This window comes from Corallococcus sp. AB045 (genome assembly GCF_003668895.1).
GTDB classification, from domain to species: domain Bacteria; phylum Myxococcota; class Myxococcia; order Myxococcales; family Myxococcaceae; genus Corallococcus; species Corallococcus coralloides.
This window is the reverse complement of record NZ_RAWN01000036.1, coordinates 1-57,671: the sequence shown is the minus strand read 5'-3', so window position 1 is coordinate 57,671 and position 57,671 is coordinate 1. Positions and strand designations below refer to the sequence as shown.

General features: G+C 69.7%; 38 protein-coding genes and 1 riboswitch (1 of these 39 running past the window's edge). Of the genes, 17 read left to right on the top strand and 21 right to left on the bottom strand.

Annotated elements, in window-relative coordinates; genetic code table 11:
- Positions 1-134: the 5' portion of a HEAT repeat domain-containing protein gene (locus D7Y21_RS11565; protein WP_121713168.1), read on the bottom strand. Its footprint begins 691 nt before the window's first position; 134 of the gene's 825 nt are visible here — the first part of the coding sequence; the start codon lies at positions 132-134; its stop codon lies off the left edge, out of view.
- A gap of 35 nt (positions 135-169) precedes the next feature.
- Positions 170-1,429, bottom strand: coding sequence for a GAF domain-containing sensor histidine kinase (locus D7Y21_RS11560; RefSeq protein ID WP_121713166.1), 1,260 nt, complete (start codon positions 1,427-1,429; stop codon positions 170-172).
- A gap of 179 nt (positions 1,430-1,608) precedes the next feature.
- On the opposite strand from D7Y21_RS11560, the gene D7Y21_RS11555 reads away from it, so the two are divergent.
- Positions 1,609-3,417: a fibronectin type III domain-containing protein gene (locus tag D7Y21_RS11555; RefSeq protein ID WP_121713164.1), complete on the top strand. Its 1,809-nt coding sequence runs from the start codon at positions 1,609-1,611 to the stop codon at positions 3,415-3,417.
- Between the two features lie 323 nt (positions 3,418-3,740).
- Positions 3,741-8,690, top strand: coding sequence for a hypothetical protein (locus D7Y21_RS11550; RefSeq protein WP_147469259.1), 4,950 nt, complete (start codon positions 3,741-3,743; stop codon positions 8,688-8,690).
- A 22-nt stretch (positions 8,691-8,712) separates the two neighbouring features.
- Here D7Y21_RS11550 and tal read toward each other — a convergent pair whose 3' ends face one another.
- On the bottom strand, positions 8,713-9,834 hold the full coding sequence (gene tal, locus D7Y21_RS11545; protein ID WP_121713160.1) for a transaldolase: 1,122 nt from the start codon (positions 9,832-9,834) through the stop codon (positions 8,713-8,715).
- A 205-nt stretch (positions 9,835-10,039) separates the two neighbouring features.
- Between tal and D7Y21_RS11540 the strand changes: the two genes are divergently transcribed.
- Positions 10,040-11,947 (top strand): transketolase, encoded by a 1,908-nt coding sequence (locus tag D7Y21_RS11540; protein WP_120561563.1) that lies wholly within the window; start codon positions 10,040-10,042, stop codon positions 11,945-11,947.
- 13 nt (positions 11,948-11,960) lie between these two features.
- Here D7Y21_RS11540 and D7Y21_RS11535 read toward each other — a convergent pair whose 3' ends face one another.
- The 3 genes from D7Y21_RS11535 to D7Y21_RS11525 form a co-directional block, all read right to left on the bottom strand.
- On the bottom strand, positions 11,961-12,491 hold the full coding sequence (locus tag D7Y21_RS11535; protein ID WP_121713158.1) for an ankyrin repeat domain-containing protein: 531 nt from the start codon (positions 12,489-12,491) through the stop codon (positions 11,961-11,963).
- 96 nt (positions 12,492-12,587) lie between these two features.
- Positions 12,588-13,757, bottom strand: a complete 1,170-nt coding sequence (locus D7Y21_RS11530) for a right-handed parallel beta-helix repeat-containing protein (protein WP_121713156.1) — start codon at positions 13,755-13,757, stop codon at positions 12,588-12,590.
- A 203-nt stretch (positions 13,758-13,960) separates the two neighbouring features.
- The gene (locus D7Y21_RS11525; RefSeq protein WP_121713154.1) at positions 13,961-17,254 is read right to left on the bottom strand and encodes a kelch motif-containing protein; all 3,294 of its coding nucleotides are present in this window, start codon (positions 17,252-17,254) and stop codon (positions 13,961-13,963) included.
- A gap of 288 nt (positions 17,255-17,542) precedes the next feature.
- Between D7Y21_RS11525 and D7Y21_RS11520 the strand changes: the two genes are divergently transcribed.
- Positions 17,543-18,892 carry a cytochrome-c peroxidase gene (locus D7Y21_RS11520; RefSeq protein WP_233591377.1) on the top strand — a complete coding sequence of 450 codons (1,350 nt, stop codon included), beginning with the start codon at positions 17,543-17,545 and terminating at the stop codon, positions 18,890-18,892.
- Between the two features lie 100 nt (positions 18,893-18,992).
- Here D7Y21_RS11520 and rraA read toward each other — a convergent pair whose 3' ends face one another.
- Positions 18,993-19,490, bottom strand: a complete 498-nt coding sequence (gene rraA / locus D7Y21_RS11515) for a ribonuclease E activity regulator RraA (protein WP_120561567.1) — start codon at positions 19,488-19,490, stop codon at positions 18,993-18,995.
- 117 nt (positions 19,491-19,607) lie between these two features.
- Between rraA and D7Y21_RS11510 the strand changes: the two genes are divergently transcribed.
- Together D7Y21_RS11510 and can are read left to right on the top strand one after the other, a co-directional pair.
- A complete protein-coding gene (locus D7Y21_RS11510; protein ID WP_147443107.1) occupies positions 19,608-20,537 on the top strand; it encodes a hypothetical protein in 930 nt (309 codons plus the stop codon).
- 75 nt (positions 20,538-20,612) lie between these two features.
- The gene (gene can, locus D7Y21_RS11505) at positions 20,613-21,287 is read left to right on the top strand and encodes a carbonate dehydratase (protein WP_120561569.1); all 675 of its coding nucleotides are present in this window, start codon (positions 20,613-20,615) and stop codon (positions 21,285-21,287) included.
- 24 nt (positions 21,288-21,311) lie between these two features.
- Here the strand turns inward: can and D7Y21_RS11500 are convergent, their stop codons facing one another.
- Positions 21,312-22,367, bottom strand: coding sequence for a zinc-binding dehydrogenase (locus D7Y21_RS11500; RefSeq protein ID WP_120561570.1), 1,056 nt, complete (start codon positions 22,365-22,367; stop codon positions 21,312-21,314).
- A 19-nt stretch (positions 22,368-22,386) separates the two neighbouring features.
- Positions 22,387-23,682: a universal stress protein gene (locus tag D7Y21_RS11495; protein WP_120561571.1), complete on the bottom strand. Its 1,296-nt coding sequence runs from the start codon at positions 23,680-23,682 to the stop codon at positions 22,387-22,389.
- 213 nt (positions 23,683-23,895) lie between these two features.
- Here D7Y21_RS11495 and D7Y21_RS11490 point away from each other — a divergent pair, with 213 nt between their 5' ends.
- Together D7Y21_RS11490 and D7Y21_RS11485 are read left to right on the top strand one after the other, a co-directional pair.
- Entirely contained in the window at positions 23,896-26,379 is a 2,484-nt protein-coding gene (locus D7Y21_RS11490; protein ID WP_199735406.1) for a cation-transporting P-type ATPase, read from the top strand.
- A complete protein-coding gene (locus tag D7Y21_RS11485) occupies positions 26,376-29,231 on the top strand; it encodes a PAS domain S-box protein (RefSeq protein WP_147469258.1) in 2,856 nt (951 codons plus the stop codon). The genes D7Y21_RS11490 and D7Y21_RS11485 overlap by 4 nt, the downstream gene beginning before the upstream one ends.
- A gap of 7 nt (positions 29,232-29,238) precedes the next feature.
- Here the strand turns inward: D7Y21_RS11485 and ppsA are convergent, their stop codons facing one another.
- Positions 29,239-31,587, bottom strand: a complete 2,349-nt coding sequence (ppsA, locus tag D7Y21_RS11480) for a phosphoenolpyruvate synthase (protein ID WP_121713147.1) — start codon at positions 31,585-31,587, stop codon at positions 29,239-29,241.
- A gap of 116 nt (positions 31,588-31,703) precedes the next feature.
- Here ppsA and D7Y21_RS11475 point away from each other — a divergent pair, with 116 nt between their 5' ends.
- The 3 genes from D7Y21_RS11475 (at position 31,704) to D7Y21_RS11465 (ending at position 36,531) form a co-directional block, all read left to right on the top strand.
- Positions 31,704-33,596: a bifunctional acetyl-CoA hydrolase/transferase family protein/GNAT family N-acetyltransferase gene (locus D7Y21_RS11475; protein WP_233612066.1), complete on the top strand. Its 1,893-nt coding sequence runs from the start codon at positions 31,704-31,706 to the stop codon at positions 33,594-33,596.
- Positions 33,597-33,719: 123 nt separating this feature from the next.
- Positions 33,720-35,072 carry a universal stress protein gene (locus D7Y21_RS11470; protein ID WP_121713144.1) on the top strand — a complete coding sequence of 451 codons (1,353 nt, stop codon included), beginning with the start codon at positions 33,720-33,722 and terminating at the stop codon, positions 35,070-35,072.
- Positions 35,073-35,082: 10 nt separating this feature from the next.
- Positions 35,083-36,531, top strand: coding sequence for a glycosyltransferase (locus tag D7Y21_RS11465; protein ID WP_121713142.1), 1,449 nt, complete (start codon positions 35,083-35,085; stop codon positions 36,529-36,531).
- Between the two features lie 12 nt (positions 36,532-36,543).
- Here the strand turns inward: D7Y21_RS11465 and D7Y21_RS11460 are convergent, their stop codons facing one another.
- From D7Y21_RS11460 to D7Y21_RS11450, 3 genes are all read right to left on the bottom strand, one after another.
- On the bottom strand, positions 36,544-39,324 hold the full coding sequence (locus D7Y21_RS11460; RefSeq protein ID WP_121713140.1) for an HAD-IC family P-type ATPase: 2,781 nt from the start codon (positions 39,322-39,324) through the stop codon (positions 36,544-36,546).
- Between the two features lie 110 nt (positions 39,325-39,434).
- The gene (locus D7Y21_RS11455) at positions 39,435-40,007 is read right to left on the bottom strand and encodes an imm11 family protein (RefSeq protein ID WP_199735405.1); all 573 of its coding nucleotides are present in this window, start codon (positions 40,005-40,007) and stop codon (positions 39,435-39,437) included.
- A 1-nt stretch (position 40,008) separates the two neighbouring features.
- Positions 40,009-40,965, bottom strand: coding sequence for an AHH domain-containing protein (locus tag D7Y21_RS11450; protein ID WP_121713138.1), 957 nt, complete (start codon positions 40,963-40,965; stop codon positions 40,009-40,011).
- A gap of 253 nt (positions 40,966-41,218) precedes the next feature.
- A riboswitch (S-adenosyl-L-homocysteine riboswitch) is annotated at positions 41,219-41,291 on the top strand.
- A gap of 91 nt (positions 41,292-41,382) precedes the next feature.
- Here D7Y21_RS11450 and ahcY point away from each other — a divergent pair.
- On the top strand, positions 41,383-42,813 hold the full coding sequence (gene ahcY, locus D7Y21_RS11445; RefSeq protein ID WP_120561580.1) for an adenosylhomocysteinase: 1,431 nt from the start codon (positions 41,383-41,385) through the stop codon (positions 42,811-42,813).
- A gap of 70 nt (positions 42,814-42,883) precedes the next feature.
- On the opposite strand, the gene sthA is transcribed toward ahcY, so the two are convergent.
- The 4 genes from sthA to D7Y21_RS11425 form a co-directional block, all read right to left on the bottom strand.
- The gene (sthA, locus tag D7Y21_RS11440; protein WP_120561581.1) at positions 42,884-44,281 is read right to left on the bottom strand and encodes a Si-specific NAD(P)(+) transhydrogenase; all 1,398 of its coding nucleotides are present in this window, start codon (positions 44,279-44,281) and stop codon (positions 42,884-42,886) included.
- Between the two features lie 91 nt (positions 44,282-44,372).
- Entirely contained in the window at positions 44,373-45,584 is a 1,212-nt protein-coding gene (locus tag D7Y21_RS11435; RefSeq protein WP_158627278.1) for a PPC domain-containing protein, read from the bottom strand.
- A gap of 159 nt (positions 45,585-45,743) precedes the next feature.
- A complete protein-coding gene (locus D7Y21_RS11430; RefSeq protein ID WP_121713134.1) occupies positions 45,744-46,415 on the bottom strand; it encodes a hypothetical protein in 672 nt (223 codons plus the stop codon).
- A 74-nt stretch (positions 46,416-46,489) separates the two neighbouring features.
- Positions 46,490-46,945 (bottom strand): cupin domain-containing protein, encoded by a 456-nt coding sequence (locus tag D7Y21_RS11425; RefSeq protein ID WP_121713173.1) that lies wholly within the window; start codon positions 46,943-46,945, stop codon positions 46,490-46,492.
- A gap of 83 nt (positions 46,946-47,028) precedes the next feature.
- Between D7Y21_RS11425 and D7Y21_RS11420 the strand changes: the two genes are divergently transcribed.
- Complete coding sequence (locus D7Y21_RS11420; RefSeq protein WP_120561584.1) at positions 47,029-48,468, top strand: PLP-dependent aminotransferase family protein; 1,440 nt, start codon at positions 47,029-47,031, stop codon at positions 48,466-48,468.
- A 10-nt stretch (positions 48,469-48,478) separates the two neighbouring features.
- Here D7Y21_RS11420 and D7Y21_RS11415 read toward each other — a convergent pair whose 3' ends face one another.
- The 4 genes from D7Y21_RS11415 to D7Y21_RS11405 are packed head-to-tail and all read right to left on the bottom strand — an operon-like array spanning position 48,479 to position 50,567.
- Entirely contained in the window at positions 48,479-48,919 is a 441-nt protein-coding gene (locus D7Y21_RS11415) for a nuclear transport factor 2 family protein (RefSeq protein ID WP_120561585.1), read from the bottom strand.
- Between the two features lie 43 nt (positions 48,920-48,962).
- Positions 48,963-49,568: an NADP-dependent oxidoreductase gene (locus tag D7Y21_RS42625; RefSeq protein ID WP_233612065.1), complete on the bottom strand. Its 606-nt coding sequence runs from the start codon at positions 49,566-49,568 to the stop codon at positions 48,963-48,965.
- Positions 49,537-49,977, bottom strand: a complete 441-nt coding sequence (locus D7Y21_RS42620; RefSeq protein ID WP_233612064.1) for a hypothetical protein — start codon at positions 49,975-49,977, stop codon at positions 49,537-49,539. The genes D7Y21_RS42625 and D7Y21_RS42620 overlap by 32 nt, the downstream gene beginning before the upstream one ends.
- On the bottom strand, positions 49,974-50,567 hold the full coding sequence (locus D7Y21_RS11405; RefSeq protein ID WP_121713132.1) for a DUF2239 family protein: 594 nt from the start codon (positions 50,565-50,567) through the stop codon (positions 49,974-49,976). The genes D7Y21_RS42620 and D7Y21_RS11405 overlap by 4 nt, the downstream gene beginning before the upstream one ends.
- A 107-nt stretch (positions 50,568-50,674) precedes the next feature.
- On the opposite strand from D7Y21_RS11405, the gene D7Y21_RS11400 reads away from it, so the two are divergent.
- From D7Y21_RS11400 to D7Y21_RS11385, 4 genes are all read left to right on the top strand, one after another.
- Positions 50,675-52,177, top strand: a complete 1,503-nt coding sequence (locus tag D7Y21_RS11400) for an acetyl-CoA acetyltransferase (protein WP_121713130.1) — start codon at positions 50,675-50,677, stop codon at positions 52,175-52,177.
- 140 nt (positions 52,178-52,317) lie between these two features.
- The gene (locus D7Y21_RS11395; RefSeq protein ID WP_121713128.1) at positions 52,318-54,360 is read left to right on the top strand and encodes an endo-1,3-alpha-glucanase family glycosylhydrolase; all 2,043 of its coding nucleotides are present in this window, start codon (positions 52,318-52,320) and stop codon (positions 54,358-54,360) included.
- A 565-nt stretch (positions 54,361-54,925) separates the two neighbouring features.
- Positions 54,926-56,116: an Ig-like domain-containing protein gene (locus tag D7Y21_RS11390; protein ID WP_147443109.1), complete on the top strand. Its 1,191-nt coding sequence runs from the start codon at positions 54,926-54,928 to the stop codon at positions 56,114-56,116.
- Between the two features lie 92 nt (positions 56,117-56,208).
- Positions 56,209-57,671, top strand: a 1,463-nt coding sequence (locus tag D7Y21_RS11385; protein WP_233612063.1) for a PKD domain-containing protein, incomplete at its 3' end; no start/stop codon positions are given.

Here is a 57,671-nt window from a genome sequence, read left to right as displayed (position 1 = left end):
ACGGCGGCCTCGAAGACCTCCTCTCGGTCCCGCTTTCGCAGCGCCTCGTACGCGGCCCAGGTCCTGTCCTCCTTCAGCTGGAGGAGGGCCAGCTCCAGCGTGGAGATGGCGTCGTAAGGATCGGGAGTGGCCATGGGGAAAGGATAGCGCGAGGCGCGCTCCCCAACCCCTACGCGGAGAGCCTCTGCCTCGTGCTCGCGTCGAGCGGAAGGGTGATGGTGAAGCAGGTCCCCTCCTCGGCGCTGCTCGTCACGGTGGCCTTGCCGCCGTGCGCTTCGGCCAGGCCCCGCACCAGCGGCAGCCCCAGTCCCCAGCCCTTCTCCGCGCTCTCCGTCGCGGACTGGGTGCGATGGAACGGCTCGAAGATGGTCTGCTGATCCTCCGCGGCGATGGGCGTGCCCTGGTTGCGCACCTGGAGCCTCACCTGGCTTTCATGCCGCTCCAGCCGGACTTCAATCGGGGTGTCCGGAGCGCCGTACTTCGCCGCGTTGGAGGCCAGGTTCTCCACGATGCGGCGCAGCCCGAGCGGATCCGCCCGCATCGTGAACAGGCCTTCCGCCTTCAGCACGAAGCGCTCCGGGTAGACCGCCGAGAGCTCGTCCAGCGTCTGGGCCGCGACCGCGTGGAGGTCGCAATCCTTCACCTCCAGCGCCACCAGCTTGCCGGCCTTGATGCGGCTGGCGTCCAGCAGGTTCTGGATCATCCGCTCCGCGCGGTCCAGGCTCGCCGACACCCGGGCCACGGAGGACTGGACGCTCGGCAGGTCCGCGTGGCGCCTGCCCATCAGCTGCACGCTCAGCTTCGACGCCGTCAGGGGCGTGCGCAGGTCGTGCGTGAGCGCCGCGACGAACGTGTCCCGCATCCGCTGCTCGGCCTTCAACTTCCGGAGCTGATCGCGGAGGTTGATCTCCGTCATGATGGAGGCCGTCATCTCCTTCATGATGAGGTGATCCTGCGCGGTCCACTCGCGCACCGTGGGCTGGATGCAGCAGAAGGTCCCCAGCACGTGCCCGTCCGGATTGATCAACGGCAGCACGATGAGGGCGACGATGCCCCAGGGTCCGGTGGACGGATGGAACTTCAGGAACGGATCCGCGGGCGCGTTCGAGGAGATGATGGGCTCCCCCTCGAGCGTGTAGCGGCACAGCGACGCGTCGATGGGCAGCGTCCGCGTCTCCCGGAAGGGCGAGGGCAGGCCGAAGTCCGCCTTGAAGAACTGCCGGTTCGAGTCCACCAGCGACATGATGGTCAGCGGGACGTTGAGCAGCTGCGCCGCCAGCCGGGCGAGGCGGTCAAAGGCCTCCTCCTGGGGCGTGTCCATCAACCCGGTGTCCCGGATGGCCTGCAGACGGTTCGGATCCGCGAGGCGACGGTTGCACCGCTGGGTCCGCGCGAGAGAGGCCTCGTCCAACTCACCTAGGAACTTCATGGGACGGACTTTAGAACCTTGGGACAATGGCTGGACAGCTTGAGCCCAGGGGCCAGTTCCTCCGTTCGCTGACCAACCTTCCAGGCCCGCTCAGGAAAATCTTTCAGGGGTTTTGACCCGCTTCCCCCGGGTCCGCCCTCCCTGTGTCCCGGACCCATTTCCGGGAGGCTTTTCCCCCAATGCATCCCCCTCGTTCGTCGTCCCGCGCGGCCCTCGCCGTGCTTCTGCTGATTCTTCCCACCCTGGCCCTGGCCGCGGACCGGGGCGCCTGGGCCCCAGGCGTCGCGTACGCCGTGGGCGACATCGCGTCCTATGGTGGCAAGGGCTACGACTGCCGGCAGTCGCACACGTCCCTGGTGGGCTGGGAGCCGCCCAACGTGCTCGCCCTGTGGCTGGAGCGCACCGGCAATCCTCCCGCTGACACGCAGGCCCCCACCGCGCCCTCTGGCGTCGGTTCGCCCTCCAAGACGTATGACAGCGTGTCGCTGACCTGGAGCGCGTCCACCGACAACGTGGGCGTCACCGGCTACGAGGTCTTCGTCAACAACGGCGCCTCCGCGTCCGTCACCTCCACCACGACGAGCGCCACCGTCACCGGGCTCGCCGCCAACACCTCCTATACGTTCACCGTGAAGGCGCGTGACGCGGCGGGCAACCGTTCAGCCGCGAGCGCCGCGTTCAGCACCACCACGCCCAACCGCCCCGCGCAGGACACGCAGGCCCCCACCGCGCCCGGCTCGCTGCGCTCCACCGGCGTGACGTCCTCCAGCGTGTCCCTGGCGTTCAACGCGTCCACCGACAACGTGGGCGTCACCGGCTACGAAATCTTCGTCAACGGCGGCACCAGCGCGGCGGCCACCAGCACCACCACGAGCGCCACCGTGACGGGGCTCGCCGCCAACACCACCTACACGTTCACCGCGAAGGCGCGCGACGCGGCCGGCAACCGCTCCGCCGCGAGCAACAGCGTCGCCGTGACGACGGGCAACACCGCGCCCGCGGGCAACAAGGTGCTGGTCGGCTACTGGCACAACTTCGACAACGGCTCCACCAACATCCGGCTGCGCGACGTGTCGTCCCGGTTCAACGTCATCCAGGTGGCCTTCGCGGAGCCGGTGACGGGTGCTCCGTCGGGCACCATGGGCTTCACCCCGTACAACGCCACCGTGGCCGAGTTCAAAGCGGACATCGCCACGCTCAAGGCGCAGGGCCGCAAGGTGCTCATCTCGCTGGGCGGCGCCAACGGCACCATCCACCTGGACAACGCGGCGGCGCGGCAGGCCTTCGTCACCAGCATGCAGGGGCTCATCAACACGTATGGCTTTGACGGCCTGGACCTGGACCTGGAGGGCGCGTCGCTGTCGCTCAACGGCGGGGACACCGACTTCCGCAACCCCACCACGCCCCGCATCCAGCACCTCATCGCCGGCACGCGCCAGTTGCTCAACGACAACGGCGCGGGCTTCCTGCTCACCATGGCGCCGGAGACCGCCTACGTGCAGGGCGGCTACGCGGCGTATGGCGGCCCGTGGGGCGCCTACCTCCCCGTCATCTACGCGCTGCGCGACCGGCTGACGTACCTGCACGTGCAGCACTACAACACCGGCACCGTGATGGGGCTGGACGGCCGCGCGTATGCGCAGTCCACGCCGGACTTCCACGTGGCCATGGCGGAGATGCTGCTCCAGGGCTTCCCCGTGGGCGGCAACGCGAGCGCCGTCTTCCCCGCGCTCCGGCCGGAGCAGGTCATCATCGGTCTGCCGTCCTCGCCGCAGGCCGCGGGCGGTGGCTACACCACGCCCGCCAACGTGCAGAAGGCGCTGGACTACCTGATGAAGGGCCAGTCCTTCGGCGGCACCTACGTGCTGCGCCAGGCCGGCGGGTACCCGGGCTTCAAGGGGCTGATGACCTGGTCCATCAACTGGGACAAGTTCACCAACTACGAGTTCTCCAGCAGCCACCGCGCCTACCTGGACACCTACCGGTAGACCCGTGAGGCTTTGCCTCCACCCGTGAAACGCGGCGGGACGGGTGGAGTGCAAGGCATTGCCTTCCAATGGGCACGGCAAGGAGGTGGGAGTGTTCCCGGGGCCTCCGGGCTGCCCGCCCCAGGGGGAGCCGCCAGGGGATGATGCCCGGAGAACGCGATGCGCCGAGTCCTCACGCATGCGATCCCGCCGACATCGACTCACTCGTCTGGCTTGCCGAGCGCTACAGTCGGGAGCCCATGGAACGGACGGAGCGCAGCGATGCCGGTGGTAGCGCCATGGCTGGAGGTCAGCGCTTCCAGGCCCGGGTGGCTGCCTGGTGGATGACGCGGATCCTCCTGGGCACGCGCCTGGGCGCCCGGTTCGGGCTGGTGGGGGCTTGTGTCGCGGAGCGGCTTGCCGGGGAGAGTGGAGACGCAATCGACGACATCCGGGTCGAGCTGTCTGGCGGCGCACGTCTCTATGGGCAGTGCAAGCGGTCGCTCAAGGTGGGGGTGTCCGAAGACAGTGAGTGGGGCTCCGTCCTGCTGCAGTTCGCACGGCAGTCCCAGGCGGACGCAGGGGAGACGGGGGAGCGCCGCTATGTCCTCTTCTACGAGGAGCACAATGGAACGCTCACTCGCCTCGTCCAGCTCCTAGACCGCTACCGCTCCCTGGCGGACGGAGAGGCCCTGGTGGCGGCCGCGACCAACGCCCGGGAGCACGAGCTGGCCGAAAACATCACCTCGATCCTGGATCGGCTTGCCGGGAAGTACTCACTCGCGGCGCTGGGCACTCTACGACAGCACCTGCTTCGACAGGTGTGTGTGGCACAGCTCCGGCTGGCGGAAGGAGAAGCAGACTTCCTGAGCGCTCAAGATGCCCTCCAGTACGGGCTCCTCTCAGAGTCATGGCAAGCGCCCACGGCCATGGCGCTCCTTCACCGCTGCGCGGATGATCTCCTGGCGGAACGGCGTTTCCATGACCGCAGCTCACTCCGCAAGGTATTGGCCGAGAAGGTCTCACTTCGGGAGGGGAGTGATTACTGGCGGGACTTTGATCGCCTGGACAAGTTCTCACAGGATGAGCTCGCCGCGCATGAGCAGGAGGGACGCTCCCGCCTCCAACTGGGGAGGACCTTCTCGCTCGAGCGGCCCGCGCTCCGCGCCTTGCTGGACGCACCGGAAGCCTCGTTCGTGGTGGTCGGGGACGCGGGTACGGGCAAGACCGGCTGTCTCCTCCAATTGGCTCGTCAGCTGCGCAAGCGCGAGCAGCGTGTCTGGTACTGGGCCGCGGACTCCCTGATGGGGCCCACTCCCATGCGCATGGGCGCCACGCTCATGCTTCAGCACTCCTGGAGTGGTCTCTTCAGCGAGGCGCGGGCCACCGGGGGCATCACCCTCATCGTCGATGGGCTGGATGGCGTCCGTGATGCCAGTGCCCAGAACGCCTACCAGAAGCTGCTGAAACAGGCCCGCGGCGCGGGAGTGCGCGTGGTCGTCTCCATCCGCCGGGTGGATGCCCAGTACGCGAGCTGGCTCAAGCAGTGCTTCGCCCGGGAGCCAGAGTGGCTGGACTCCGAGGAGGGCGTTCCCGACGCATCGGCCGTGCTGGGGCCTCGGGTGAACGCGCTCCTCATCGATGTGCTCAGCGAGCAAGAGTTACAGCAGGTCCTGACGGCCTTCCCGATGCTGGGACGCGTGTTGACTCATGCTCCCGCGCTGAGGTCCGTCATCCGGAACCTCTTCAGCCTGGATCTGCTCTGCCAGATGCTCGATGAGGGGCAGGAGCCCACGGCGCTCTCTGGGATTTCGACACAGGCGGAGCTGTTCGAGCGTTACTGGGAGCGGCGCATCCTGGATCACCCCCAGCACGCCGAACTCGAAGCCGGGCTCACGGCGTTGGTGGATCAGATGGTCCATGAGCGCACACTGCAGATACCTCCGCGAGCGCTACCGACACCCGTGCTCGATGTCCTCTTGAGTACCGGGCTCATCCGCCACCCGCCGCTCATTCCCGGACGGCTCCCCGAGGTGGAGCGTGTCGAGTTCTCGCACCACCTCTTCTTCGACTATGCCGCCGAGCGGCTTTTCGTGCGCCGCCGTCGCAAGCGGCTGACCGCCGAGCTGGTCTCGGATGAGGCCTGGCCGCTCATGCTGCGCCCCAGCCTGGTGTTGTTCCTGCGGTACACCTGGGTGAGGGGGCGGCTCGACTTCTGGGATCTGCTGCTCGAGCTCGAGCGCGCCAGGGTCTCGGGACTGCACCGGCTTTCGGCCTACGTGGTCATCGCGGAGGAGGCGAAGACCGAGGCAGAACTCGACCCGCTCATGCGGGGCGCCTTGGGCCCGGGCCGTGACGAGGAGGATTGGGCGCGTGCGCTCAAGGGAGTGGCCATCGGGGCTGCCTTCGTCATGTTGCCTCGCCGCTTCCCGCAGGGAGAAGGCGCATGGTGGCTCCGCCTGGCACAGCAGTTGGTGCGCGCGTCGGGACCGGAGCTCTTGGAGGCCTGCCAGTTGCTCCTGGCCACCGCGGACGCGCACCTCGAGAGCCTGGGAGACGAGGCACGTGGGCTCATGAACGCTGCCGCGATCCTCCTGGCGGACGAGCGGAGCCGTCAGGACCCCTGGGGCGAAGCTCCGCGTCCAATGCTCGGATGGATCTGCCGGACGTTCTCCTCAGCCCCGGAGCGTTCCCGTGACTTCATCCGTGAGCTCCTCGTTGAAGAGGGACTGGAGACCCGGCCTGCCATTGCGTTGAGCGAGCTCGCGAACCACCTCGGTGACATCGCGCGCGGAGACGCACGCCTGGCGCGCTGGCTCTATGAGGTGGCGTTCGGGTGCTGGGAGGCGCGGACGCTCTCCGGGGCGGAGGCGCTTACGAAACAGGTCGCGCCATGGGGCGCCAGTGGAGAGGGCGCCAGGTTCCAGCTCAACCGAGACTTTCCTTCTTTCTTCAGAGTCTCTCCCGAAGAGGCGACCCGGGCCGTGCTTCACGTGGCACGTCGATTCTCGAAGAGGCACGACCGCGGTTCGCACAGTCAGCCTTTCGAGACGCTCAAGCTGGCGGGCCAGGAGCGGCGGATGGTGGAAGATGGCTACTGGCGCTGGTGCTGGACCTCCATCAATCTCAACACGGAGAACCCGAACGAACTCCTTGAGAGCTGGCGGGATCAGCTCGTAGCGCTGGCGAAAGGTGCAAACGGACAAGAGGTATTCACCCGGGTCTGGTCGGTCCTCCTCCATGAGAACGACCAGGCGAGTCTCTGGTGTCAGGTTCTCGCTGCCATGAGAGAGGCTCCTGAGTTCCTGGGGAGGAGGTGCCTGGAGTTGCTCCTGGCTCCCGCAGTCCTCGTGGGGCGAGGCACTCATCGGTTCGCCCGGAGGGCCCTGGAGACTGTCAGCTACGAGCTGGCGCCGGAAGACCTCCATCGCATTGAGGCCGTGATTCTTGGAATCCGAGGCGAAGTGGGCAGGGGCGCACGGACCCGGCTCCGTCAAATCAAACGAGCCAGGGCGACTCTCCTTCGGAGAATTCCCCAGGAGCATCTGGGAGAGCAGGCGCTGCGCCTGAGCAAAGGCTTGGGTTCGAGGAACGCGGACGTCGATGAGGACGTTCCTGTTCCCACCATCCTTCCGATTCCCGAGAACATGAAGGACCTGCTCGCGAACAGGCACGTCGACATAGACCGTCCCGGGCACGGACCCCTCATCGAGGTGGGTGACGCGCTTCGTGAGCTCCTCGCCTTCGAGAACCCTGGCGCGGAGGTGGCAGAAGTCTTTCGTGTCGTCCGAGAGGCGGAAGCCCGTATGGCGGCGGCTCCGTCTTCCGTGGAGCCCGTGCTGGTTGACGTCGTCCGACGATATGTCCTTCATGCCCTGTCGGACCTGGCGCATGCCAGGGTCGTCCTGGATGACCTGCAGATGGCGGAGATGACTGCCCGCTTCGAGGAGGCACTGGATTCGCCCTCTGATCCCAACGCCAAGGGGCTTTACGCGTTTGGCGCGGAGCCCGGAGATGCTCAGTCCAGCGCGGCCCGGGGCCTCATTGGCCTGGCGCTACGCGCGGGGAGCCTGTCCCCTCATGCAGAAGCATTGCGTCGCGTGGCTCGGAGCCCTCGCGGGAAGGTACGCCAGATGCTGGGGTCGTATCTCTGGCGCCTGTTGGAGCCCTTTCCATCCCTCGTCTTCGAGTCGCTCGAGGAGTGGGTGGAGGAGGTAGGCCTTCGGAGGGATGGCACGGAGCTGCTCTATCGACTCCTCATAGACACCTGGCAACTGCACCTCCGCGGTCGGGATGCGACCCGTGCGGACGCGCTGTTGAAGGCACTTCTCTACAAAGCACGTCTACGTCGTGAGGAAGAGCGGGATACTCACTTCGATCTTCGGAAGACAGCGGGAGCAGCACTCGGCATGCTTCACTGTGTTCTTGCGCCGGCCTGGGTGGAAGAGGAGCTCTCCCGCCTTCTGGAGGGGCCTCGGGATGGAGCCGTGGAGCTCCAGTACGTGTTGTGGCAGACCACTCGGGTGGTCCTCCCGGAAGGACTCCCGCGAAAGCGCCCGGAGTTGGTTCGAAGACCTGAAATCGTGGAGCGCGCCCAGGCCCTCCTCCTTGGTGTCCTCAAGAGCTGCCTGGGTGAGTTGAGGGCTGATTCCCCTGAATGGCAGCCGCCCCGCGTCCTCACGACCTCCTGGGGGGCCGACTTGTGGCGTGAACGCCTTGAGGAGTGCTTCCAGGGAGTCGCGGGCAAGTTCTGCCGGGCTTCCATGCGATGGTTGCGCACCCAGGATCCAGACCTCGCAGCGAGGTTGCGCCTCGTGCCTCTGGACGAAGATGAGGAGAAGGGCGACCCGCTCTACGAGGATCTCTCGGTTGGAGGGGCGGAGGCTCCGATGGCGGGCTTCGCGTCCCAGGCGGAGGCCATGCGTGCCTGGTGGAGGCGCGTCGAGCCGATTTTGGAATTGCTCCTGGAGCGGCTCTCGCCGTTCACGGCTCGCGCACTCGTCAAGGGGCTCTCGTTCTGCGCTCACCTGGACGCACCTCGCACGCTCCACTGGTTGAGGCGTTACGTCGAGGGGGCCATGAGCCGAGGCCAGCTGAGTGACCGGGAAGCGGCGGACCTCGCGGTCGAGTTGCTCGCCCGTGTCTTCGCGGATGACGACGGCGCCCTCGCGGTGCGTCCGGACTTCCGAGCCGACTACCTCCGGGCGTTGGATGCGTACCTCAGCATGGGATGGCCGAAGGCTGTCGAGATCGCGCTCCAGGTCGAGACCCTGTTCCGCCCGGCGTCAGCCTGACCGCCGGGCAGAAGGCCGATTCCTACGTCTTCTTCAGCTTGTCGCCCACCGCGCCGAGCAGCTGGTCGAAGGACTCGGAGAACAGCCGGATGCCGTCAGTGGACAGCTCATCCGTCACCGTCTTCATGGAGATGCCGGCCGCCTCCAACTGGCGCATCGTCGCCTCCGCCCCGGGCAGGTCCTCCTCCAGGCTGGGGCGCACCTTGCCGTGGTCCCGGAACGCGTCGATGGTGGCGGGCGGCATGGTGTTCACCGTGTCGCGGCCGATGAGCTCCTCCACGTAGAGCACGTCGCGCAGCTTCGGGCTCTTGGTGCTGGTGCTCGCCCAGAGCACGCGCTGCACCTTCGCGCCCTTCGCCGCGAGCGCCTTCCAGCGGGAGCTCCCGAAGACCTCCTTGAAGGTGCGGTAGGCGAGCTTCGCGTTGGCGATGGCCACCTTGCCGCTCAATCCCTCCATCGCCTTCTGCTGCTCCGGCGTGGCGCCCGCCTTGAGCTTCTTCTCAATCTCCTTGTCCACGATGGCGTCGATGCGGCTGATGAAGAACGACGCCACGCTCGCAACGCGGCTCACGTCCCCGCCGGACGCGGCGAGCTTCTCCAGGCCGGAGACGTAGGCCTCGGCGATCTCCTTGTAGCGCTCCTGGCTGAAGAGCAGCGTCACGTTGACGTTGATGCCCTCGGCGGTGAGCTGCTCGAAGGCCGGCAGGCCCGGCACGGTGCCCGGGACCTTGATCATCACGTTGGGCCGGGACAGCGTCTTCCACAGCCGCCGCGCCTCCTCCAGCGTGCCGTGCGTGTCCAGCGCCAGGCGCGGGGACACCTCCAGCGACGCGAAGCCGTCCTGGCCCTTCGTCGCGTCGTACACGGACTTGAGGAGGTCCGCGGCGCCCTGCACGTCGCGCACGGCGAGCTGCTCATAGAGGTCGTTGCCGGAGAGGCCCTGGCCCTTCGCCGCGTCGAAGAGGTCCTGGTAGTCGTCGCTGCCCGACACGGCCTTCTGGAAGATGGTCGGGTTGGAGGTGAGCCCTTTGAGCCCGTCCTCCTCGATGAACTTCTTCAGCGTGCCCTTGGTGATGTAGCTGCGCTGGAGGTTGTCCACCCAGACGGATTGGCCGAACTCGGCGAGCTGTCGCAGCGGATTCATGGATTCTCCCGGCGGGGGCGCGAGGCTCCCGGATGGCGTTCTTTCAATTTGCGCATGCCCCGTCGCCCACGTCCGGCCGGGCGGGCAGGCACTCGCGGATTCTGCCTGTGAACAGGGCCGGCGGGGGGCAACGCTTCTCGCAAGCCGGGGCAGTCAACACAGTAGCGGGGGCACACCCCTGGCCCCCCAACCCGGGAGCGAAACGATGGCGGACACCTTGGCGGACCTCGCGGCGCAGCTGCGCATCGACAGCATCCGCTGCACCACGGCGGCGGGCTCGGGCCATCCCAGTTCGTCCATGTCCGCGGCGGACATCATGGCCGTGCTGTTCCAGAAGTACCTGCGCTTCGACTTCCAACAGCCGAAGGCCCCCAACAACGACCGCTTCGTGCTCTCCAAGGGCCACGCCTGCCCGGTCCTCTACTCCGCCTTCAAGGCGGCGGGCGCCATCGACGACCGGGAATTGCTCTCGCTGCGCAAGTTCGGCAGCCGGCTGGAGGGGCACCCGAACCCGCACGTGCTGCCGCTCGTGGACGTGGCCACCGGCTCGCTCGGGCAGGGCCTGGCCGTGGGCGTGGGCATGGCGCTTGGCGCGAGGATGGACGGACTGCCCTTCCGCACCTACGTGCTCATGGGTGACAGCGAGACGGCGGAGGGCTCCGTGTGGGAGGCGTTCGACAAGGCCGGCCACTACGGGCTGGACAACCTGTGCGCCATCATCGACGTGAACCGCCTGGGACAGAGCCGCGAGACGGAGCTGGGCTGGAACCTGGAGGCCTACGCGGCCCGCGTCCGCGCCTTCGGGTGGAACGCCGTCACGCTGGACGGCCATGACCTGGACGCCATCGACCGGGCCTTCGCCGAAGCGCAGGCGAAGAAGGGCCAGCCCACCTGCCTCATCTGCAAGACGGAGAAGGGGCGCGGCTCCTCGCTCATCGCCAACCACGATGGCTGGCACGGCAAGCCGCTGCCGGAGGACAAGGCGAAGGACGCCATCCGCGAGCTGGGCGGGGAGCGCGACGTCCGCGTCCAGGTGAAGAAGCCGGAGGCGCTGAAGGCCACCGTCCAGGACAAGGCCTCGCCGTTGCAATTGCCCACGTACGAGGTCGGCCAGAAGGAGGCCACGCGCAAGGCGTATGGCGACGCGCTCCTGGCGCTGGGCAACGCCCGGCCGGACGTGGTGGCGCTGGACGCGGAGGTGTCCAACTCCACGTACTCGAACGAGTTCCAGAAGGCGCACCCGAAGCGCTACTTCGAGATGTTCATCGCGGAGCAGAACATGGTGTCCAGCGCGGTGGGCATGGCGGTGCTGGGCAAGAAGGCCTTCGTCAGCACCTTCGCGGCCTTCCTGTCGCGCGCCTATGATCAGGTGCGCATGGCGGCCATCTCCAACGCCACGGTGCACCTGTGCGGCAGCCACGCGGGCGTGTCCATTGGCGAGGACGGCCCGTCGCAGATGGCCCTGGAGGACCTGGCGATGATGCGCGCGGTGGGCGGCAGCACGGTGCTCTACCCGAGCGACGCGAACCAGACCGCGAAGCTGCTGGCGCAGGTGCTGGAGCGCCAGGGCATCACCTACCTGCGCAGCACCCGCGAGAAGACGCCGGTGCTCTACCCCGCGACGGAGGACTTCCCCATTGGCGGCAGCAAGGTGGTGCGCCAGTCCGATGAGGACGTGGCGACGGTGGTGGCCGCCGGCATCACGCTGCACGAAGCGCTCAAGGCCTACGAAGCGCTGAAGAAGGACGGCATCGCGGTGCGCGTCATCGACCTGTACTCAGTGAAGCCGGTGGACGCGAAGACGCTGCGCAAGGCCGCGCGCGAGACGCTGGGGCGGCTCATCGTGGTGGAGGACCACTGGGCGGAAGGGGGCCTGGCGGACGCGGTGCTGGAGGCCTTCACCGGTGAGCGCGAGCAGCTGCCCATCGTGGTGCGGCTCGCGGTGACGAAGATGCCCGGCTCCGGCAAGCCCGCGGAGCTGCTGAACGCCGCGGGCATCGACGCCGGGCACATCGTGGAGGCCGTCACCTCGCTGAGGGAGGAGACGACGGCCCGGGGCGGGGACGGCCGGGGAAGGCCGTCCGAGAACGCCTGGGGCCACACGAACGCTTGAGCCCCGGGGAGGCTCAGGGCTTCGGGTCCAGCCGCTCGGCCGCGCGCGCCGCGCCCATGGAGCGCGCGTAGTCCAGCGCGGTGCGTTTGTCCGCGTCCCGGGCTCTGTGGTCCGCGCCGCGCTGGATGAGCAGCTCCATCATCTCCAGCTTGTCGAACATGGCCGCGAACATCAGCGGCGTGCGGCCGTCCGGGCCCGCGCCGTCCACGTCCGCGCCCGCGTCCAGGAGCACCGTGGCGATGGCCTCGTTGCCCTTGAAGGCCGCGCCGGCCAGGGGCGTCTGTCCGGCGCCGTTGGGCTGCTCCGGGTTCGCGCCGCGCTCCAGCAGCAGGCGCGTGGCCTCCACGTGGCCGTGGTAGCTGGCCAGCATCAGGAGCGAGTCCCCCCGCTCGTTGCGCACCCCCACGGGGAGCCCGGCGTCGAGCAGTTCGCGCAGCTTGCTGGCGTCCCCCGCGCGCACGACCGTGAATGCGTCCCTCACTGCGGCGTCGTCTTCGGTGCCCGGGGTTGAACCCGGGTTCTTCGGGTCGTTCGTGGGGCTCATGGTCGGTGTTCCTTCCTAGTAGGACCTCCGTGCCATGTCGATATCCCGGGGCGCATCCGACGAATCGGAAACTCCAAATCGAAACAGTTCCTGGCGTCAGTAGGGGGCGCAGTGGATGCCCACGCAGTTGCCCGCGCCATTGTCCCGCGCGACGTTCCCTCCTCCGTCGAAGGCGGCCGGCGCGTAGATGCCAAAGCCCGTGTTGTGCAAGGCGACGTTGCGGATCAGCGTGGGGGTGTTGGGCTCCGGAACCCGGAGGCCGTCGCCGTCGTTGCTCAGGAATTGATTGCCGCGGACGATGCCAATGAGCGGGTAGGGGACGTACGCCGGGCGGTCGGACAGGGTCAGGCCGCCGGCGTTGTCAAAGAAGGTATTGCCGTCGATGTAGACCGTTTCGATCGCGGCCTGGAGACCCGTGCCGTTGCTGACGACCCACGAGTTGATCATCGAGAGCTTGAGCGGCTGCCACTCCAGAGTGGTCGCGAGCGCGGCGTTGTTCGCGATGAGCGTGTTCTCGAACCGCAACTCGCTGCAGAAGAGGGGGCCCACGAGGTCCGCCTGGCTCCCGCCCACCGCGGTGTTCCAGGCGAGCGTGCTCGACCTGAAGCGGACATTGCCATCCACGCAATTGAAGACATCTCCATTGGACGTGAAGATGGAGTCGAGCACGTCGAGGGAGTGGTAATACAAGAATGCAGCATGCTCATTGTGGGTGAAGACCGAAGCCCTCACGTCGAACGAGCCGCTGGACATCTCGACCTCGCCGGTCAGCCCGGTGCCGTTCCCGCTCACGAAGCACTCCGTGATGAGGAAGCGCGTGGAGCTCCGGTTCACGACGGCGAACCCGTTGCCGAGGAGGGCGAGCTTGTGCAGCCGCAGCTGGCCGGTCCCCGGCTGGCTCACGATCCCGATGAAGAAGCCGCGAACGGTGCCGTTGCGCACCATGCTGTTGGCCTCGACCAGGATCCCCCTCGAACTCAATGGCTCCGGACCGGTGCGGCGGACGGTGTGTCCGCCCAGATCGAGGACGATGCCATCGCCGGCGACCCGGAGCGCGAAGGGGGCCGTGGCCGGGCAGTCGAGATCGTGCGTGAGCTTCGTGTGTTGGGTGAGGGTGTCACCGCAATGGACGTCGCCGCCTCCGGGGTTGAACGCAACCTGGGCATCCACGGCGGACCGCACCGGGTCACTGGCCAGGGCGGTGGGCACTCCCGTCAGCAATGTGACGAGGGTCACGGCGACCACGACTCCGCGAGTCTGCTGCATGCTGCCTCCCTGGACCGGAGGCTTCCGGCCACTGGCGGAGATGCTAGCCACAGTGCTTCGGGTGGCTCCTCCCCCCGGCGGGGGCAGTGCGTCCGCCGGGGCGTGACAGTCCGACCGCGCGGGAGGGATGGGCGGCAGGCGCCTCTCCAGTACGGACGTCCGCGCTCACGTGTCCAGGAGAGGCCCGCGGCGGAGCGGAGCGTTCAGGTGGGGCCGTACAGCTCCGCCGTCGCGAGGTCGGTGTGGGTCTGATCGTCGATGCCCCCCGTGACGAGCACCCTGCCGTCGGGAAGCAGCGCCGCCGTGTGGTTGAAGCGGGCTTGCGCCATGGAGCCGGCCGCACTCCAGGTGCCCGAGGCCGGGTCGTACAGCTCGGACGTCCGGTCGGGAACGCCCTCGGTGTAGGTGCCCCCGGCGACGAGGACCTTGCCGCCGGGCAGCAGCGTCGCGGTGTGGCCGGCACGGGCCCTGGCCAGGGTGCCCGTCACGCTCCAGGTGCCCGTGGCCGGGTCGTACAGCTCCGCCACCAGGCCGCCCACGGTGAGGACCTTGCCGTTGGGCAGCAGCGTCGCGGTGTGACGGGGGATCGCGGTGCTCATGGACCCCGTCGCGCTCCAGGTGCCCGTGGCCGGGTCGTACAGCTCCGCCGTCGCGATATTGACGGTGCCGTCGTGCCCCCCCGCGACGAGGACCTTGCCGTCGGGCAGCAGCGTCGCCGTGTGCTCGGAGCGACGCGTGGCCATGGGGGCGGTCGGGCTCCAGGTGCCCGTGGCCGGGTCGTACAGCTCCGCGCTCGCCAGGGTGCCGTTGTCACCGCCTCCTCCCGTCACGAGCACCTTCCCGTCGGGCAGCAGGGTCGCGGTGTGCAGCCAACGGCCTCTTCTCAGGGAACCGGTCCCACTCCAGGAGCCCGAGGCCGGGTCATACACCTCCGCCGTCGCGAGGATGTCGCTCGCGAGTCCCCCCGCGACCAGCAGCCTGCCATCGTTCAGCAGCGTCGCCGTGTGCTGGGAGCGAGGCTCGGCCAGCGTGCCCGTGGGGGCCCAGGTGCCCGAGGCCGGGTCGTACAGCTCCGCCGTCGCGAGATATCCGAAGATGGAGCTGCTGTAGCCACCCGCGACCATCACCTTGCCGTTGGGCAGCAGCGTCGCCGGGGCCGCGTAGCGTGACGAACTCATGGAGTCCGTCCGGTGCCAGGGGCCCGTCGGGCCGTACAGCTCCGCCGCGCCGTGAACACGGCTGTCATTGAGGCCGCCCGCCACGAGCACCCTGCCGTCCAGCAGCAGCGTCGCGACGTGGAGGTCGCGGGCGGTGAACATGGATTCGGTGGGAGTCCAGGTGCCCGGGCCCGGGTCGTACACCTCCGCTGATGCGAGATAGATGGGAACGCCGTTGATGAACTGGAGTCCTCCGGCGATGAGCACCTTGCCCTCGGGCAGCAGCGTCGCCGTGTGCGAGATGCGAGGCGTGGCGAGGGCGCCGGTCTGGCTCCAGGTGTCCGTGGCCGGGTCGTACAGCTCCGCCGTGGGTTCTCCCACGACGAGCACCCTGCCATCGGGCAGCAGCGTCGCGGTGTGACCGATGAACGCGGCGACCATGGTGCTCGGAGCGCTCCAGGTGCCCGTGGCCGGGTCGTACAGCTGCGACGTCGTACGGGGGACTTCATTGTCGTCCCCGCCCGCGACGAGCACCTTGCCGTCAGGCAGCAGCGTCGCCGTGTGGAAGGCACGACGCGTGGCCATGGGCGCGGTCAGGCTCCAGGTGCCCGTGGCCGGGTCATACACCTCCGCTGTCGCGAGAAAGCCCTGACTGAATCCCCCTGTGACGAGCACCCTGCCATCGGGAAGGCGCGTCGCCGTGTGGCCATAACGCGCTTCCGCCAGGGCGCCCGTTCCGCTCCACACGCCCGTGGCCGGGTCGTACACCTCCGCCGCCGCGAGGACGTCGCCACGGTATCCCCCGGCCACGAGCACCCTGCCGTCGGTCAGGAGCGTGGACGTGTGCTGGTTGCGCCGCTCCGCCATGGAGCCTGTCTGGCACCAGGTGCCCGTGGCCGGGTCATACAGCTCCGCGGTCGCGACGAACTCGAAGAGGTCATCGTTGTAGCCACCCGCGGCGAGCACCTTGCCGCTGGGAAGCAGGGTGGCCGTGAACGCGTAGCGTGACGACGTCATGGAGCCCGTCGTGGCCCAACCCCGCACCGGACAGACCGGAAGGCCCGTCACCGCGAAGCTCCGGATGGCCGTGAGGCCGAAGGCATTCGTCACGGTGACGGTGATGGACGGGGGCGTGCCACCGCTGGCGCAAGGGGGCGCCGTCCAGGTGACGCGGCTGTGCGTGGAGTCGCCGGTCGGCGTGCCCAACGTGCCGGTGCTCGCGTCCCAGGAGAAGGTGAGTGCGGAGCCCTGCGGGTCGCTGGCGGCCACCTCATAGGTGAGCACGTCGCCCGGGTCGGCGGTGTTCGCGGAGCGGTAGGAGCGGAGGATGACGGGCGCCAGGTGCGTGGTGGGCGGCGTGTTGCTGACACACAGGGCGACGGTGCCCGTGGTGTGCCCGCCGCGCCCGTCGGACACGGCGACGGTCAGGCGGCAGTTGTTGCAGGCCCCGGCCGGCACGAGCGAGGGCGTGAATTCGCCGAGGGCGGAGCTTGAGTCGGTCCAGGTGCCCGCGCACGACGCACTCCAGGAATAGGAGAGGTGGTCCCCGTCCAGGTCCGTGGCCAGCGCGAAGACCGTGGTCATCTGCCCGACGGAGAGTTGCGTCGCCGTCGCGGTGATGGAGGACACCTGGGGCGCGCTGTTGAAGAAGATGGACAGTTCGGCCTCACCCTCGCCCTCGGGCAGGACGTTGACGACCAGGAGGGCGCTGGAGGCCAGGCCTCGCGAATCGGTCACCGTCAACGTGAGCGTCTGGAGCCCGGTGGAGGCAGGCGCCGTCCACGAGGTGACGGGCTCGGTGGTCGATGCGAACGTGCCCCCGGTGGCGCTCCACGCGTAGCCGAGCGTGTCACCCGGGTTCGGGTCATGCGCCGAGGCATACAGGGAGACGGTGCCTCCGGCCGCCACGGTGCTTGGGTTCGCCGCTACGAAGTCGATGATGGGCGCTTCGTTCTCGAAGGGCGGCGGGGGATTGAGCTGCTGGAGGGTGATGGCGACGAGGGTCGTCTGGTCCGCGAGGATGGAGATGCCGGAGGCGGAGCCCTCGAAGCGCAACGTGCCCCCGGCATCGAAGGCCTGCGCCAGGAAGGTGCGGTCGGCGCCCGCCGGAATGTTGCCAATGATTCCGCCCCACACCCCGTTCGTGGGCGCGAGCTCCACCGACACGGAGGGAATGCCCGCTCCCCCGGAGGTGACGACGACGCGGGTGATGTCGGATGCGAGGGATTGGTGCGCGGCGACCATGAAGCGCGCCGTCCCCGCCTCCTCGGATGAAGCACCGCAGCCCGCGAACAGCGCTGCCACGAGCACCAGCATCAGGTGCATGCCTGCTCTCTTCATGAACGTCCCCCTCCTTGTCGCGATAGTGATTGGGCGGACTATCCGGGATGGAAGACATTGCCGCCTATGACCCGGGCAGGTGGCCCGCCGTCGCTTGCCGGACGACGGGGGCTCCCTGTCGTCAGTAGGGGGCGGCAGGGGCCTTCACGTCCGCGGAGGTATGCCCTTCCAAATCCAAAGGGCAATCCCATCCCCGGAATCCAACAGACGGCAACGCTTCCGGCCAATGGCCCGAGGGCCGGTGGCGACACCACCCTATCCGCCCCCTCTCAATCCGAGGTGATGGACATGCACGGCTCGAGGTCATGCTGGAAGCTGTTCCTGCTGCTGACGCTGGGTGGGCCGCTGGCGTGCGAAGTCGCTCCGCCCCCGCGCACGTTGCCAATGAAGGCACCCGCGAGCGGGGACACGGACGACGCGAAGTCGCCGGAGACGACCGAGTCCCTCCAGGCGTCGGCCATCTTCGAGGCCACGTTGCGAGAGGAGGCCACGTCGGCGCCCGGCCGCCTGAAGCCCGTGGAGCGGCTCGGCAAGCTGCTCTTCTTCGACCGCCGACTCTCCGAGCCCATGGGCCAGGCCTGTGCCGTCTGTCATGGCCCCGAGGTGGGCTGGACGGGTCCCAGCCTGCTCATCAACCTCACCGGCTCTGTCTATGAAGGCGCCGTGCGCGGGCGCTTTGGCAATCGCAAGCCGCCCTCGTCCGCCTATGCCACGCAGGCTCCCATCCTCCACCGGGTGACGCCAGGACAGCCCGACTTCGTGGGCGGCAACTTCTGGGACGGCCGCGCCACCGGCGAGGAGCTGGGCAACCCCGCCGCGGATCAGGCGCAGGGTCCCTTCCTCAACCCGGTGGAGCAGAACAACCCCAGCGAGGCCGCGGTGGTGGCCAAGGTCTGCGGCGGCCCGTACGGCGACCTCTTCCGGGCCGTCTGGGGCGCCCGCATCTGCGGCGACGTGCCGCTCGCCTATGACAACATCGCGAGGTCCATCGCCGCGTACGAGGGCTCTCGCGAGGTGAACGCCTTCTCCTCGAAGTACGACGCCTACCTCGCGGGCCGCGCGCGGCTCTCTTCGCAGGAGCAGTGGGGCCTGAAGCTCTTCGAGGGCAAGGCGAACTGCGACAACTGCCACACGAGCCAGCGAGGCCCGGGCGGCGAGCCGCCGCTCTTCACCGACTACACCTTCGAGAACCTGGGCGTGCCGCGCAACCTGCTCAATCCCTGGTACTGGCAGCTCCAGTTCAACCCGGACGGGCCCTTCTGGATCGACCTGGGCCTGGGGGGCTTCCTCCAGACGCGCCAGGATTACGCGCCCTCCGCGCGCGCCAACCTGGGCAGGGTCAAGGTTCCCACCCTGCGCAACGTGGACAAGCGCCCCTTCCCTGGCTTCACCAAGGCCTATGCCCACAACGGCTACTTCAAGAGCCTCGAGTCGGTCGTCCACTTCTACAACACGCGCGACGTGCTGCCGGTCTGCACGGGGAGCACGTCTGGGATGCCTGGCGTGGACTGCTGGCCCATGCCGGAGGTGGGGCTGAACATCAACACGCGGGAGCTGGGCAACCTGGGCCTGTCACCCCAGGAGGAGCAGGCCATCGTCGCCTTCCTGCGCACGCTCTCGGACGGCTACTTCCAGTGACGGGCGGGCTCACCGCGCGCGGCGCTGCTGGCGGCTGAAGCGCTGCGCACCCTCGCGGGGGCGCTGCGCTCCGTGTGGCCCGGGGTGGGGAAGTCGAAGGTCAGCGCAGCGCCTTCTGCGAAGTGACGATGCCGTCCGCGTCCGCGTAGAGGTGGTGGCCTGGGGTGAAGGTGACGCCGGCGAAGCGCACCTCCACGTCGCGCTGGCCCTCGTTGCGCTTGCCGCTCTTGAGCGGGTGGGTGCCCAGCGCCTTCACGCCGATGCCGGTGCGACCCACCTCCTCCGCGTCGCGGATGCAGCCGTTGACCACCACGCCCGCCCAGCCGTTCTTCTGGCCCAGGGCCGCGAGCACGTCACCCACCAGCGCGCAGCGGCGGCTGCCTCCACCATCCACCACCAGCACGCGGCCCTGGCCGGGCTCCTCCAATGCCTTGCGCACCAGGGAGTTGTCCTCTGGCGCGCGCACGGTGCTGATGGGTCCAAAGAAACTCTGGCGCCCGCCATAGTCCTGGAATCCCGGCTCGGCGACCTGGAATTGCGGAGTTCCCGAGTGGGCGTCGCAGAGATCCGCCGTCTTGATGTCAGGGGTATCGCTCATGATTCGTAGGATGCACGCGCCGGCCGGGTATGGCTGTGATTGCGCGTGCGGGTCCGCGTGCCTTGACCGTGCAATGTTCGAAATCCTATCGTCCGCGTCTTCCTGAGGGGGAAGTCCATGCAAATGCTGAAGTGGTTGGTGGGCGCGCTCGCGTTGCTGGTGGTCGCGTGTGGTGAGGTTTCTGGAACGTCCACGCCGGTGCTTCGCGACGGCGAGGGCCTGCTGGAGCTGCCGCTGGTGTCGACGTCGGCGGGGCGCAGCTACAAGCTGGTGGGCGCGACGTTCGCCATCACCGGGCCGCAGAACGCGACCATCACGGACACGTCCGCGGAGTCGGTGAGCCTGGCGCTCATGGCCGGGACGTACACCATCCAGATGAACGGTGAATGGCACGTGGAGCGCACGGACGCGCCGGGCGTCACGGTGCCTGTCACGCTGGTGTCGCCGAACCCGATGGCGTTCACGCTGGGCGAGGGTGAGACGCGCCCGGTGCGCTTCCTGTTCAAGGTGCCGGGAGACGGCACCGCGGACGTGGGCATCGGCGTGGACTCGGGCGGGTGGATTTCCGGAACCATCGAGTTCTGGGCCAGCCCTCCGCCGTACGGCTCCTCGAACATCTTCACCGAGCTGGCCGGGAAGAGCATGCCTTTCGTCATCAGCTATGAGTCGTCCACGGTGACGCGCTCGGTTGAGTACGGTTACAAGCGCGTCACTGTCGAGACTGCGCCTGTGACCTTCCAAGTGGGAGGCCCGGTGAGCGCGGCCCTCCAGGAGCAGGTCATCGCCGCCCTTCAGGGCCGTTCGATGAGCTTCTTCATGGAAGCCGCTGGCTCGTCCAACGTTTCTCTGGGCCAGATCGTCCTGGAGAACCTGGAGAGGGGCATCCGGTTCTCGCTCTACCCGTTTGCGCCAAACATGGGTTTGAGCGCGGACGGCTATCCGCTTCTGCAGTCCGCGGACATCATCGGGGGCGCCGCGAGCTTTGACGCCTTGAGCGCTGGGGGCATTGACGGCGAACTCCGCAGCGGCACGTTCGCGCCGCGGTAGCACGCACCACCGCGCGCCGTTCCTTCGTGGAAACGGCGCGCGGCACCGGACTTCCGCCGGGATAGATTCCGGCGGATGACCGACCGAAACACGGGCGACCGGACGCTGGACGCGCTGTTCCAGAACAACCGCCAGTGGGCCGCCTCCATGGTGGAGAAGGACGCCGACTTCTTCCGGAAGATGGCCGGCCACCAGTCGCCCGAGTACCTGTGGATTGGCTGCTCCGACAGCCGCGTGCCGGCCAATCAGATCGTCAACCTGATGCCCGGCGACCTGTTCGTCCACCGCAACATCGCCAACGTCGTCGTGCACACCGACCTCAACGCGCTGTCGGTGTTGCAGTTCGCCATCGACCTCTTGCGCGTGCGGCACATCATCGTCTGCGGCCACTACGGCTGCTCCGGCGTGCGTGCGGCGATGGAGCGCAAGCGGGTGGGGCTGGCGGACAACTGGCTGCGCCACGTGCAGGACGTGCACCAGAAGCACGAGCGGTTCCTGCCGGAATCACTGCCACCCCGCGAGCGGCATGACCGGCTGGGCGAGCTGAACGTCCTGGAGCAGGTGCAGAACGTGTGTCAGACGACCATCGTGCAGGACGCGTGGGAGCGCGGACAGGCGCTCACCGTGCACGGGTGGGTCTACAGCGTGGAGGATGGCCTCCTCCATGACCTGGGCCTGACGCTCAGCGGCCCGGACGAGCTGGCCGCGAAGCTGCCCCAAAGCCTCGCGCGCTACGCGGCGGCACGGTAGGCGCACCGCCGCGAGCCCGTCCGCTCAAGGCCGGATGGCGACCTTGAGCACGCCGTCCTTGCGCTGGCTGAACAGCTCATACGCGTCGCGGATGTCCTTGAGCTGGAAGCGGTGCGTGAAGAGCGGCGTGAGGTCCACGCGCTTCGCGCGCACCACCTCCATCAGGCGCCGCATGCGCTCCTTGCCGCCCGGGCAGAGCGTGGTGACGATGCGGTGGTCCCCCAGCCCCGCGGCGAAGGCGTCGTAGGGCACCTGGAGCTTCCCGGAGTAGATGCCCAGGCTGGACAGCGTGCCGCCCGGGTTGAGTGTGCGCAGCGCGCTCTCGAAGGTCTGCTGCGTGCCCAGCGCCTCGATGGCCACGTCCGCGCCGCCGCCGGTGAGCCGCTTCACCTCCGCCACCACGTCCTGGTTCCGGAAGTCGAGCACCACGTCCGCGCCCAGCTTGCGCGCCATGGCCAGACGCGCTTCGTCCCCGTCCACGCCAATCACCAGCGACGCGCCCATGAGCCGCGCCCCCACGGTGGCGCACAGGCCGATGGGCCCCTGCGCGAACACCACCACCGCGTCCCCAATCCTCACGCCGCCGGACTCCGCGCCGCTGAAGCCCGTGGACGCGATGTCCGCCAGGAGCAGCACCTGTTCGTCCTTCAGCTCGTCCGGAATGGGCGCCAGGTTCGCCTGCGCGAAGGGCACGCGCACGTACTCCGCCTGCACGCCATTCATCGTGTTGCCCAGCCGCCAGCCGCCCAGGGCCTCCAGGCCCTCGCCGTGGCCGCACTGGGACGCGTGCCCGGAGAGACAGCCCCGGCACTGGCCGCACGGCGTGATGGCGCCCACCAGCACGCGCTGCCCCACCTGGTAGCCCGTCACTCCCGGCCCCAGTTCGTCGATGACACCCACCATCTCATGGCCCACGGTGAGGCCCGGCTTCACCGGGTACTCGCCGCGCAGGATGTGCACGTCGGTGCCGCAGATGGTGGTGAGTGTCACCCGGACGATGGCGTCGCCCACGCCTGCCTTGGGCCGCTCCACCTCCTCCATGCCCAGCTTCTGGGGGCCTTGGAACACGGTTGCCTTCATGGCTCACCTCGTCTGTCTTTCAGGTGCGCGGCATGCGCACCGTCACCGCGGGGCGGTCGCTGCGGGCCATCACCTGCTGCGCCACCGAGCCGAGCACCATCCGGCTCACTCCCGTGCGGCCGTGCGTGCCCATGCACACCAGGTCCACGCAGTGGCGTTCGGCCGCCTGGGTGATGACCGCCGCGATGTCGTCGCCCTTGAGCACCGACAGCTCGACCTTGTGGCTGCCGTTGTGTTCCGGGGACGGTACGCGCAGCTCCAGTTGATGCCGCGCCGCTTGGAGCTCCTCGGGCGTCGCCTGCGCGGGCTCCACGTGCAGCAGGTGCACCGTGCCGCCCGGTGGGGTGATGGCGAAGGCGTAGGCGATGGCGCGGTCGCCGGCCTCGCCGAAGTCCGTGGTCGCGAGCACCGAGCGCACCCGGGGAGTCTCCTGCTCCAGCCCCTGCTCCGCCGCGCGCACCGGCACGCTGACCACCGACATGGGCGCCAGCCTCCGCGCGGATTGGGACACGCTCCACAGCTTCGCGAGCGCCCTGCGCTGGTGCGTACCCACCACCAGCAGGTCCACCTGTTCCTCCGTGGCCAGGGCGATGAGGTGGTCCGCGATGCGGCCCAGCCCCGGCTCCAGCCGGGACCGCACCGGCAGGCCCTCCGCGCGCAGGGGCTCCAGCAGCGAGTCGGACTCGCGCTCCAGTGCCTGTCGCAGCTCCGGGGACATGTCCTTGTAGCTGTGCGGGTGCACCAGCCCCAGCCGCTCCGCCTCGCTGCCCACCCAGACGATGCGGCCTCCCACGACCTCCACGGGGCCGACCTTCGCGAGCCGCTTCACCCACTCCCGGGCGACCTCGAAGGGCCTGGAGCGGTCCACGCCCAGCATGAGCCGCAAGGGGCGCTCGCCGCGCGCCCAGGCCTCCAGGCCCGAGCCTTCGCGGACCACCAGGAAGGGGACCTCCAGCAGCTGGGCCATCCGGTCGACCGTGCCCCCCAGGCCCCGGAAGGGCGTGTCCTCGCGCGGCGCCCCGGTCACCACCCACTGGAGGCCGCGCTTCGCCACCAGGTCCCGCAGCTCCTCTTCCGGCTCTCCCGTGAGGAGCACGGAGTCGACCTGGATGCCGGTGGACCGCAACCGGTCGCGTTCGTCGCGCAGCGTGGATTCGGCGGTTTCGCAGATGGCGTCCCCGAAGGTCCGCACCAGGTTCCCGGACAGGACGTGCACGAGGCACAGGGGCACGTTCAGCCGCCGTGCGAGCAGCGCCGCGATGTCACAGGCGCGCCGGGCGTCTTCCGAGAAATTGGTCGCGCAGGCGATGGTCATGGCCCCTCCGTGCAGTCGCCTCTCCAAGCTAGTCACCGCGCAAGCGCGGCATGTCCCACGCGGAAGCAGCGGACGCGGCGCACGCCAGGTCCCTCTCGATGGGCTCACGGGGGCCGGACGCGTTGACGACGCCCATGCAGGACCCCAGCTTCTTCCGGGGGCGTCATGCGAGTCCTGGTTCCGGTCGATCGCCTGCCTCATGGCTGGGAAGATGTGCGCGGTCTGGAGGCGGAAGAGGTGCTGGCGCGCCGCGCGCGCTATGGCCGCAACGACGTGCGAGGCCGGCCTTCCCGCTCCGCGCTCCAGAGCCTGCGCGAGGCCGGAGGCGACCCGATGCTCTGGTTCCTCGTGGGCACGAGCGCCCTCTACTTCGCCCTGGGCGAGCAGGTGAATGCGGTGGTGATGCTGCTGGCACTCGTGCCGCTGCTGGGCATGGACGTCTTCCTGCACCACCGGACCCAGGCCTCCACCGAGGGCCTGCGCGGACGCCTGGCCGAGCGCGCCACGGTGTCGCGCGACGGCCGTGAAACGGAGGTGCCGGCGGAGGACGTGGTGCCGGGAGACCTCATGCGCGTGGAGGCGGGCAGCACGTTCCCCGCGGATGGCCTGGTCGTGCGGGGGCAGGGCCTGCAGTCCGAGGAGTCCTCGCTCACCGGCGAGTCGATGCCCGTGCGCAAGCGGCCGCTGGAGCGCCTCCCGCCCGGGGTGGAGCCGGCGGTGGAGGCGGTGCATTGGGGGCTCGCGGGAACGCGGCTGCTCACCGGGACGGCCTGGGTGCGCGTCGTCCTCACCGGTCCGGAGACCCTGTACGGGAGCATCATCCGCTCGGCGGGGCAGGAGGCCCGGGCACGCACGCCGCTCCAGCACGCGGTGGCGCACCTGGTGGCGGTGCTGGTGGGGGTGGCGGCGGCGCTCTGCGCGGTGCTGGCGCTCGTCCGCCTGCGACAGGGGTTCGGCTGGCTGGACGCGCTCCTGAGCGCGGCGACGCTCGGTGTGGCGGCGCTGCCCGAGGAGTTCCCGGTGGCCCTCACGTTCTTCCTGGGCGCGGGGGTGTACCGGCTGGCCCGGCGGCAGGCGCTGGTGCGGCAGGCCGTCTCGGTCGAGAACATCGGCCGCGTGAGCTGCGTCTGCTCGGACAAGACGGGCACGCTGACCGAGGGGCTCCTGCGGGTGACCCGGCTGCTGCCGTCACCCGGGACCTCGCCGGGGGTGCTGCTGCGGACCGCGGTGCTGGCCTCGCGGGAGGAGGGGAAGGATCCGCTGGACGTGGCGCTGTTGGAGGCGGGAGCGCGGGACCTGCCGGAGCTGCCCGCTCCCACCCGTGAGGCCACCTTCCCGTTCACCGAGGACCGTCAGCGTGAGACGGCGGTGGTGCGGCAGGGGCCCGGGACGCTGCTCGCCGCCGTGAAGGGCGCGCCCGAGCGGGTGCTGGGCCTGTGCACATTGTCCGAGGATGCCCGGCGGGAGTGGGTGCTCCGCCTGGACGCGCTCGCGCGCGAGGGCCTCAAGGTCATCGCGTGCGCGAGCCGGACGCTGGACGCGGCGCACTGGCATGGCGGCGAACCGGAGCGGGGCTTCGACTTCCTGGGGCTCGTGGCGTGCGAGGACCCGGTGCGCGCGGGGGTGGAGGCGGCGGTGCGGGAGTGCCGCGACGCGGGGCTGCGCACGGTGATGGTGACGGGGGACCACCCCCGGACGGCGCTCGCGATCGCCGGGCGGCTGGGGCTGGGGGGCGAACATCCGGTGGTGCTCACGGGAGAGGACCTGGAGGCACGGCTGGCCGACACGGGCAGGGTGCCGCCCGTGGACGTGGTGGCGCGCGCGCTGCCTGCCCAGAAGTACGCGCTGGTGAAGGCGCTCCGGAAGGAGGGCGAGGTGGTGGCCGCCACGGGGGACGGGGTGAACGACGTGCCGGCGCTCCAGGTCGCGGACGTGGGCATCGCCATGGGGGAGCGGGGGACGCGGAGCGCTCGCGAGGCGTCCTCCATCGTGCTGCTGAACGACGACTTCGGCACGCTGGTGCGCGCCATCGCGGAGGGCCGTCAGCTCTTCTCCAACCTCCAGCGCTGCTTCCTCTACCTGCTGCTCATCCACATCCCGCTGGTCGGCACGGCGGCGCTGGTGCCGCTCTGGGGACAGCCGCTCTTGTACCTGCCCATCCACATCGTGTGGCTGGAGCTCATCATCCACCCCACCGCGATGCTGGCCTTCCAGGCGGCCGCGCGGCCCGGGCGGCTCACCCCGCTGCGCGCGAGGCCCGCGGCGCGCTTCTTCTCCTGGCGGGAGTGGACCCTGCTCTCGGCGGTGGGCGGGCTGATGGCGTGCGGGCTCGTCTGGGCCTATGCGCGATGTTTGTCGGAAGGGCACGACATCGAGCGCGCGAGGGCGGTGGCGATGGCCTCGCTCACGCTGGCGAGCGCCACCTTCGCGGCCGTGCTCACAAGGTTGCGGACCCGCACCGCGCGGTGGGTCTGCGCCCTGTCGCTGGGCCTCTCTGTGCTGCTCATCCAGGTGCCCGCGCTGGCCGCGCTCGTGGGGCTGCACCCGCCCACTGCTCGCGACTGGGGCCGGGTCCTCGTCGCCGTCGCCGCCGCGCTGGTGCCCCTGCTCGTCGCGGGGCCTCACGCGCGGGGCGGCCTGCTCCGGGGCCACCGGTGGCGAACCCGCCGGCGCACGCCGGCCCCGGAGACCTCATGACGCACCCGCCTCCCGCCACCCCGTCCGCGCCTTCCGCTCGGAGTGCGCCGCCCTGGTTCGCGAGGGGGCTCGCGGGGGTCGTCGCCGCAGCGAGCGCGTTCGCGGTCCTGCTGGGCGTGCTCGTGGTGGGCGGCTGGGCCCTGTCGCCCACCACGGCCCCGGACCGCCCGTCTCCCTGGGACGGATGGGGCCTGCTCTTCGCGGGAGGCGCGCTCTGGCTGCTCCACGCCCAGGCGGCGCGCGGCGGGCCTCGCGCGGTGGGGCGGGCGCTGGCGACCGGGGTCGTGGTCCTGGGCGTCGCGGAGCTCACCCGGGATGCACCGGGAGGCGGGCTGGGCCTGCTGCTCACGGGGCTGTCGCTCTGGACGTTGCACGTGCGCACGCGCCAGGGCGGGTACCCCGCGCGGTGGCTGGCCGCCTGCGCCGCGCTGCTCGCGGTGTGGGGCCTCGTCGGAGGGGTGTACCAGGGGCACTGGTTCGGGTTGGCCCCCCTGAACACCGTGGTGGGAGCCTCCAGGGCGCCGGGACTCCCCCTGTCGCTGGGCCTGCTGCTGCTGTCGGGAGGGCTGCTCTCGCTCCACCCTGAGCGTGGGCTGACGGGCGTGCTGCTGCGCGAGGACCTCGGGGGGCACTCGGCGCGGCGGCTGCTGTTCGCGGTCCTGCTGCTCGTGCCCGTGGCGGGCGCCGTCCGGCTCCTGGGTGAGCGGCTGGAGCTCTACGGCACCACCGAGGGAGTCACCCTCTTCGTGCTCCTGACGATGGCGGCCTTCCTCGCCGTGGTCCTCTGGAATGCGAACGCCCTCTCCCGTCTGGACGCGAGCCGGCGGCGGGTGGAGCAGTCGCTGCGGCTGTCGGAGGCGCGCTTCGCGGGCATCGTCACCCACGCCGCGGACGCCATCATCTCCATCGACACCGAGCAGCACATCGTCCTGTTCAACGCGAGCGCCGAGCGCATCTTCGGCTACTCCGCGCGGGAGGTGCTGGGCCAGCCGCTGGACATCCTCCTCCCCGAGCATCTCCGGGCCGTCCATGCGGAGCACGTGCGGCGCTTCGCGCAAGGCGCGGCGACGTCCCGGCACATGGGCGAGCGGCTGCCCATCCTCGGGCGGCGCCGGGGAGGCGAGGCGTTCCCGGCGGAGGCCAGCATCATGAAGCTGGACGTGGAGGGCGTGCAGCGGCTCACCGTCATCCTCCGGGACATCAGCGCGCGGCGGAAGGCGGAGGACCTGCTGCGCTTGAGCGAGGAGCGCTTCCGCACCTCGTTCGAGGGCGCGCCCGTTGGCATGGCGCTGGTGGGACTGGATGGCCACTTCCTCCACGTGAACGCGGCGCTCTGCGACCTGGTGGGCTACTCGCGGGACGAGCTGCTCCGCCGGTCGTTCCAGGACCTCACCGCGCCGGAGGACCTGCCGGTGGACGAGCAGAACGCCGAGCGGATGCGCCGGGGGGAGCTGTCCTCCTTCCAGCGGGAGAAGCACTACGTGCGCAAGGACGGCCGCCGCATCGCCATCCTCATCTGGAGCGCGGTGGTGCGTGACACGCGGGGCATGCCGCTCCACTTCATCTCCCAGATGCATGACATCACGGAGCGCCAGGAGCTGGAGCAGGCCTGGCGCTTCCTGGCGGACGTGGGCCCTCGGCTCGCGGCGTCCCTGTCGTCCCGGACGACGCTGGCCACGGTGGCGGCGCTGGCGGTGCCGGCGCTGGCGGACTGGTGCGTGGTGGCCTGCCTGGACGCGAACGGACGCATCCAGCGGGTGGAGCACACGGCCGCGGACGCGGGCACGGAGGCGCGGCTGCGGGCGCTGGACGCGGAGTATGGACCGGAGCTCCTCTTGCCAGCGGCCCTCATCGCCTCCGTGCGGCGCACGGGAAGGCCGGTGTTGTTGCCGGAGGCTCCCCCCGGAATGCTCGACGCGGCGACGTTGGACGCCGGGCACCGGGAGCAGCTGCGCCAGCTGGCGCCGCGCTCGGCCCTCATCCTGCCGCTGCGCAGCCGGGAGCGGAACCTGGGGGTCATCCTCCTCGCGACGTCCAGCGCCGGGCGCCGCTACGGAGCCCGGGAGCAGGCCCAGGCCGAGGAGCTGGCCCGGCGCGCCGCGCTCGCCATCGAAAACGCCGGCCTGTACGAACGGGCCGAGCAGGCCATCCGCATGCGCGAGGAGGTGCTGCGCATCGTGGCGCACGACCTGCGCACCCCGCTCAACGTCATCCAGCTCAGCACGAGGATGCTGGAGAAGCACCTGCCTCCAGACGACGGCGCCCGGCAGCGCCTGGAGGCCCTCCAGAAGTCGGTCCAGCGGGCGAACCGGCTCATCCAGGACCTGCTGGACGTGGCCCGGATGGAAGGTGGAAGCCTGTCGGTGGAGCGCAAGCCGCTGGAGGTGGGGCCGCTCATCCAGGAGGCGCTGGAGCAGCACCGGGGGCTCGCGGAGGCAAGGTCGCTCCTCCTCCAGGCCCACGTGCCGGAGGGCGTGCCCCGCGTCCTGGCGGATCCGGAGCGGCTGTCGCAGATCCTCTCCAACCTCCTGGGCAACGCGCTCAAGTTCACGCCCGAGGGAGGCCGCGTGCTGCTGCGCGTCCAGCCGGAGGCGGGCCAGGTCCGCTTCCTGGTGAGTGACACGGGCCCCGGCATCGCGGCGGAGGACCGGCCGCGCATCTTCGAGCGCTTCTGGCAGGCCGGACCGAAGCGCAAGGAGGGCGCGGGGCTGGGGCTCTCCATCGTGAAGGGGCTGGTGGAGGCCCACGGCGGTCAGGTCGGCGTGGACAGCGCGCCCGGCGTGGGCAGCACGTTCTTCTTCACGCTGCCCGCGGCGGAAGGCGCCCAGGCGCACGCCGGGACGTACGCCTGAGCGTGCCCTACCGGCACAGGGCGGACTCCAGCAGGAGCCGCCGCTCCGCCGCCGCCACGGCCGTCCGGGTCGCGCCGACGGCCGCGGGGTCCACGGAGACGGAGGTGATGCCCGCCCGGACCAGGTGCTCCGCGAAGGCGGGCCGGTTCGACGGGGCCTGGCCGCAGAGGGACGACGTGATGCCCGCCTCGCGGCTGGCCCGGATGATGCGGACGATGGCGTCCAGCACCGCCGCGTCCTCCTCGTCGAAGAGCTCCGCGCACAGCTCCGAGTCCCGGTCCACGCCCAGCATGAGCTGCGTGAGGTCATTGGAGCCGATGGACACGCCGGTGATGCCCATCCGTGCGTACTCGGGGATGCGGTAGACGACGGAGGGCACCTCCGCCATCACCCAGCGCTCCAGCCCGCGGTGGTGTCCCAGCGGGCTCTTCTCCACGGCCTCCAGGCACGCCTCCAGCTCCCACTTCGTCCTCACGAAGGGAATCATCAGGTGCAGGTTGGGCGTCTCGTCCCGCACGCGGGCGAGCACCTCCAGCTCCAGCCGGAACACCTCGGGCTCGCGCAGGTAGCGGTAGCAGCCCCGGAAGCCGATCATCGGGTTGGCCTCGACGGTCTCGAACTCGCCGCCGCCCTCCAGCCCCCGGAACTCGTTCGTGCGGAAGTCCGTGGTCCGGTACACGACCGGGCGGCCCCGGAAGGCGCGGGTGATGGTCAAGAGCGCCTGGGCCATCCGCTCGGCGAATTCGCGGCTGCGCCCCTGGGCGATGAGCTTGCGCGGGTGCACGCCGGCCAGGGCCTCGGTGAGCATGAACTCCGCCCTCAGCAGCCCCACGCCGTCCACCGGGAGCGCCGCCGCCTCCCGGGCCTGTCCCGGCAGGGCCAGGTTCACGTAGAGCCGCGTGCCCAGCGCCTCCGGCCCGCTGGCCTCCCGGAGCTGGGGCCCTGCATTGGGGGAGGGCGGCCCCACCACCGCCACGGAGGGCGCTTCCCGGGCGAGGCCCTCTCGCACGGTGCCGGCGGCGCCATCCACGGTGACCTCCTCCCCATCGCGCAGGACCTTCGTGGCGGTGCGCGTGCCCACCACGCAGGGCTTGCGCAGCTCGCGGCTGACGATGGCCGCGTGGCACGTCATGCCGCCGCTGTCGGTGACGACCGCCGCCGCGCGCCGCAGCGTGGGCACCCAGTCCGGAGACGTCATGGGCGCCACGAGGATTTCACCGGCCTCCAGCTTCGAGCCCTCCCGGGCGTCACGCAGCACCCGCACGCGGCCGGAGGCCACGCCGGGAGACGCGCCCAGCCCGCTCACCCGCGCCCGCTCCGAGGCTACGGCGGCCCCCGGAGCCTCAGGCGCGGCGGCGGACCCCGTCGTCACCGGCCGCGACTGGACCAGATAGAACCGGCCGTCCTGCTCCGCCCACTCGATGTCCTGGGGCGCGCCGTAGTGCCGCTCCACGCGCAGCCCCAGCCGCGCCAGCTCCAGCACCTCCACGTCCGTGAGCACCCGCGCGTGGGCCCGCTCCGGAGGGAGCTCCTCGCGCTTCTCACGGCCCACGCCATCGCGCACGAGCTGGAAGGACTTCAGGCCCACGCGCGTCTCCAGCAGGCGCGGCCCCTCGCGGTCCACGACGTAGGTGTCGGGCTCCACCTGTCCACCCACGACGACCTCTCCCAAACCGAAGGCCCCCTCGATGACGAGGTGCCAGCGGTTTCCGGTGGTGGGCTCCACGGTGAACATGACGCCCGAGCGCGTCGAGTCCACCATGGCCTGCACCACCACGGCGATCTCCGGCACCTCCGTGAGCCCCTGCGCCTTGCGGTAGGCCACCACGCGCGGGCCAAAGGCCGACGCCCAGCACGCACGCACGCGGTCGAGGAGCGCGTCATCGCCCGCCACGTTGGTGAACGACTCGTGCATGCCCGCGAAGGAGGTGGTGGCGGTGTCCTCCGCGGTGGCGGACGAGCGCACCGCCACCGCGGAGCACTCCCGCAGCCGGTGATAGGCGGCGAGGATGGAGGTGTCCAGCCAGTCGGGCAGGGGCGCCTCGAGCACGAGGCCGCGCAGGGACTCCGTGAGCTCGGTGAGCGACCGCGGATCATCTGGATCCACGCGCTCCCACAGCTCGCGCAACCGGGCGCGCACGGGCTCCATCGCCTGATGGAAGGCGGCGGCGGTGATGACGAAGCCCGGGGGCACGGGCAGCCCGGCGCGGGTCAGCTCCCCCAGGTTGGCGCCCTTGCCTCCGGCCTGGGCCACGTCCTCCCGGGACAGGGCGTCGAACCAGAGGATGGACGGGGGCGGGGCCGGTCGGGGTTCCGGTGCCCGGGCAGAAGGCTCTGGGGGAAGGGTCGGATCCATGGTCTTGGGCTCCTCGCGCTCCTTCCAAGCTGGGGCTGGCGCCTTCTGGACGTACACCGTCAGGGGAGCAGGGACACCGCGAGCCTGCCCGTCCCGGCGCGCGGAGGACGCGCCCCGTGCTTATCCGGACGGGGATGGACGATTGGATCCAACGCCATGCGGACCGGGTGAGGACGGCCGAGGAGGCCCTGCGCGCCGTCCTGCCGGGGAGGCGCATCCTCATCGGTTCGGGCGCCGCCGAGCCGGTGACGCTGGTGCGGGCCCTGGTGGACGAGCGCGGCCCCTACCTTTCGGACAACGAGGTGGTGCACCTGCTGACGCTGGGGCCCGCGCCCTACGTGGAGCGCTCGCAGGCCGGGCGCTTCCGCCACGTCGCCTTCTTCATCGGGCCCAACGTGCGGCAGGCCGTGCAGGAGGGGCGGGCGGACTTCATGCCGGTGTTCCTCTCCGAAATCCCGGAGCTCATCCGGAGCCGGAAGATCCGCATCGACGTGGCGCTCATCCAGGTCAGCCCTCCGGATGCCCACGGCTACGTCAGCCTGGGCGTCTCCGTGGACATCGTGCGCGCCGCGGTGGACGCGGCCTCGCTCATCATCGCGGAGGTCAACCCGAACATGCCGCGCACGCACGGGGACTCGTTCCTGGACGTGCGCCGCATCCACCACCTGGTGCCGGTGACGCTCCCGTTGTTGGAGGTCCATCCCGAGCCACCCGACGCGGTGTCCCGGAGCATCGGGGCGCACGTCGCCCGGCTCATCCCGGACGGCGCCACGTTGCAGTCGGGCATCGGGAGGATCCCGGACGCGGTCCTGGCGGAGTTGGTGAACCACCACGACCTGGGTATCCACACGGAGATGCTCTCCGACGGCGTCATGCACCTGGTGGAGGCGGGCGTCATCACCGGACGAAGGAAGACGGTGCTCGCGGGCAAGCTCGTCACGTCGTTCATCATGGGCAGCCAGCGGCTCTACGCCTGGGCGCATGACCACCCGGCCATCGAGATGCGGCCGAGCGACGACACGAACGACCCGGCGGTGGTGGCGCGCAACGCCCGGATGGTCGCCATCAACTCCGCCCTGGCGGTGGACCTCACCGGCCAGGTGGCGGCCGACACGCTGGGCGGGTGCTTCTACTCCGGCATCGGCGGGCAGGTGGATTTCATCCGGGGCGCGAGCCGCAGTCCCGGAGGCCGGGCCATCATCGCGCTCCCCTCCACGGCGCAGGGAGGCACGGTGAGCCGCATCCAACTGGCGCTGGAGCCCGGCACCGGCGTGGTGACGAGCCGGGGGGACGTCCACTCCGTCGTCACGGAGTACGGCGTCGCGGAGCTCTGGGGGAAGAGCATCCGTGAGCGCGCGCTCGCGCTCATCAACGTCGCCCACCCGGACTTCCGGGCGGAGCTTCTGGCCGCGGCCAAGGGACGCCGCTGGGTGCTGCCGGACCAGGTGGTCCCCCACGCGCGCTACCCCTGGGCGGAGGAGCGGCTGGAGCACACGCTGTCGCACGACGCGCTGGTCGTCCGCGCGGCCCGCATCACCGACGAGCGCGCCCTGCAGGACCTGCTGTACGGCCTGTCGCGCGAGAGCTGCTACCGGCGCTTCATGGGCTTCAAGAAGGAGCACCCGCACGAGGAGATCCAACGGCTGGTGGACCTGGACTTCGAGCACGACATGGCCCTGGTCGCATGTCCGCCCGGCACGGAGGAGGTGGTGGGCGTGGTGCACTACATCGTGGACCCGGCGACGCGCCTGGCGGACGTGTCCTTCGTGGTCCGCGACGACTGGCAGGGGCGTGGCGTGGGGACGGTGCTGATGCGGCGCATCCGCGAGGCCGCCATGGCCCGGGGCATCCCCGGCTTCCAGGCGGATGTCCTGGTGACGAACACCTCCATGCTGGACGTCTTCCACGAAAGCGGCCTGCCCGTGCGCAGCCGCCGCGAGGACGGCATGTACCACCTGGAGCTGCTCTTCCCGGAGGCGCCCGCGCCGCCGGCCCCCGCACCCGGGTGAGGGGCCGCGCGCCGCCTGCCCCTGCCCGGAGCTCTTGCGCACTCCGCCGCCAGCCCCAACCGTTCCACGCAAGGGGGGCGCCCTCGCGGGCAGCGGGGCCTGCGAAGCCCCTTGGGGGGCGTCATGGCCATCGTCGTCGGCACGGATTTCTCCGACCATGCCCGGGAGGCCGTCCGCGTCGCGGCAGCCATCGCGGAGCGGACGGGCACGCCGCTGGTGCTCGTGCACGCCGCGGAGCCCGGCATGCTCCGGCGCGACTGGCCGGCCGAGCACGGCAGCACCATCACGGAGCTCGAGAAGCGGCTCGCCGCCGAGGCCGACAGGTTGAGCCATCCAGGGCTGTCCGTGGAGCCCCAGGTGCTGCTGGGCATGCCGGACGAGGCGCTGGTCGAGCACGCCGCGAAACTCCAGGCGCGGATGATCATCACGGCGGCCCTGGGCTGGCGCTCGGAGAAGCGCTGGCGGCTGGGCGGCGTCCCGGCGCGCATCGCGCAGCTGTCGCGCTGCCCCTTCCTGATGGTCCGTCTGTCCGAGCCGTTCCTGGACTGGTGCCAGGCAAAGCGCCCGCTGCGGGTCGTCGTGGGTGATGACTTCTCGAACAGCGCGGAGGTCGCGCTGCGCTGGCTTCCGGAGCTGCGCCGGGTGGGGCCGGTCGAGCTGACGGTCGCCCACGTCTACAATCCGGCCACGGAGTACGGACGGCTCGGGTTGTACCGCGCGACCCCGGGGCCCGAGGGCATCGAGGCCATCCTCGAGCGGGACCTGCGGGAGCGCCTGACGCGCATCGGTGAGGCTGGTGCGGAGCTGCGGATGTCCTCCGACCACGGGAACGTGGCGGAGCCGCTCGCCAGGCTCGCGGAGGCGGCGCGTGCGGACCTCCTCCTCCTGGGCAGCCACCAGCGACGGGGACTGCGGCGCGTGCGGCATGGCTCGGTGTCGCTCTCCGCCCTCCAGCTCGCGCCGGTGGCGGCGGTCGCCTGCGTCCCGTCCTGCGCGGCACGGGAGGCCGAAGCGGCCGTGGGCATCCCGTCCATCCAGCGCGTCCTCGTCTCGACGGACTTCTCGCCGCTGGCGAACCAGGCCATCCCCCACGCCCTGTCGCTCCTACCCCGGGGCGGAGAGCTCATCCTGGTGTATGTCATCGAGTCGCCCATCCCCGTCGTCTACGCGGACTTCTGGCCCGCGATGGCCCTGGGCATGGACGACGACGAGGCCGAGCTGCGGCGCCAGCTCGAGGCGCAGGTCCCCAGCGACGCGGCCGGCCGGGGCATCACCGTCCGGACGGAGCTGCTGTCCGGGGTCCACGCCGCGCAGGTGCTCTGCCAGGCGGCGGAGCGGTACGGGGCGGACATCTTCTGCATCAGCTCGCACGGGCGCACGGGTGTTCGCCGCGCGATGCTCGGCTCCGTGGCCCAGGAGGTGGTGGCTCGCAGCCGCCGGCCCGTGCTGGTGATCAAGCACCCCGTGCTGCCGTGATGGTGACGCCATGCTGAAGCCCTTCGAGGTCCACGTGCAGGCCAGCTCGCTGGAGTGCTTCCGGCCAAGGCTCACGGGGTTGGAGTGGGAGGCGCTCCAGGAGAACGCGGAGCAGGCCCGCGAGCGCATGGCGGGCCGCACCTTCTGGAATGTGAACTCCACGGCCCGGGGTGGAGGCGTGGCGGAGCTGCTGCCCCGGATGCTCGCCTACGCACGCGGGGCGGGTGTGGACACGCGCTGGATGGTGGTGCAGGGCACGCCCGCCTTCTTCCACGTCACCAAGCGGCTGCACCACGCGCTGCATGGCTCTCCAGGGGACGGCTCGGTCCTGGGGCCCGCCGAGCGCGCCTGCTACGCCGAGGTGCTCCGCGACAACGCGGAGGAGCTGCTCGTCCTGGTGCGGCCGGGGGACGTGGTGCTGCTGCACGACCCCCAGACCGCTGGGCTGGCCCCGACGCTTGCCGCGGCGGGCGCGCGCGTGGTCTGGCGCTGCCACATCGGGAGTGACACGCTCGATGCGGAGGTGGCGCGGGCGTGGGCGTTCCTCGCGCCGGACCTGGCCGCCGCTCGGCTCGCGGTCTTCTCCCGGGCCGCCTACGTGCCGCCCCTGCTCGCGGACCGGTCCGTCGTCATCCCACCCTCCATCGACATCTTCGCGGTGAAGAACCAGCCCATGGCGCCGGAGGTCGCGCACTCCATCCTGGGGCACACGGGGCTCGTGGAGCTGACGCCGGACGCGCCCGAGCCCGTCTTCACCCGGATGGACGGGGTCCCGGCCCGCGTGTCGCGCGGGGCGGACATCGTGCGGCTGGGCGCGGCGCCCGCCCCCGGGACGCCGCTCGTGGTGCAGGTCTCCCGGTGGGACCCCCTGAAGGACCCAGCGGGGGTTCTGCGGGGCTTCGCGCTGCTCCTGCGGGAGTCGCCCGGCCTGCGCGCGGAGCTGGTCCTCGCCGGGCCTTCGGTGACGTCCGTCGCGGATGACCCGGAGGCGGCGGCGACGCTCGAGGCCGTCATCGCCGCGTGGCACGAGCAGCCGCACTTCCTGCGCCAGCGCGTCCACCTGGCGTGCCTGCCCATGGTGGACCCGGATGAGAACGCCGCCATCGTCAACGCGCTCCAGCGCCACGCGGCGGTGGTGGTGCAGAAGAGCCTGCGGGAGGGCTTCGGGCTCACCATCACGGAGGCCATGTGGAAGTCCCGGCCCGTGGTGGCGAGCGCGGTGGGCGGCCTCCAGGACCAGGTCCGCCACGAGGTGGACGGCCTGCTCGTGCGTGACCCCGGGGACCTGGCCGGGTTCGCCGCCGCGGTGCGAAGGCTGCTGGACGATCCCGTCCTCGCGGCCCGCCTGGGGACCCAGGCGCACGAACATGTCCGCACCCGCTTCACCGCCGCCCGCCACCTCACCGACTTCGTGGCCCTGCTCCAGGAACTGGACGTGCGCGCGGAGGCGAGCGACTGACGCCGGACACCCTCAGGTGGCGCTCACGCTCCGGCCCACCTCCCGCCGCCGCGAGCGCAGCCACTTCTCCAGGCCCACGACGGGCAGCACGCACGCGCCCACCAGCACCGACCGCGCGATGTCCCCCAGCGACAGCGGCGCGGAGCCGAAGAGGCGCTGGAAGAAGGGCACGTACATGAACGCGGCCTGGAGCAGCACCAGCGCGGCGATGCCCACGAACACGGTGGGGTTGCTCGCGAAGCCCACCTCGCGCGTGGAGCCCGTCAGCGTGCGGCTCAGCCACAGGTAGAAGATCTGGAAGCTGACCACGGTGTTGACGGCCATGGTGCGCGCCTCGGCCACGGCCTGGTCGTTGGGGACGCCGTGGGTGCCGCCCTGGCGCTTGAACTCCCAGAGGAACAGGCCGATGGCGCCTGCCGCCATCAGCAGCGCGACGAGCCCGGTGCGCATCACCACGAAGTGGCTCAGGACGGGTGTGTCCGGCGCGCGGGGCGGGCGGCGCATGACGTGGCGCTCCTTCGATTCGAAGGCCAGGGGCAGCGCCAGGGTGACGGTGGCCACCAGGTTGATCCACAACAGCTGCGTGGGGCGCATGGCCAGCAGCGGTTCGCGCACGCCGCCGGCCTCCTGAAGGGGAAAGAACGTCACGCCCAGCATGAGGATGAGGGCGAGCCCCAGGTTGGTGGGCAGCACGAAGGCGAGCGACTTGACGAGGTTGTCGTAGACGCGGCGGCCCTCCTCGACGGCGGCGACGATGGTGGCGAAGTTGTCGTCCGTCAGCACCAGGTCCGCGGCCTCGCGGGACACGGCCGTGCCGGTGATGCCCATGGCCACGCCGATGTCCGCCTGCTTGAGCGCGGGCGCGTCGTTGACGCCGTCGCCCGTCATCGCCACCACGTGCCGCTGCGTCTGGAGCGCGCGCACCAGCCGCAGCTTGTGTTCGGGGGCCAGGCGCGCGAACACGTTCGTGTCCTTCACCGCCACGGCCAGCTCCGCGTCGCTCATGCCGGACAGGTGCGCGCCGGTGAGGCCCGGATGTCCCGGGGCGTGGAGGCCCAGTTGAAGACCGATGGCCTCCGCCGTGCCTGGGTGGTCGCCGGTCATCATCTTCACGCGGATGCCGGCGGCGTGGCAGGCCTTCACGGAGGCCACGGCCTCCTCGCGGGGCGGGTCGATCATCCCCTGCAGACCCAGCAGCGCGAAGCCGTCCTCCACGTCCTGGGGCCGCAGCGCGTCCGCGCGGGACATGCGCTTGTGCGCGAAGGCGAGCACGCGCAGCCCCTGCCTCGCCATGCGCTCCACCTCCGCCAGCACGGCGTCCCGGTCCGTCTCCGGTCCGCAGCGGCGCAGCACGACTTCCGGGGCGCCTTTCATGAAGAGCTCGGCGTGCTCCGGGTCGCCCGCGTGGAGCGCGGCCATGAACTGGTGCTCGGATTCGAAGGGGATGGCGTCCAGGCGGGGATGGCGCTCGCGCAGCTCCGTCACGCCCAGGCCCGCCTTCTTCGCGGCGAAGAGCAGCGCGCCTTCCGTGGGGTCGCCCGTCATGCCCCAGCGTCCCTCCCGGGGCTGGAGGTCGGCCTCGTTGCAGAGCACGCCCGCGACGAGCAGCGTGCGCACGTCGTCGGGCGGCACGTCCAGGGGGCGCCCCGCGTGAAGCAGATCTCCCAAGGGGGAGTGGCCCACGCCGGTGAGCGCGTAGTGCCCGCGCCAGGTCCACAGCGCCTGCACGGTCATCTCGTTGCGGGTGAGGGTGCCGGTCTTGTCCGTGCAGATGACGGTGGTGCTGCCCAGGGTCTCCACGGCGGGCAGCTTGCGGATGACGGCGCGGCGGGACGCCATGCGTTGCACGCCAATGGCCAGGGCGATGGTGACGATGGCGGGCAGGCCCTCCGGGATGGCGGCCACGGCCAGGGTGATGGCCACCAGGACGGCGTCGCTGAAGGCATACCCCCGGAACATGCCCACCCCGAGCAGCACGGCGGACAGCACGACGATGCCCGCGCTGATGACGCGGCCCAGCCGGGCCAGCTCCCGCGTGAGCGGCGTGCTCAGGTCCGCGGCCTGCTCCATCAGATGGGAGATGCGGCCCAGCTCCGTGTCGCCGCCGGTGGCGACGACGACGGCGGTGGACGTGCCGGACGTCACCAGCGTGCCGCCGAAGGCAAGGCTCGCCCGGTCCCCCAGCTCCGCGTCCACGGTCACGGCCGCGACGTGCTTGCTCGACGGGACGGATTCACCGGTGAGCGCGGCCTCCTCCACCTGGAAGTTGCGGGAGCGCAAGAGGCGCAGGTCCGCGGGAACGCGGTCCCCCGACGCAAGCTGCACGACGTCACCGGGAACGAGCTCCGCCGCCGGCCGCACCACCAGGTGCCCGTCGCGCAGCACCTGCGCGGTCTCCGGCACCATGTGGTTCAGGGCCTCGATGGCGCGGCCCGCGCGGTACTCCTGCACGAAGCCGATGAGGGTGTTGAGGACCACGACGGCGGCCACGACGAGCCCGTCGGTCACCTTGCCCAGCAGGATGGCCAGGCCCGCGGAAGCGATGAGGACCCAGATGAGCGGGCTGTCGATCTGCCGCCACAGGAGCTTCCACGCGCTGTCTGGCCGCGAGCGCTCCAGCACATTGGGGCCATGGCGCGCGAGCCGTTCCCGGGCCGCTTCCTCTGTCAGCCCCTGGGGCGCGCTGGAGAGCCGCTCCAGCACTGCGTCCGGGAGAAGCGCATGCCAGGGGACGGAAGGCGCGTCGGGGGCGCGAAGCCCTGCCTGCTTCCTCGGCTGTGACGGCTCCTGCATGGCGTGCCTCCCCTGGGGAAGCTGGCAACGGGCAGGGCCGCCCGTCAGCGGGAGGCGGGCCCTGCCGCGCAGGACACCGGGCGCTCCCACGCGCGCCGGTAATCCTGTGCTCAATCCGTCACGCGCTCGAACGACACCCCCAGGTTTCCGATCGCTTCGAGGGCGTTCTTGACGTCTTCCGAGACGATGAACGCAACCTTGAACTTCTTCAGCCGGAAGACCTGGGCGCCCTCGGTCTTCGAAGGGGCGATTCGCAGTCCGTAGATCCAGTTGTACTCCCCTTCGAATTCAGGGGGGTGGGCGCCCTCTTCGTAGTGATGCACCTCCCGGCACCGTGCCTCGTCGATGCAATCAATCACCTGGGTGGCATTGACGACGAAGAACGGGTCGGCTTCTCCCTCGATGGAAACCGGGAAGAGCTGCACGTCACCGGGTGCGAGAGTCCTGAAGACGGTGGCGACGGCTTCGCTGACGATGGGTGTTTCCTCAATCGAAGAGAATACGAAGTCTCGCCTGGTGCCAGGATGTGCGAACCGTGCCTTGAGGGGGCCAGGGTCGGTGAGGATGCGACCATCTACAAACATCCAAGGCTCGTCAAACGACTCACCCGAATCCCGTGTCGGCGTCGCAAGGAGCCACTGGGGTACACCGCCAAGTCTCACCCAATAAAAATACCGTTCCACCTCATCCCTCCCGCTTCACAATGAGACGCCGCAACGGAGAGTCCGACGTCAGAAGCTCGTTGGCTATCTTCGCAAGTTCCTCCATCAAACTGGCCCGACAGGTCTCAGTCGTCCGGCATCGGGTAACCGAACGATTGAGGCGCTGAAGTACCTCTGTATGGTAGCTCTCGGGGTGCGGCCCTTCATGACCCTTGAGCCGTATCTTGTTGGCAGCATCTTCGAGGGTCATCCCGGCCTTCTTGAAGACCTCCTCGCACTTCGGCGTCCAGGGACCGCCAGTAGCATCGGAGATGGGGTTCTTGTTCGTGCGGATGTGATGAACCGGCCCCGTCTCGTCACCGGGAAACCGCCCCTCTCCATACATCGCCAGTGCCGCCGCGGCTCCCGGAGCCAGTGCCACATTCAGCACTCCCGCAGCGGGCAGCGCGATGGAAGTCACGCCGCCATTCAGTGCCTCTCCAAGCTGGAATCCCGCTTCGGCTTGTCCTCGGAGCGCAGCCTGGGGGAATCCCGGGAGCCTGGGGCCCTGGGCCGCCATCGCATTCCTTCCGCCCAGGGCCGCGGTGACGAGCAACACCAGGACACGCGTCCCGTTCGTGCCGAGCACCTTCCCGAAGCGATGGCCGATGTCCTGCAACTCGATGACGCTCGTTGCCGTCCCTGCGTCGTCCCACAGCCGCACGAAGCCCCGGCCCATCTCCCAGACCGGCACCACCCCGAGGTAGGCCACCATCGCCGCGGTCAGTGCCACCGCGATGACCTTCGTGACGGGTTCGGGCAGCGTCATCGTGAGCTGCGTGAGGGCCGCCTCGAACGCATCCTCACTCACCTGGACCGGATCCACATCCAGGGATTCGTGGACCACGTGCCTGCCGTTCCCCACGTCGAGATGGACAACGCGAGTGGTCGCACACCCTCCCATCAAAAGCAGCCACAGGATAAGCCAGACTGATTGCATGGAACTCCCAGAAGCCGGCCCCTCTGGAAATCAGGAGGCGAGGCATCCTCACTTCTGGGTTTTTGGTTTTCAGTGATTTGCTCGATTTACAGGTGGAGAGCGCGCGTTCAGTCGGAAGCGGGGGCAGATCCTCCCACCCCTCGGGACACTCCCGCCGGCTGTCCGCCAGGGCACCTCGGGTGCGACTTCCGCCTGCCTCCCGCGAGGCAATCTCCCTTTGAAATTCAGGGCGCCTTCCCGTAGTTTCCCCCGCGACTTCGAGGAGCGTTGCGAGGCCTTCCCGGCCCCAGGCTCGAAGCCGAATGACCCAACGGCGCTCACCTGAACGCGTTTCTTGCGAGGGTGAGGCGGCCTTTCTTTCCAGGGCACGGCCGCTCCCTTGCCAGCAGGCGCGCCACCTGGATCCGGAGCCACACCATGACCGCGGTTACCCAGAAGCAGAATCAGGACTACGCCATCGCCGACCTCAAGCTCGCCAGCTGGGGCCGCAAGGAGATCCGCATCGCCGAGAGCGAGATGCCCGCGCTCATGGCGATCCGCGAGGAGTACGCGAAGCAGCAGCCGCTCAAGGGCGCTCGCGTCACGGGCTCGCTGCACATGACCATCCAGACGGCCGTGCTGGTGGAGACGCTCCAGGCGCTGGGCGCGCAGGTGCGCTGGGCCTCGTGCAACATCTTCTCCACGCAGGACCACGCCGCCGCCGCGCTGGTGGAGGCCGGCACCCCGGTGTTCGCGCACAAGGGCGAGTCCCTCAAGGAGTACTGGGACTTCACCCACCGCATCTTCGAGTTCGGCCCCGCCGGCAGCGACCACGAGGGTCCGAACATGATCCTCGACGACGGCGGTGACGCCACGCTGCTCATGCACCTGGGCAAGCGCGCGGAGAAGGACCTGTCCGTCATCGCGAACCCCCAGAGCGAGGAGGAGCGCGAGCTGTACGCCTCCATCAAGGCCAAGCTCGCCGAGGACGCCACCTGGTACTCGCGCAAGAGCGCCAAGATCATGGGCGTCACCGAGGAGACGACCACGGGCGTGCACCGCCTCCAGGAGATGTCCGCCAAGGGCACGCTCCTGTTCCGCGCCATCAACGTCAACGACAGCGTGACGAAGAGCAAGTTCGACAACCTCTACGGCTGCCGTGAGTCCCTGGTGGACGGCATCAAGCGCGCCACGGACGTGATGGTGGCCGGGAAGATCGCCGTCGTCGCGGGCTACGGCGACGTGGGCAAGGGCTCCGCGCAGGCCCTGCGCGCGCTGTCCGCCCAGGTGTGGGTGACGGAAATCGACCCCATCTGCGCGCTCCAGGCCGCGATGGAGGGCTACCGCGTCGTGACCATGGATTACGCCGCGGACAAGGCGGACATCTTCGTCACCGCCACGGGCAACAAGTCCGTCATCACCCATGAGCACATGGCCAAGATGAAGGACCAGGCCATCGTCTGCAACATCGGCCACTTCGACAATGAAATCGAGGTCGCCTCCCTGGAGCAGTACAAGTGGGAGGAGATCAAGCCCCAGGTCGACCACATCATCTTCCCGGACAACAAGCGCATCATCCTGCTGGCCAAGGGCCGTCTGGTGAACCTGGGCTGCGGCACCGGTCACCCCAGCTACGTGATGTCCAGCTCCTTCGCGAACCAGACCATCGCGCAGATCGAGCTGTACTCGCACAGCGACAAGTACCAGGTGGGCAAGGTGTACGTGCTGCCCAAGCACCTGGACGAGAAGGTCGCCCGGCTCCAGCTCAAGAAGCTCAACGCCCAGCTCACCGAGCTCACCCCCGAGCAGGCGAACTACATCGGCGTGGAGAAGAGCGGCCCCTACAAGCAGGACACCTACCGCTACTAAGCGGCGCGTCCTGACCTGACACACCCGGGGCACCGTGGGCCTTCAAGAGCCCGCGGTGCCCTTCGTGTTTTCAGAACAGCCGGTTGAGGCCGTTGAGCGCCGCCACGCGGTACGCCTCCGCCATGGTGGGGTAGTTGAAGGTCGTGTTGATGAAGTAGTCGATGCCGTTGCCCGGCCAGTCCTGCGCCATGATGGCCTGGCCGATGTGGATGATTTCGGAGGCGTTGTCCCCGAAGCAGTGGATGCCGAGAATCTCTCGCGTCTCCCGGTGGAACAGCAGCTTCAGCATGCCCACGGTGCGGCCCGTTATCTGCGCGCGCGCCAGGCTCTTGAAGAAGGCGTGGCCCACCTCGTAGGGGACGCCCGCCTGGGTGAGCTCACGCTCGGTGCGGCCCAGGCTGCTGATTTCAGGGCTGGTGTAGATGCCGGTGGGGATGTCCTTCACCAGCTTGTGCTCCATCCGCCCCTCCACGATGTGCGTGGCGGCGAAGCGGCCCTGGTCATAGGAAGCACTCGCCAGGGACGGGGCGCCCACCACGTCACCCACCGCGTAGATGTGGGGCACGGACGTCTGGTAGCCGTCGTTCACCTGGATGCACCCGCGCGAGTCCACCGCGATGCCCAGCGCCTCCAGCCCCAGGTCCTGGCTGTTGCCGGAGCGGCCGTTGGCCCAGAGGAAGACGTCCGCCTTCAGCCGCTTGCCGCTCTTGAGCTGGAGCACCACGCTGTCGTCGTGCGGCTCCACGGAGACCATCTCCTCCTGGTGGCGGATGAGCACGCCCTGTTCCCGCAGGTGGTAGGAGAGGGCGTCTGAGATTTCGTCGTCCAGGAAGGACAGGAGCCGGTCGCGCGTGTTCACCAGGTCCACCTTCACGCCGAGCATCCGGAACATGGAGGCGTACTCGCAGCCGATGACGCCCGCGCCGTAGATGATCATCGACAGCGGGGACTCGCGCAGCTTGAGGATGGTGTCCGAGTCGAAGATGCGCGGGTGGCGGAAGTCCACGCCCGCGGGCCGATAGGGCCTCGAGCCCGTGGCGATGACGAAGGCGTCCGCGTTGAGCAGCTCCACGGAGCCGCGCGGCTCGGTGACTTCCACGGTGTGCGCGTCCCGGAACTTCGCGCGGCCCACCACCAGCTCCACCCGGTTGCGCTCGTAGAAGGTGGTGCGCAGCTGCACCTGCTTGGACACGACGGTGGTCGCCACGCGCATCATGTCCTTGAGCGTGGTGTGGCGGGCCAGCTCCGCCCGCATCTCCGGGTGGTCGTGCTGCACGTCCAACAGCCGCTGGATGGCGTGGCGCAGGGCCTTGGAGGGGATGGTGGCGGTGTGGGTGCAGGCGCCGCCCACCAGGGCTCCCTGCTCCACGGTGCACACCTTGCGGCCGGACTTCACCGCCTTCATCGAAGCCCCTTCACCGCCGGGACCGGAGCCGAGGACCACCACGTCGAACCGCCGAGCGCTCATGGGTCCGGAGTGTTCCCCCAACCCCGTCCCCGAGGGAAGAAATCACCTCGGGGACGGGCACTGCTTCACACATCAGGTTCGCGGGACGGCTTCAGTAGGACGCCTGAAGCGTCAGCCCGGAGTAGTCCGTGTAGCCCTTGATCATCACGTGGTAGACGCCCGCGACGGGGCTGTTGATGAGGCACGACTCCGTGTTGCCGCCCGTCAGGGGGCGGCAGTCGTAGACGGAGTCCTCGGGCTTCGAGCCCTGGCGCACGTACAGGTCCGCGTCGCCCGTGCCGAACATCGTCTGCACGAGCAGCGAGGTCTTCCCGGCCGGCACGGTGATGGTCCAGTAGCGGTACGACCCCTGCGCGCCCGACAGGCCCGTCACCGGGACGTTGTTCGTCAGCGTGCCGGTGCCCGGGTTCCCCGTACCTCCGGTGGTGTAGTAGCCGCGCAGGGCCGCGCCGGTGAGCGTCATGTAGGAGTCCGCGTTGTACACGCGGACATGCCAGGTGCCCGCCGCGGGATTGGTGACGGAGCACGACTGGTTGTTGCCTCCGCCCGTGGTGCCTTTGCAGTCATAGGACGCCAGGGTGGGCGAGCTGCCTCGCTTCGCGTAGAGGTGGGCCATTCCACCGGAGCCGAGGTAGGTGTTGAACGCGAGGCTCGTGACCCCCGACGGGACTTCGAGCGTGTAGTCGCAGGAGAAGGTCCCGGGAGCCGCGCTCAGGCCGTAGGTGGTCGAGTTGTTGGTGATGGGGCTGGTGCTGGTGCAGCCCGGCTGACCGGTGGTCAGGGTGTAGGTGCCCGTGATGGTCGCGCCGGAGAACGTGCTGTAGCCATACATCCGGGCGTAGTAGATGCCGGACGACGTCACCGTGAGGGCGCAGCTCTCCGTGTTGGAGCTGCCGGCCGACTTGCAGTCGTTCGTCGCTGCCGAAGGAGTGCTTCCCCGGAGCACGTACAGGTCGCCGTCGCCGGTGCCTCCGCTGGTGGTGAACTCCACGCGGGTGGCCCCGGTGGGCACAGAGAGCTTGTAGATGCAGGACCAGGCGCCTGCCTCCTGGCCCACGCCGGATGCCGGCACGCCGTTGCTCAGCGTGGTGGTGCTGGTGCAGTCCACGGCCTCGGCCTGGAGCCGCCGCTCCGGCGGCGGGCCCTTCTCCACCACCGGGGCCTGTTCAACGACTTCTCCCGCCGGCGCTTCGATGGCGCCCTCTTCCAGGGCTCCGGTGGGCGTCTCCAGCTCCGCGCCACAGCCCGTCAGCGCGCACGTCAGCCACATCGCCGCCAAAGACTTCAGTCCAAGACGATTCAAGATGTTCCTCGGTTTGTGAGAACGCTTGTCGCCCGGGGCGGCGAAAGCCTGTCGCCGCCAGGCCCGGACAGTACGCAAGCTATCAAGCGTGTCTGACATTCCGCGTGAGGACGGCCCGCACGGAGGGCGCGGGCTGGAAGCTGGAGCCGGGCGGGCTTCTCAGGGCGAGCGGAAGAGGCTCTCGCCGCGGGCCAGGCGCTCGCGGGCCGCTCTCGCGTCCAGCTTGATGATGGCCTTCGGGTCCTCATCCGCCTGCTCCTCCGCGGAGAGGGAATCCCATTCCTCCAGGTCGAGGACCTCTGGAACGACAAGCGTGCGCAGGTCGGGAGGGTTCTGCGATTTGATGACCTTGCGGCCGTTCATCACGTAATGCGTGAGGTGTTTCACATGCAGCTGGGACGCGTCTCCAAAGAGGGTGAGCCACGCGCCGGAGCCGGAGTCGACGACCTCCGCCTCCACCACTCCCGCCGCGTACGTCACGCTGTCCATCGAGGTCGCGACGAGCGTCTCCTTCACGCGCAGCGTCCCGGTGCAGACGAAGGTGAAACCCACGCCGACGAAGAGGTTGCGGCACGTGACATCGCCGAACACGACGAGGACGCCCTCGTCATGCCTGTCGGCTTCCACCAGCACGTTGCCTTCGACGTCCAGGTTCCCCATCACCAGCGTGTAGGCGTTGGGTGGCCGCCAGGGAGCGGCGCCCGTCTCCTTCACCTCCGCGGGCTGGGCCCAGGGCTCCCCCACGTCGAGGGTGAACAGGTCCTCGACGAACTTGCGCAGCGCTTCGGGCGCGGACTGGAGCTGGGGCGGTGCGGTGGGCCTGGGCGGCATGGGCGGTCTTCCTTCCAGTGAGGGGATCCTGGCCTCCTCCTGCCCGGGGGCGGAGGCCGGGGCAACCGCATTCGTCACTCGATGGTGGCGAGGGCCTCCACGCCGTGCTCCTGGCACCAGCGGCGGTACGTCTCCAGCCGCTCCGCGGGGCTCACGCTCTTGAGGACCTGACCGTCGTCGCCCAGGTATTCGATGCCGCCCTTCACGGTGATGTGCAGGACGAGGGGCTCATCGCCCACGACCTGCCAGCTGTCGACGTTGCCGGGCGGCTCATAGACATACGTGCCCGGGCCAATCACCTCGCCGGTGTCGAGCAGCTTGCGGCGCCCGGAGATGTTGAAGGCGTGCGACTCGCCGACGTGGCGGTGCCGGGGGATGAGGGTGCCGGGCTCCAGGCGGAAGAGGTACATCCAGCCGCTGCCGTCGCGGAAGAAGCGCAGCGGCTTGAACGCGAGCCCGGGCCGGCCCATGGGGATCCACGGCATGCGCTCGGAGTCGACGGGGTGGGAGGCGTAGGAGGAATGGGTCATGCCGCAAGGATGGTCCACCGCTGGCCCGGTGACAGGGCCAGGATTGGCGAATTCCATTGGGCCAATCCGTGGGAGGATGCGGCATGGACTTCCATGTGGAGCTCCGAGGGCGCCGGGACCTGGCCGGGCAGATCTACCGGGGGCTGCGCGCGGCCATCCTCGACGGGCGCCTCCGACGCGGGGAGCGGTTGCCGCCCACCCGTGAGCTGGCCCTGCGCCTGGACGTGGCGCGCAACACCGTGGGCGTGGCGTATGAATGGCTCACCGCGGAAGGCCTCATCGCGGGGCGTACGCGAGCAGGGAGCTTCGTCCAGGGAGAGGCGTCCCGGCCGCGTGGCAGGGCAGGGCGGGAAACCCAGGTGCCGCTGCGCGCCCGGGCCTTCTGGCGCTCACTGCCAGACCTGCCAGCGCCGCTGGCCCCCGCCGCGTATGACTTTGGCGTGGGCAGCCCGGACGTCTCGGGCTTCCCCTTCGAGTCCTGGCGCCGGCTGGTGGCGCGCCAGCTGCGGGCCGCCACGGTGTCCGGGGGCTACGTGGACGCTGCCGGGCACCGGGGGTTGCGGGAGGCGGTGGCGCGGCACGTGGGCGTCGCGCGGGGCGTGCGCGCGGAGGCGGACGACGTGTTCATCACCAATGGCGCGCAGCAGGCGCTGGACCTCGTGGGCCGGGTGCTCATCGAGCCGGGGGACTGCGTCGCCATGGAGGAGCCGGGCTATCCGCCCGCGCGGCAGGTGTTCCAGTCGCTGGGCGCGCGCGTCGTGCCCGTGCCGGTGGACGCGGAGGGGCTGGACGTGGCGGCGCTGCCGGACACCGCGCGGCTCGTCTACGTCACGCCGTCGCATCAGTTCCCGCTGGGCATGCCCATGTCGCCCGCGCGCAGGGTGGCGCTGCTGGAGTGGGCGAAGCGGCGCGACGCGGTGGTGATTGAAGACGACTACGACAGCGAGTTCCGCTTTGGCGGCCGGCCCCTGGAGACGTTGCATGGGATGGACCGCTCCGGGCGGGTGCTCTACGTGGGCTCGTTCTCGAAGGTGATGGTCCCCATGCTGCGGATGGGGTTCCTCGTCGCGCCGCCGTCGCTCCAGCGGGAGCTGCGGTGGGCCCGGCGTGTGATGGATTGGCACAGCCCGGTGCCGGAGCAGGCCGCGCTCGCCCGGTTCATCGACAGCGGACTGCTGGCACGGCACATCCGCAAGATGCGGCGGGATTACGAGGCGCGGCACTCGCGCGTGGCGGAAGGGTTGGCGCGTCACTGTGGCGACTGGCTCCAGGTGGTGCCCTCCGTGGCGGGCCTGCACCTGAGCGCGACGTTCCGGCGAGGGGGCGTGGCGTTGGAGCGGGAGACGGTGGCTCGGGCCCGGGCCGCGGGGGTCGGGCTCATCACCCTGTCGCGTTACTTCATGGGGCCGCGCGCGCGGCCAGGGCTGGTGCTGGGGTATGGCGGCATTCCCGCGACACGCATTCCAGAAGGCTTGAAGCGGCTGGGAGCCAGCCTTGCCCATGTGGGATTGACGAGGGATTGAGCAACGCCTGTCACTTCGACAGCCGGGTCGCGTGGCTCGCGGCGAGCTTCCACTGGCCATCGCGGTAGACCCAGGTGTCGGTGAACTGGAAGTCGCCTTCGAACTGCGTCTTGCCGGAGTGGCCCTTGAGGGTGGTGATGCCGGTGACGACAGCGGCGTCGCCGTACAGGCGGATCTTCTGGTGGTGGTTGCGGAAGACCTCGTAGACGGGGTCCTTCTTCGCCACCTCCGCCAGGTTCTGCTCCAGGTCCGTCACCGTGCCCTTGGAGTCGGTGAGCGTGAAGCGCGCGTCCAGGCTCTTGCGCAGCGTGGCGACGTCGGCGGTCTCGAAGGCGCGGCAGAGCGCGGCCTCGACCTTGAGCAGCTCACGCTCGTCCTGCGCGGGGTCCCGGGCTTCCGCGGCGCCCGTGGCGAGGGCGAGAACGGTGGTCAGCGTGGTCTGGAGTTTCATCCGAGGCTCCGTGCGTGAGGAGGGAGGCAGCAGGCTACCGCGCTCAGACAGGGGCCGCGACGCGGACCAGCTGCTTGCCCAGGTTGCGGCCCTGGAACAAGCCGCGCAGGGCGGATGGCGCCTGCTCCAGCCCTTCGGTGATGGTCTCCGCCAGGGCGAACTCACCCCGGGTCGCCCAGGTGGACAGCTCGCGGAAGGCTTCGGGGAAGCGCGGGACGTGGTCCAGGAAGATGAAGCCCTCCATGCGCGCCCGCTGGAAGGCCAGCTGCATGTAATTGCGAGGCATGGCGCCGTAGTCCCGGTCCTTGTAGCCAGAAGAGACGGCGCCGCAGAGCACCACGCGGGCGCGCACCGCCAAATGATCCAGCGCCGCCTCCAGGACGGGCCCGCCCACGTTGTCGAAGAAGACATCCACGCTCTTGGGTGCCAGCGCCTGGAGGCGCGTCCGGACGTCCTCGGACTTGTAGTCAATGCAGGCGTCGAACCGGGCGGCGCGGGTGACCCAGTCGGCTTTATGCGCTCCGCCCGCGATGCCGATGACACGACAGCCCCGAAGCCGTGCGACCTGTCCGGCGATGGAGCCCACGCTGCCTGCCGCGCCGGAGACCAGGACGGTTTCACCTGGGGCCGCGCGGCCCACGTCGGTCACCCCCAATCCACGCGGTCAGCCCGCTGGCGCCGTAGAGGTTCAACATGGCCCTGGGGTCGATGCCGTCCGGCACCTTGTTGAAACCGAAGAGGCCCGCGTCACCGGCCAGCGCGTACTCCTGCCAGCCCGTCATGCCCGTCACCCAGTCGCCCACGGCCAGCCGTTCGGAGCGGGACGCGATGACCTGTCCGACACCTGCCCCGCGCATGACCTCGCCGAGTTCGACGGGACGGATGTAGGTCGCGTGGGGGTTGAGCCACGTGCGCTGGGTGGGTTCGATGGCGAGCCAGGCGACGCGCACCAGTGCTTCGCCGGGACCTGGAGTGGGGATGGACGTCTGGCGCCATTCGAAGCATGTGTCGGAGACTTCATCGTGGGGACGCGACTTCAGCACCCACTGGTGATTCACGTCGTCTCCTTGGTGAAGGCGGGGGCCGCGAGCCTCCGGGCGCAGTCGCGGAGGTCGTCCGGCCAGCTCCGGGTCCACTTGTTGAAGCGAGCGCGGTCGCCCGCGTAGAGCGCGCGGGCGGCCTCCTCGTAGCCCGGTGCATTGCCGGCCATCGTGGTCATGAAGCGGTCCGCGGCGGCCTGGGCGCGGCGGATGCGGTCGGCGTCTCCGCTGTTCGCGCGAGCGGCCTCCACCAGCTTGCGCAGGGCCACGGACGCGCCGCCGGGCTGATCGGACAGCCACTCCCAGTGGCGGGGCAGCAGCGTCACCTCTCGGGCCACCACGCCGAGCTTCGGGCGGCCGGGGCCTCGGGGCTCGGAGGACTCGGCGGCCGGGTCCGGCGCGGGTTGGAGGCGGGCGAGCACCTCCGCCAGTGTGCCGCGCAGGTGGAAGTCCACCGTCCGGCCCGTGGCGTCGTCGAACAGGAGCAGCGATTCATGCTCGCCCGCGTCGAGCGCGCCCTTGGCAGCGGTGACGACCTCGGCCGGTGGGCCGGAGGCAAGGAGGCGCTGGCCGGCGAAGGCGGTCCAGGTGGTGGAAGGCGAAGGCATGCCGGGAATATTACCCGGGTAGAAATGGGCGTCAATTATACCCGGGTAATATGTGCGCGTTGACCGGGATGGCTGGCCGTGGGAGCAGGTCGGTCAGGAGGCGAGGCATGAAGGACGCGAACCGGATTCCCGTCATCGTGGGCGTGGGGCAGATCAACGACCGGCCGGAGGATCCGCTGCGGGGCCTGGACTCGCTGGGCTTGATGGAGGCCGCGCTGCGCGCAGCGGACGCGGATGCGGGCGGTGGCTGGCTCTCCCGGCTGGATTCGCTGGCGGTGGTGGATCAGCTCTCGTTCCGGCAGATGGGGCCGTTGCCGCTCGCGCTGGCGGAGCGCCTGGGTGCACGGCCGCGCCTCCATGAGCAGACGGCGGAGGCCAGCGGCGACAGCCCGGTGCGGCTGCTGCACGAGGCGGCCAATCGCGTTGCCTCCGGAGCCGTGGAGGTCGCGGCGGTCGTGGGCGGTGAGGCGCTGCGCACGGCGGCCCGGCGTGCGGCGCTGGCGGCGGGGGACGCACCCTCGGCGCATAACGCCGCGACCAGCATCGGTGTCCAGGCGCATGCGGCCTACCGGAAGCGCTACGGCCTCAACTCTCCGGTCGACGTCTATCCTCTGTATGAGAATGCCGGCCGCGCTGCGTATGGCCAGACGCTGGCGGAGGCGCAGCGGGAGAGTGGCGAAATCTGGTCGCGGTTCTCGCGGGTCGCGGCGGGCAATCCGGGAGCGTGGCTCCGCGAGCCTTTGTCCGTGGAAGAGATTGTCACGCCCTCTCCGTCCAACCGGCCCATCGCGTTTCCGTATTGGAAGCGGATGGTGGCGAACAGCGCCGTCAACCAGGGCGCGGGGTTCCTCGTCACCAGCCTGGCGAATGCGCTCGCGCGGGGAGTGCCGGAGGAGCGCCTTGTGTACGTGGGGCGGGGAGTGGCGGCGCATGAGCCGGAGGACTTCCTCGCGCGTGATGGCTATGCAAGCTCACCGAGCATGGCCGTGTCGCTGCGCCGCACGCTGGAGCTGAATGGGTTGACCGTCGACATGCTCGACTTCGTGGAGCTCTACAGCTGCTTCCCGTGCGTGCCGAAGATGGCGCGCCGGGTGTTGGGCTGGCCACTGGAGAAGCCCGCCACGGTGTTCGGGGGGCTCACGTTCGGCGGTGGGCCCATCGCCAACTACATGAGCCACGTGGTGGTCAGCATGGTGCAGCGGCTGCGCGAGCAGGGACGCCATGGCCTGCTCTTTGGCAACGGCGGCTTCGCGACGTACAACCACAGCCTCGTGCTCACGCGCGAACCGCCGCCCGCTGGAACGCTGCCCCAGTCCTTCGAGCATCAGGCGGAAGCGGACGCCGCGCGCGGCCCCGTCCCTCCGTTCGTGGAGGACGCCACGGGCCCCGGCCGTATCGAAACGTACACGGTGCTGTACGAACGCGACGGCAGCCCGAGGTTCGGCGTCATCGTCGGACGTGGCGCATCCGGTGAGCGCTTCCTCGCGAAGGTCCCGGCGCAGGACACGGCGGGCATCAACTTCCTATGCGACGGGGAGGAGGAGCCCGTCGGCAGTGAGGGGCACGCCGTCGCCGGCCCCGGCGGGGACATCCTCTGGCGCCGGGTCTAGTATTGATTTCTTGAAATACCGTTATTTCTGAAGCAACCCGTTCAGCTCCACCGCGACAATGGAGCCTGCCCGCCCGTGGAGCGCGCCATTCATCTCGTGATGGCGCGACAGGAAGATGCGGGCTGGAACGGAGCCTGTGGATGCACCCCGCGAATCACAACTGGAAGAGCGCATGGAAGGCCCTGTCACTGGGGCTGCTGGCCGCGTGGATGGGCTGTGGCGGGGAGCCGCTCCAGGAGCCCTTGGACTCGCAGCAGGGGGCGCTCGTGGACGGCTACAACCTCGTCGTCACGGGCGTGAGCCCGACCACAGTGGCTCCGAGCAGTGCCGTCACCTTCAGCGCAACCATCCGGAACACGGGGAACGTCGCGACGCCCGCGGGCATCGTCCACGGTCTCTCCTTCTGGGTGAACGGTACACAGGTGTCGTGGTCGGACACGTACACGAGCTCCATCGAGCCGCAGGGCAGCGTCACGCTCACCGCCAACTCCGGCCCCGCGGGGACGAAGGTGTGGACCGCGCCGGCCACGGCGGGGGCCCACACGCTCCTCGCGCATGTGGATGACATCAACCGCCTGCCGGCGGAGACGAACGAGAGCGATAACCAGTCCAGCTTCCCGCTGAGCGTGACGCCCGCCGCGACCTGCTCGGACCGGGTGCGCAACGGCACCGAGACGGGCGTCGACTGCGGGCCGGACTGTGGCCCCTGTGAGTGGCCGTTCACCGCGGTGCCGCGCACCACGCTCCGGGCGTCGGCGAAGCGGGTGTATGCGCACTGGCACTACTACCCGGTGTCGTTCGACAACGCCAACCCGACGTCCAATGACTACTACGAGCGCGCCTACATCGCGGTGAATGGCGAGAGCGGAAGCCACGCGGCCTACGGCGGCATGATGCGGGAGCGGCCGCTCCCGAGACTTCCCCGCGCGGAGACTGACTGGCGGCTTCGCGACGCGAAGGACGAAATCGAACTCGCGGCGAGGATTGGCATTGATGGCTTCTATCTGAACCTGTGGACCGACAGCGACGTGAACAACGGCGCGGTGTGGACGCGGGCGAAGACGATTGTCGACGCGGCCTCGCAGGCCGGCGGCTTCGACATCATCCCCAACTTCGACATGACGATCCTGGGGACGGGGAGTCAGTCGGGGGACCAGGACCTGATGATTCGCATCCTGGGTCAGCTGAAGGGCTACGCGGCGCTCCTGCGGCGGCCGGATGGGAAGTATGTCGTTGGCCTGTTCAATCCTGCCGCGCAGGGCCGGACGGCGGCGTTCTACGCCACCGTGAAGCAGCGCGCGTCAACGGAGCTGGGCATGAGCCTGTACCTGGTGCCTGTCTTCCTTGGCACGGGGAGCACGGCGCTCTTCGAGGAGTACAAGAACGTAGGGGATGCCTACGCGGGGTGGGGGACGGCCGTCCCGGTGACGACGGCGGGGTACTCCGGGAACCTGAAGACGAAGGCGGCCGGATACGGCAAGTCGTGGATCCACCCGATGAGCAGCCAGGACTACCGGCCCAAGGACAAGGCCTTCTGGGAGGCGCGCAACTCACTGACGCTCCGCTCCATCTGGGAGAATGTAATTGCCGACGGCCTGGACGAAGTCCAGATCGTCACCTGGAACGACCAGCACGAGCACCACAACATCCGGCCGTCGACGGGGAAGCAGTGGCCCGCGTACGACATGACCGCGTATTACATCCAGTGGTTCAAGACGGGCACGCGGCCGACCATCGAGCGCGACGTGCTGTATTACAACCACCGGAACCACAATTCGTCTCTCGTGCCCACGACCCAGACGTCCGCGAACCTCGCGGTGTGCAAGGCAGGGTGCCCGGCGACGAATGAAGTGGAGCTGGTGGGCTTCCTCTCGTCCGCGGGCCGGCTCGAAATCACGCAGGGCACGGCGACCTACGGCGCGGACAAGACGGAGGGCGGCGTGCAGGCCATCCGGACGGCGCTGGCGGTGGGGACGCCGACCTTCCGGCTGAAGCGCTCGGGGGCCACCGTGGTGCAGTTCCAGAGCATGCACCCCATCGTGGGCTCCATCGCGTACCAGGACCTGCTGTACCGCGCCGGGAGCTCGGCCCGCGCGGCGCTCCCGTCCTGCGCGACCTCCTGTGCCAACGCAGAGGCCCGCTGCCGGCTGTGCCCCGGCGAGCCGATGTGGCTGAAGCGCTGAAGACGCTTGAGGGGCGCCGGGCCGCCCGGTGTTCCCTCAACACGGAGCTACCGAGCCCGAATCATCTGCTCGCGCAGTGTTGGCCCTGTCGGACCCAGAACACCGTTCGTTCCACGCGAATCACCAGCTTCGCGGCGGCGAAGAGGGGCGCGACCAGCTAGAGAGGAAGCTCGTTCACGTCTCTTCCGGCAGCTCCAGCGTCCGCGGGTTGATTTCAACGTCTGCCCATTCTCCTGAAGGAAGGCATCCGAGGCTCCTCGGAGACTTGAAACAGGGGATTCTCAAGTGACCTCGGATGGGGCGAGAGGGACCCTTGACGCGAGCGGGCGTAGACTTTGTCTGCATCGATTTTGCCCATCACTGACTCTCCTATTACAGATGTCTCAGGGAGCGCCTTCCATTGCGCCCCACGACGAGTCCCTGAGATTCGTCAAATCCCATCTGGAGGTCATTGATGTCGCAAATACCGACGAGGGTCTCCCTCCGTCCGCTGAATCTGTTTGTCGCTGCATTGGCGCTCGCCCTGGCCGTGGCCTGCGGCACAGAGACGAGCGAGGGCAAAGGCGTGGGCGAGGCAAGCCTTGGAGTCTCCGCCCAGGCCCTGACGGAGAATGACATCAGCCGTGTCACCGTGACGGTGAGCGGCTCCGGAATCACGCCGGACATCTCCCGCAACCTGTTCAAGACGGCCGGACAGTGGAGCGGAACCCTGGGAGGGATTCCCGTGGGCTCCGGCCGCACCTTCCTGGCCCGGGCCTATGACGGCTCCAACACCCTGCTGTACGAGGGGCAGGTCACCGGGGTCACCATCTCCCAGGACTCGACGGCGGCGGTCTTCATCCTGTTGCAGCAGAAGACAGCTCCCACGCCCTTCCGCAACAGCGCCCCGCGCATCAGCTCGCTGGTGGCGTCCTCCACCCAGCTGGAGCCGGGCCAGTCCACCACGCTCTCGGTGACGGCGACGGACGCGGACAACGACACGCTGAGCTACGCCTGGACGGCCACGGCGGGCACCCTGGCCAACGCCACGAAGGCAGGGGCCACCTGGACCGCGCCCACGACCGAGGGGCCCTTCACCCTCAACGTCAGCGTCACGGATGGCAAGGGCGGCCAGGCCGGCTTCTCCCTGGTCATCAACGTGTTGGCCGCCAAGGGCAAGGCCACGGTGACGACGTCCTTCAACACCTGGCCCGTGGTGAGCGAGGTGTCCGTCACCCAGGGTCAGTTGCTGCCCGGTGACAGCACGGGGCTCGACGTGACGGTGGCGGACCCGGATGGCGACCTGCTGACGTTCAGCTGGAGCGACGACTGCGGCGGCAGCTTCAACAACGCCACCGTCAAGAAGCCCACCTGGAAGGCTCCGGCCACCCGGCCGTCCAGTGGCACCTGCACCGTGTCTGTCGCGCCCAATGACGGCCGCGGCGGAAGCACCCAGGGCTCCCTCAGCATCACCATCGGCCTGCCGGACGTCCCCGACGCCGCCCCCGTCATTGACCAGACCTTCCAGTCCGCCAGCACCGTCGAGCCGGGCGGGGTGGTGAACGTGCTCGTGGTGGCGCACGACCCGGAGGGCACCGCCCTGTCCTTCACCTGGAGCGCCAGCGGCGGCACGCTGGGCACCCCGGCCACCTCCGCGTCCCAGAGCGAAGTGCTGTGGACCGCGCCCGCCAGCGGCGGCCCCTTCACCCTCACCGCGGTCGTCATGGACGCGGCCGGAGTGCAGGCGACGCAGAGCTTCACCGTCAGCCTTCCCTAGCCCGCGTTTCCCGTGAACCTCTTGCTCCTTGTGGGAACCCCTTGAATCGACCACACCCATTCCAATCCCTGGCGCTCCTCCCGCTGCTCCTCATGACGCTCGCGGCCTGCGCTCCCGCTCCCGCTCCCGCTCCTTCCCAGGAGGGCTCGGCCGACATCGCCGTCTCGGCCCAGGCCCTCTCGACCTCGGACGTGGCCAGGGTCACCCTCACGGTGAGCGCCGCGGACCTCTCCGCTGACATTGTCGCCAACCTGCAGAATACCGGCGGCCAGTGGAGGGCCGTCCTCGGTGCGATTCCGGCCGGCGCCAACCGCACCTTCCGCGCCCAGGCCTTCGATTCCTCCGACACCCAGGTCTATGAAGGCCAGGCCACCGGCGTCACCATCACCTCGAGCGCCACGGCCGCCGTGGTCATCGTGCTGCAGCAGACGACGGCGCCGACGCCCTTCGTCAACAGCGCGCCCACGATTACCGGCCTCACGGCCTCCACCAGCCGCGTGGACGTGAACGAGTCCGTCACGCTCGCCGTCACCGACACGGACGCGGATGGCGACGCGCGCAGCTACGCCTGGACGGCGAGCGGTGGCACCTTCGTCGACGCGACCACCGCCAGCCCGACGTGGACCGCACCGGCCACGGAGGGAACCTATTCGCTGAACGTGAGCGTGACGGATGGGAAGGGCGGCCAGGCGGGCATCTCCTTGAAGGTCGCCGTGGTGCGTGCCAGGGGCTCGGCGGATGTCGCCGTCGCGTTCAACACCTGGCCCGTGGCGACCCTGGTGACGGGTACTCCGTCCGGCCAGGTGGCTCCTGGGGGGGGCGTGAGCCTGGATGTGGCGGCGGTGGATGCCGACAACGATGTGCTCAGCTACAGCTGGGCGGATGATTGCGGCGGCAGCTTCAGCGCGGCCACGCAGCAGCGTCCAACGTGGACGGCGCCGGCCACGGCCCCCGCGAGCGCGGTGTGCAAGGTGACGGTGAGCTTGAACGATGGACGCGGTGGGAGCACGACGGGCCAGTTGGGCATCAACGTGGGGCTGCCCCAGATTCCCACCCGGCCCCCCGTCATCGATGAGCTCTTCCAATCCACCGACACCGTGGCCGTGAACGGAACGGTGAATCTGGTCGTGAGCGCCTACGACCCCGAGGGTGCGGCGCTCACCTTCACGTGGAGTGCCAGCGGCGGCACGCTGGGAACTCCTGTCACCAGCGCCTCTCGGAGCGAGGTCAACTGGACGGCCCCGTCGCTGGGAGTTTCTTCACTCATCACCCTGGTGATCCAGGATGCGAGCGGACAGAAGACGACCCAGACCTTCTCAATCAACCTGACTGGCGGGACGGTGACGTGCGTCAAGGTCGTCACCTCATACCTGAAGAAGGCGAACCCGTATGGCTACCCCGTCACCGTGAACTACAGCATGGTGGGCGGTGCTGGCGGTGGCATGGGCTTTAACTTCAGGGGCTCCAACGGAGCCACCGCCACAGGGAGCTTCCCACTGGGTTCCGGGAACCTGGAGGTCTTCGTCGGGGGCGGTGGTGGCTGGGGGGCCTACTG

What these genes read in the sequence shown, in the direction of transcription:
- D7Y21_RS11560 (WP_121713166.1), bottom strand. Translation starts at nt 1,429, where the DNA reads ATGAAGTTCCTAGGTGAGTTGGACGAGGCCTCTCTCGCGCGGACCCAG.
- D7Y21_RS11555 (WP_121713164.1), top strand. Translation starts at nt 1,609, where the DNA reads ATGCATCCCCCTCGTTCGTCGTCCCGCGCGGCCCTCGCCGTGCTTCTG.
- D7Y21_RS11550 (WP_147469259.1), top strand. Translation starts at nt 3,741, where the DNA reads ATGACGCGGATCCTCCTGGGCACGCGCCTGGGCGCCCGGTTCGGGCTG.
- tal (WP_121713160.1), bottom strand. Translation starts at nt 9,834, where the DNA reads ATGAATCCGCTGCGACAGCTCGCCGAGTTCGGCCAATCCGTCTGGGTG.
- D7Y21_RS11540 (WP_120561563.1), top strand. Translation starts at nt 10,040, where the DNA reads ATGGCGGACACCTTGGCGGACCTCGCGGCGCAGCTGCGCATCGACAGC.
- D7Y21_RS11535 (WP_121713158.1), bottom strand. Translation starts at nt 12,491, where the DNA reads ATGAGCCCCACGAACGACCCGAAGAACCCGGGTTCAACCCCGGGCACC.
- D7Y21_RS11530 (WP_121713156.1), bottom strand. Translation starts at nt 13,757, where the DNA reads ATGCAGCAGACTCGCGGAGTCGTGGTCGCCGTGACCCTCGTCACATTG.
- D7Y21_RS11525 (WP_121713154.1), bottom strand. Translation starts at nt 17,254, where the DNA reads ATGAAGAGAGCAGGCATGCACCTGATGCTGGTGCTCGTGGCAGCGCTG.
- D7Y21_RS11520 (WP_233591377.1), top strand. Translation starts at nt 17,543, where the DNA reads ATGCACGGCTCGAGGTCATGCTGGAAGCTGTTCCTGCTGCTGACGCTG.
- rraA (WP_120561567.1), bottom strand. Translation starts at nt 19,490, where the DNA reads ATGAGCGATACCCCTGACATCAAGACGGCGGATCTCTGCGACGCCCAC.
- D7Y21_RS11510 (WP_147443107.1), top strand. Translation starts at nt 19,608, where the DNA reads ATGCAAATGCTGAAGTGGTTGGTGGGCGCGCTCGCGTTGCTGGTGGTC.
- can (WP_120561569.1), top strand. Translation starts at nt 20,613, where the DNA reads ATGACCGACCGAAACACGGGCGACCGGACGCTGGACGCGCTGTTCCAG.
- D7Y21_RS11500 (WP_120561570.1), bottom strand. Translation starts at nt 22,367, where the DNA reads ATGAAGGCAACCGTGTTCCAAGGCCCCCAGAAGCTGGGCATGGAGGAG.
- D7Y21_RS11495 (WP_120561571.1), bottom strand. Translation starts at nt 23,682, where the DNA reads ATGACCATCGCCTGCGCGACCAATTTCTCGGAAGACGCCCGGCGCGCC.
- D7Y21_RS11485 (WP_147469258.1), top strand. Translation starts at nt 26,376, where the DNA reads ATGACGCACCCGCCTCCCGCCACCCCGTCCGCGCCTTCCGCTCGGAGT.
- ppsA (WP_121713147.1), bottom strand. Translation starts at nt 31,587, where the DNA reads ATGGATCCGACCCTTCCCCCAGAGCCTTCTGCCCGGGCACCGGAACCC.
- D7Y21_RS11470 (WP_121713144.1), top strand. Translation starts at nt 33,720, where the DNA reads ATGGCCATCGTCGTCGGCACGGATTTCTCCGACCATGCCCGGGAGGCC.
- D7Y21_RS11465 (WP_121713142.1), top strand. Translation starts at nt 35,083, where the DNA reads ATGCTGAAGCCCTTCGAGGTCCACGTGCAGGCCAGCTCGCTGGAGTGC.
- D7Y21_RS11460 (WP_121713140.1), bottom strand. Translation starts at nt 39,324, where the DNA reads ATGCAGGAGCCGTCACAGCCGAGGAAGCAGGCAGGGCTTCGCGCCCCC.
- D7Y21_RS11450 (WP_121713138.1), bottom strand. Translation starts at nt 40,965, where the DNA reads ATGCAATCAGTCTGGCTTATCCTGTGGCTGCTTTTGATGGGAGGGTGT.
- ahcY (WP_120561580.1), top strand. Translation starts at nt 41,383, where the DNA reads ATGACCGCGGTTACCCAGAAGCAGAATCAGGACTACGCCATCGCCGAC.
- sthA (WP_120561581.1), bottom strand. Translation starts at nt 44,281, where the DNA reads ATGAGCGCTCGGCGGTTCGACGTGGTGGTCCTCGGCTCCGGTCCCGGC.
- D7Y21_RS11430 (WP_121713134.1), bottom strand. Translation starts at nt 46,415, where the DNA reads ATGCCGCCCAGGCCCACCGCACCGCCCCAGCTCCAGTCCGCGCCCGAA.
- D7Y21_RS11425 (WP_121713173.1), bottom strand. Translation starts at nt 46,945, where the DNA reads ATGACCCATTCCTCCTACGCCTCCCACCCCGTCGACTCCGAGCGCATG.
- D7Y21_RS11420 (WP_120561584.1), top strand. Translation starts at nt 47,029, where the DNA reads ATGGACTTCCATGTGGAGCTCCGAGGGCGCCGGGACCTGGCCGGGCAG.
- D7Y21_RS11415 (WP_120561585.1), bottom strand. Translation starts at nt 48,919, where the DNA reads ATGAAACTCCAGACCACGCTGACCACCGTTCTCGCCCTCGCCACGGGC.
- D7Y21_RS11405 (WP_121713132.1), bottom strand. Translation starts at nt 50,567, where the DNA reads ATGCCTTCGCCTTCCACCACCTGGACCGCCTTCGCCGGCCAGCGCCTC.
- D7Y21_RS11400 (WP_121713130.1), top strand. Translation starts at nt 50,675, where the DNA reads ATGAAGGACGCGAACCGGATTCCCGTCATCGTGGGCGTGGGGCAGATC.
- D7Y21_RS11395 (WP_121713128.1), top strand. Translation starts at nt 52,318, where the DNA reads ATGCACCCCGCGAATCACAACTGGAAGAGCGCATGGAAGGCCCTGTCA.